This window comes from Halorussus salinisoli (genome assembly GCA_005239435.1).
Classification (GTDB): Archaea; Halobacteriota; Halobacteria; order Halobacteriales; family Haladaptataceae; genus Halorussus; species Halorussus salinisoli.
In genome coordinates this window covers 286,857-343,062 of sequence record SZNP01000005.1, presented here as the reverse complement: position 1 = coordinate 343,062, position 56,206 = coordinate 286,857, and the positions used below count along the sequence as shown (strand labels likewise).

General features: G+C 65.6%; 56 protein-coding genes (2 of these 56 only partly in view). 32 read left to right on the top strand and 24 right to left on the bottom strand.

Annotated elements, in window-relative coordinates; genetic code table 11:
- A protein-coding gene (locus E2484_RS16365; protein WP_137286251.1) for a dihydroorotase crosses the window boundary here: on the top strand, positions 1-493 show its 3' end. 932 nt of this gene lie to the left of the window's left edge; the window shows 493 of its 1,425 coding nt (coding positions 933-1,425); its start codon lies beyond the left edge, outside the window; its stop codon occupies positions 491-493.
- Positions 494-663: 170 nt separating this feature from the next.
- Positions 664-2,337 (top strand): gamma-glutamyltransferase, encoded by a 1,674-nt coding sequence (ggt, locus tag E2484_RS16360; protein ID WP_137286250.1) that lies wholly within the window; start codon positions 664-666, stop codon positions 2,335-2,337.
- 372 nt (positions 2,338-2,709) lie between these two features.
- Here ggt and E2484_RS16355 read toward each other — a convergent pair whose 3' ends face one another.
- The 4 genes from E2484_RS16355 to E2484_RS16340 all read right to left on the bottom strand — a co-directional run bounded on the left by E2484_RS16355 (position 2,710) and on the right by E2484_RS16340 (position 5,335).
- The gene (locus E2484_RS16355) at positions 2,710-2,895 is read right to left on the bottom strand and encodes a hypothetical protein (protein ID WP_137286249.1); all 186 of its coding nucleotides are present in this window, start codon (positions 2,893-2,895) and stop codon (positions 2,710-2,712) included.
- A gap of 173 nt (positions 2,896-3,068) precedes the next feature.
- Positions 3,069-3,434 carry a DUF7344 domain-containing protein gene (locus tag E2484_RS16350; protein WP_137286248.1) on the bottom strand — a complete coding sequence of 122 codons (366 nt, stop codon included), beginning with the start codon at positions 3,432-3,434 and terminating at the stop codon, positions 3,069-3,071.
- A gap of 104 nt (positions 3,435-3,538) precedes the next feature.
- Positions 3,539-4,963 (bottom strand): Fe-S cluster assembly protein SufB, encoded by a 1,425-nt coding sequence (gene sufB / locus E2484_RS16345; RefSeq protein WP_137286247.1) that lies wholly within the window; start codon positions 4,961-4,963, stop codon positions 3,539-3,541.
- 102 nt (positions 4,964-5,065) lie between these two features.
- The gene (locus E2484_RS16340; protein ID WP_137286246.1) at positions 5,066-5,335 is read right to left on the bottom strand and encodes a Sec-independent protein translocase subunit TatA/TatB; all 270 of its coding nucleotides are present in this window, start codon (positions 5,333-5,335) and stop codon (positions 5,066-5,068) included.
- Positions 5,336-5,416: 81 nt separating this feature from the next.
- Between E2484_RS16340 and E2484_RS16335 the strand changes: the two genes are divergently transcribed.
- Positions 5,417-5,839 carry a hypothetical protein gene (locus tag E2484_RS16335; RefSeq protein ID WP_137286245.1) on the top strand — a complete coding sequence of 141 codons (423 nt, stop codon included), beginning with the start codon at positions 5,417-5,419 and terminating at the stop codon, positions 5,837-5,839.
- Between the two features lie 22 nt (positions 5,840-5,861).
- Positions 5,862-6,617 (top strand): CPBP family intramembrane glutamic endopeptidase, encoded by a 756-nt coding sequence (locus E2484_RS16330; protein WP_137286244.1) that lies wholly within the window; start codon positions 5,862-5,864, stop codon positions 6,615-6,617.
- Between the two features lie 10 nt (positions 6,618-6,627).
- Here E2484_RS16330 and E2484_RS16325 read toward each other — a convergent pair whose 3' ends face one another.
- Both E2484_RS16325 and E2484_RS16320 read right to left on the bottom strand, forming a co-directional pair.
- Positions 6,628-6,930 (bottom strand): hypothetical protein, encoded by a 303-nt coding sequence (locus E2484_RS16325; protein ID WP_321112680.1) that lies wholly within the window; start codon positions 6,928-6,930, stop codon positions 6,628-6,630.
- 31 nt (positions 6,931-6,961) lie between these two features.
- A complete protein-coding gene (locus E2484_RS16320; protein ID WP_137286243.1) occupies positions 6,962-7,921 on the bottom strand; it encodes a transcription initiation factor IIB in 960 nt (319 codons plus the stop codon).
- 477 nt (positions 7,922-8,398) lie between these two features.
- Here E2484_RS16320 and E2484_RS16315 point away from each other — a divergent pair, with 477 nt between their 5' ends.
- The gene (locus E2484_RS16315; RefSeq protein WP_137286242.1) at positions 8,399-8,686 is read left to right on the top strand and encodes a hypothetical protein; all 288 of its coding nucleotides are present in this window, start codon (positions 8,399-8,401) and stop codon (positions 8,684-8,686) included.
- 391 nt (positions 8,687-9,077) lie between these two features.
- Complete coding sequence (locus tag E2484_RS16310) at positions 9,078-9,743, top strand: DUF7504 family protein (RefSeq protein ID WP_137286241.1); 666 nt, start codon at positions 9,078-9,080, stop codon at positions 9,741-9,743.
- A 253-nt stretch (positions 9,744-9,996) separates the two neighbouring features.
- On the opposite strand, the gene E2484_RS16305 is transcribed toward E2484_RS16310, so the two are convergent.
- The 3 genes from E2484_RS16305 to pdhA are packed head-to-tail and all read right to left on the bottom strand — an operon-like array spanning position 9,997 to position 13,175.
- Positions 9,997-11,046, bottom strand: coding sequence for an NAD(P)-dependent alcohol dehydrogenase (locus E2484_RS16305; RefSeq protein WP_137286240.1), 1,050 nt, complete (start codon positions 11,044-11,046; stop codon positions 9,997-9,999).
- Positions 11,047-11,089: 43 nt separating this feature from the next.
- A complete protein-coding gene (locus E2484_RS16300) occupies positions 11,090-12,058 on the bottom strand; it encodes an alpha-ketoacid dehydrogenase subunit beta (protein ID WP_137286239.1) in 969 nt (322 codons plus the stop codon).
- Positions 12,048-13,175 (bottom strand): pyruvate dehydrogenase (acetyl-transferring) E1 component subunit alpha, encoded by a 1,128-nt coding sequence (gene pdhA, locus E2484_RS16295; RefSeq protein WP_137286238.1) that lies wholly within the window; start codon positions 13,173-13,175, stop codon positions 12,048-12,050. The genes E2484_RS16300 and pdhA overlap by 11 nt, the downstream gene beginning before the upstream one ends.
- A gap of 290 nt (positions 13,176-13,465) precedes the next feature.
- On the opposite strand from pdhA, the gene E2484_RS16290 reads away from it, so the two are divergent.
- Positions 13,466-14,701: an NADH dehydrogenase subunit gene (locus E2484_RS16290; protein ID WP_137286237.1), complete on the top strand. Its 1,236-nt coding sequence runs from the start codon at positions 13,466-13,468 to the stop codon at positions 14,699-14,701.
- Between the two features lie 28 nt (positions 14,702-14,729).
- Here E2484_RS16290 and E2484_RS25095 read toward each other — a convergent pair whose 3' ends face one another.
- Positions 14,730-14,873 (bottom strand): DUF7331 family protein, encoded by a 144-nt coding sequence (locus tag E2484_RS25095; protein ID WP_170977370.1) that lies wholly within the window; start codon positions 14,871-14,873, stop codon positions 14,730-14,732.
- A gap of 214 nt (positions 14,874-15,087) precedes the next feature.
- Here E2484_RS25095 and E2484_RS16285 point away from each other — a divergent pair, with 214 nt between their 5' ends.
- The 3 genes from E2484_RS16285 to E2484_RS16275 all read left to right on the top strand — a co-directional run bounded on the left by E2484_RS16285 (position 15,088) and on the right by E2484_RS16275 (position 17,934).
- Positions 15,088-16,197: a M24 family metallopeptidase gene (locus E2484_RS16285; RefSeq protein WP_137286236.1), complete on the top strand. Its 1,110-nt coding sequence runs from the start codon at positions 15,088-15,090 to the stop codon at positions 16,195-16,197.
- 5 nt (positions 16,198-16,202) lie between these two features.
- A complete protein-coding gene (locus E2484_RS16280; RefSeq protein WP_137286235.1) occupies positions 16,203-16,508 on the top strand; it encodes a hypothetical protein in 306 nt (101 codons plus the stop codon).
- A gap of 289 nt (positions 16,509-16,797) precedes the next feature.
- Entirely contained in the window at positions 16,798-17,934 is a 1,137-nt protein-coding gene (locus tag E2484_RS16275; RefSeq protein WP_137286234.1) for a hypothetical protein, read from the top strand.
- A 282-nt stretch (positions 17,935-18,216) separates the two neighbouring features.
- Here E2484_RS16275 and E2484_RS16270 read toward each other — a convergent pair whose 3' ends face one another.
- Complete coding sequence (locus E2484_RS16270) at positions 18,217-23,205, bottom strand: GAF domain-containing protein (protein ID WP_137286233.1); 4,989 nt, start codon at positions 23,203-23,205, stop codon at positions 18,217-18,219.
- A gap of 631 nt (positions 23,206-23,836) precedes the next feature.
- Here E2484_RS16270 and E2484_RS16265 point away from each other — a divergent pair.
- Positions 23,837-25,612, top strand: a complete 1,776-nt coding sequence (locus E2484_RS16265) for a MutS-related protein (protein ID WP_137286232.1) — start codon at positions 23,837-23,839, stop codon at positions 25,610-25,612.
- A gap of 3 nt (positions 25,613-25,615) precedes the next feature.
- Entirely contained in the window at positions 25,616-26,902 is a 1,287-nt protein-coding gene (locus E2484_RS16260; protein ID WP_137286231.1) for a glycosyltransferase family 87 protein, read from the top strand.
- Here the strand turns inward: E2484_RS16260 and E2484_RS16255 are convergent.
- Positions 26,865-27,077 (bottom strand): hypothetical protein, encoded by a 213-nt coding sequence (locus E2484_RS16255; protein WP_137286230.1) that lies wholly within the window; start codon positions 27,075-27,077, stop codon positions 26,865-26,867. The two genes, E2484_RS16260 and E2484_RS16255, sit on opposite strands and share 38 nt — an antisense overlap.
- Positions 27,078-27,236: 159 nt before the next feature.
- Between E2484_RS16255 and E2484_RS16250 the strand changes: the two genes are divergently transcribed.
- Positions 27,237-27,842, top strand: a complete 606-nt coding sequence (locus tag E2484_RS16250) for a DUF7504 family protein (RefSeq protein ID WP_449272305.1) — start codon at positions 27,237-27,239, stop codon at positions 27,840-27,842.
- 369 nt (positions 27,843-28,211) lie between these two features.
- Positions 28,212-29,795 carry a protein kinase domain-containing protein gene (locus tag E2484_RS16245; protein WP_137286228.1) on the top strand — a complete coding sequence of 528 codons (1,584 nt, stop codon included), beginning with the start codon at positions 28,212-28,214 and terminating at the stop codon, positions 29,793-29,795.
- Here the strand turns inward: E2484_RS16245 and E2484_RS16240 are convergent, their stop codons facing one another.
- Entirely contained in the window at positions 29,796-30,035 is a 240-nt protein-coding gene (locus E2484_RS16240) for a hypothetical protein (protein WP_137286227.1), read from the bottom strand. It abuts the gene before it with no gap.
- Between the two features lie 156 nt (positions 30,036-30,191).
- Between E2484_RS16240 and E2484_RS16235 the strand changes: the two genes are divergently transcribed.
- Positions 30,192-30,935 (top strand): hypothetical protein, encoded by a 744-nt coding sequence (locus tag E2484_RS16235; RefSeq protein WP_137286226.1) that lies wholly within the window; start codon positions 30,192-30,194, stop codon positions 30,933-30,935.
- A gap of 208 nt (positions 30,936-31,143) precedes the next feature.
- Here the strand turns inward: E2484_RS16235 and E2484_RS16230 are convergent, their stop codons facing one another.
- Positions 31,144-31,446 carry a hypothetical protein gene (locus tag E2484_RS16230; protein ID WP_137286225.1) on the bottom strand — a complete coding sequence of 101 codons (303 nt, stop codon included), beginning with the start codon at positions 31,444-31,446 and terminating at the stop codon, positions 31,144-31,146.
- Positions 31,447-31,807: 361 nt separating this feature from the next.
- Here E2484_RS16230 and E2484_RS16225 point away from each other — a divergent pair, with 361 nt between their 5' ends.
- Entirely contained in the window at positions 31,808-32,371 is a 564-nt protein-coding gene (locus tag E2484_RS16225; protein ID WP_137286224.1) for a HalX domain-containing protein, read from the top strand.
- Positions 32,372-32,623: 252 nt separating this feature from the next.
- Here the strand turns inward: E2484_RS16225 and E2484_RS25090 are convergent, their stop codons facing one another.
- The 3 genes from E2484_RS25090 to E2484_RS16215 all read right to left on the bottom strand — a co-directional run bounded on the left by E2484_RS25090 (position 32,624) and on the right by E2484_RS16215 (position 34,236).
- Entirely contained in the window at positions 32,624-32,797 is a 174-nt protein-coding gene (locus tag E2484_RS25090; RefSeq protein ID WP_170977384.1) for a hypothetical protein, read from the bottom strand.
- A gap of 364 nt (positions 32,798-33,161) precedes the next feature.
- Positions 33,162-33,725, bottom strand: coding sequence for a DUF192 domain-containing protein (locus tag E2484_RS16220; protein ID WP_137286223.1), 564 nt, complete (start codon positions 33,723-33,725; stop codon positions 33,162-33,164).
- A gap of 34 nt (positions 33,726-33,759) precedes the next feature.
- Entirely contained in the window at positions 33,760-34,236 is a 477-nt protein-coding gene (locus E2484_RS16215; protein WP_137286222.1) for a DUF456 family protein, read from the bottom strand.
- 180 nt (positions 34,237-34,416) lie between these two features.
- On the opposite strand from E2484_RS16215, the gene E2484_RS16210 reads away from it, so the two are divergent.
- The 4 genes from E2484_RS16210 to E2484_RS16195 all read left to right on the top strand — a co-directional run bounded on the left by E2484_RS16210 (position 34,417) and on the right by E2484_RS16195 (position 37,331).
- Positions 34,417-35,307: a ParA family protein gene (locus E2484_RS16210; protein WP_137286221.1), complete on the top strand. Its 891-nt coding sequence runs from the start codon at positions 34,417-34,419 to the stop codon at positions 35,305-35,307.
- Positions 35,304-35,696 carry a hypothetical protein gene (locus E2484_RS16205; RefSeq protein ID WP_137286220.1) on the top strand — a complete coding sequence of 131 codons (393 nt, stop codon included), beginning with the start codon at positions 35,304-35,306 and terminating at the stop codon, positions 35,694-35,696. Before E2484_RS16210 ends, E2484_RS16205 begins: the two co-directional genes overlap by 4 nt.
- Before the next feature lie 471 nt (positions 35,697-36,167).
- The gene (locus tag E2484_RS16200; RefSeq protein WP_137286219.1) at positions 36,168-36,557 is read left to right on the top strand and encodes a hypothetical protein; all 390 of its coding nucleotides are present in this window, start codon (positions 36,168-36,170) and stop codon (positions 36,555-36,557) included.
- Positions 36,558-36,662: 105 nt separating this feature from the next.
- The gene (locus E2484_RS16195) at positions 36,663-37,331 is read left to right on the top strand and encodes a hypothetical protein (protein WP_137286218.1); all 669 of its coding nucleotides are present in this window, start codon (positions 36,663-36,665) and stop codon (positions 37,329-37,331) included.
- 47 nt (positions 37,332-37,378) lie between these two features.
- Here E2484_RS16195 and E2484_RS16190 read toward each other — a convergent pair whose 3' ends face one another.
- Together E2484_RS16190 and E2484_RS16185 are read right to left on the bottom strand one after the other, a co-directional pair.
- Positions 37,379-37,672 (bottom strand): PadR family transcriptional regulator, encoded by a 294-nt coding sequence (locus E2484_RS16190; RefSeq protein WP_137286217.1) that lies wholly within the window; start codon positions 37,670-37,672, stop codon positions 37,379-37,381.
- 102 nt (positions 37,673-37,774) lie between these two features.
- Entirely contained in the window at positions 37,775-38,509 is a 735-nt protein-coding gene (locus E2484_RS16185) for a minichromosome maintenance protein MCM (RefSeq protein ID WP_137286216.1), read from the bottom strand.
- Between the two features lie 224 nt (positions 38,510-38,733).
- Here E2484_RS16185 and E2484_RS16180 point away from each other — a divergent pair, with 224 nt between their 5' ends.
- The 9 genes from E2484_RS16180 to E2484_RS16140 all read left to right on the top strand — a co-directional run bounded on the left by E2484_RS16180 (position 38,734) and on the right by E2484_RS16140 (position 49,599).
- The gene (locus E2484_RS16180) at positions 38,734-41,769 is read left to right on the top strand and encodes an FAD-binding and (Fe-S)-binding domain-containing protein (RefSeq protein WP_137286215.1); all 3,036 of its coding nucleotides are present in this window, start codon (positions 38,734-38,736) and stop codon (positions 41,767-41,769) included.
- 110 nt (positions 41,770-41,879) lie between these two features.
- Complete coding sequence (locus E2484_RS16175; protein ID WP_137286214.1) at positions 41,880-43,127, top strand: ABC transporter substrate-binding protein; 1,248 nt, start codon at positions 41,880-41,882, stop codon at positions 43,125-43,127.
- A gap of 159 nt (positions 43,128-43,286) precedes the next feature.
- Positions 43,287-44,237 (top strand): branched-chain amino acid ABC transporter permease, encoded by a 951-nt coding sequence (locus E2484_RS16170; RefSeq protein ID WP_137286213.1) that lies wholly within the window; start codon positions 43,287-43,289, stop codon positions 44,235-44,237.
- Positions 44,237-45,103, top strand: a complete 867-nt coding sequence (locus tag E2484_RS16165; RefSeq protein WP_137286212.1) for a branched-chain amino acid ABC transporter permease — start codon at positions 44,237-44,239, stop codon at positions 45,101-45,103. The genes E2484_RS16170 and E2484_RS16165 overlap by 1 nt, the downstream gene beginning before the upstream one ends.
- Positions 45,100-45,870, top strand: coding sequence for an ABC transporter ATP-binding protein (locus E2484_RS16160; RefSeq protein ID WP_137286211.1), 771 nt, complete (start codon positions 45,100-45,102; stop codon positions 45,868-45,870). Before E2484_RS16165 ends, E2484_RS16160 begins: the two co-directional genes overlap by 4 nt.
- The gene (locus E2484_RS16155) at positions 45,867-46,574 is read left to right on the top strand and encodes an ABC transporter ATP-binding protein (RefSeq protein WP_137286210.1); all 708 of its coding nucleotides are present in this window, start codon (positions 45,867-45,869) and stop codon (positions 46,572-46,574) included. The genes E2484_RS16160 and E2484_RS16155 overlap by 4 nt, the downstream gene beginning before the upstream one ends.
- Positions 46,575-46,836: 262 nt before the next feature.
- Positions 46,837-47,106 (top strand): DUF7521 family protein, encoded by a 270-nt coding sequence (locus E2484_RS16150; protein WP_321112679.1) that lies wholly within the window; start codon positions 46,837-46,839, stop codon positions 47,104-47,106.
- Positions 47,107-47,545: 439 nt separating this feature from the next.
- Positions 47,546-48,316, top strand: a complete 771-nt coding sequence (locus E2484_RS16145; protein WP_137286208.1) for an HpcH/HpaI aldolase family protein — start codon at positions 47,546-47,548, stop codon at positions 48,314-48,316.
- Complete coding sequence (locus tag E2484_RS16140; RefSeq protein WP_137286207.1) at positions 48,313-49,599, top strand: threonine synthase; 1,287 nt, start codon at positions 48,313-48,315, stop codon at positions 49,597-49,599. Before E2484_RS16145 ends, E2484_RS16140 begins: the two co-directional genes overlap by 4 nt.
- Positions 49,600-49,616: 17 nt before the next feature.
- Here E2484_RS16140 and E2484_RS16135 read toward each other — a convergent pair whose 3' ends face one another.
- Genes E2484_RS16135 through E2484_RS16125 form a run of 3 tightly spaced genes read right to left on the bottom strand, consistent with a single transcriptional unit; the run spans position 49,617 to position 51,657 of the window.
- Positions 49,617-50,054, bottom strand: a complete 438-nt coding sequence (locus tag E2484_RS16135; protein ID WP_137286206.1) for an NUDIX domain-containing protein — start codon at positions 50,052-50,054, stop codon at positions 49,617-49,619.
- Between the two features lie 2 nt (positions 50,055-50,056).
- Positions 50,057-50,296, bottom strand: a complete 240-nt coding sequence (locus E2484_RS16130; protein ID WP_137286205.1) for a CDGSH iron-sulfur domain-containing protein — start codon at positions 50,294-50,296, stop codon at positions 50,057-50,059.
- A 44-nt stretch (positions 50,297-50,340) separates the two neighbouring features.
- Positions 50,341-51,657: an oxidoreductase gene (locus tag E2484_RS16125; RefSeq protein WP_137286204.1), complete on the bottom strand. Its 1,317-nt coding sequence runs from the start codon at positions 51,655-51,657 to the stop codon at positions 50,341-50,343.
- 360 nt (positions 51,658-52,017) lie between these two features.
- On the opposite strand from E2484_RS16125, the gene E2484_RS16120 reads away from it, so the two are divergent.
- The 3 genes from E2484_RS16120 (at position 52,018) to E2484_RS16105 (ending at position 54,596) form a co-directional block, all read left to right on the top strand.
- Positions 52,018-52,596: an NUDIX domain-containing protein gene (locus E2484_RS16120; RefSeq protein WP_137286203.1), complete on the top strand. Its 579-nt coding sequence runs from the start codon at positions 52,018-52,020 to the stop codon at positions 52,594-52,596.
- A 330-nt stretch (positions 52,597-52,926) separates the two neighbouring features.
- Entirely contained in the window at positions 52,927-53,406 is a 480-nt protein-coding gene (locus E2484_RS16110; protein ID WP_137286201.1) for a cation:proton antiporter regulatory subunit, read from the top strand.
- Positions 53,406-54,596, top strand: a complete 1,191-nt coding sequence (locus tag E2484_RS16105) for a cation:proton antiporter (protein ID WP_137286200.1) — start codon at positions 53,406-53,408, stop codon at positions 54,594-54,596. The genes E2484_RS16110 and E2484_RS16105 overlap by 1 nt, the downstream gene beginning before the upstream one ends.
- A 27-nt stretch (positions 54,597-54,623) precedes the next feature.
- Here the strand turns inward: E2484_RS16105 and E2484_RS16100 are convergent, their stop codons facing one another.
- The gene (locus tag E2484_RS16100; RefSeq protein WP_170977383.1) at positions 54,624-55,181 is read right to left on the bottom strand and encodes a thioredoxin family protein; all 558 of its coding nucleotides are present in this window, start codon (positions 55,179-55,181) and stop codon (positions 54,624-54,626) included.
- 340 nt (positions 55,182-55,521) lie between these two features.
- Positions 55,522-56,206 carry the final stretch of a glucodextranase DOMON-like domain-containing protein gene (locus tag E2484_RS16095; protein WP_321112678.1) on the bottom strand. 2,576 nt of this gene lie beyond the right edge of the window, so 685 of the gene's 3,261 nt are visible here — the last part of the coding sequence; its start codon lies beyond the right edge, outside the window; the stop codon is at positions 55,522-55,524.

The following is a 56,206-nucleotide window of genomic DNA, read 5'->3' as shown; positions in this document are numbered from 1 at the left end:
GCGAAACGGCACGGTCGAGTATCTCGGCACCGACCACTGCCCGCACAAGATCGAGTTCAAGGAGAAAGACGGGGGCAAGTACGGCGACGTGTGGGAGGCCATCCCGGGCGACAACAACGGCATCGAGTACTTCCTCCCCGTCATGATGAGCGAGGGCGTGAACGAGAACCGCATCTCGATGGAGCGACTGGTCGAGGTCGCCTGCGAGAACAACGCCAAACGCTGGGGGCTCTACCCCCGGAAAGGCGCACTCGTCGAGGGCTCTGACGCCGACATGGTTATCGTGGACCTCGAACGGTCGGCGGTCGTGGACGACGACTTCTATCACACCATGGAACCGCGCTACTCGACGTTCCACGGGCAGGAACTGACCGGTCTCCCGACCCACACCATCGTCGGCGGCGAAGTCGTCGTGGAAGACGGCGAGTTGCAGGTCGAAAAGGGCGGTCGGGAGTACCTAGCTCGCGGGCCGGAGGGCGTAGTCCGGAACTGACGGACGTTCCTCTTCCATCCACGAGACAGTGCCCCGCTCCCCGAACACCCGTCCTCGACGCTCTCGATGGCCTCCCGAACGTCGTGCCGGAACGCTGGGCCACCACCAAAGTCTCATATCCAAATATATTCGGTGGGTTGTTTTAGGGCCGGTTGTGTTAAGTACGGACGATGACCCCGGACCCAGACCGATTCACGTCTCGACGTTCGACCGTCTACGCGCCGAACGGACTCGTCGCCACTAGCCAACCGCTCGCCGGCGAGGCGGGCGTCCGAATCCTGCGCGAGGGCGGCAACGCCTTCGACGCCGCGGTGGCGACCGCCGCGGCACTCAACGTCGTGGAACCCACGAGTACGGGTCTCGGCGGCGACGTATTTGCGCTCTACCGGACCGCCGACGGCGAGGTCGGCGCGATGCGCTCTTGCGGCGGCGCGCCCGCCGAGGCGACCATCGAGAACGTCAGCGCCGCGCTGGAAGCCGACGCGAACGCCGACGAATACTACCCCGAGTCGCGGGGCTACGCGACCGACGCCGACGAGGACGCGGGGATGCCCTTCCTCGGCCCTCACGCGGTCACGGTGCCCGGTACGGCCCGCGGGTGGGAGGCCACCGTCCAGGAGTTGGGTCGCCTCACGCTTTCGGACGCGCTCGGCCCGGCCATCGAGTACGCGACCGAGGGGTATCCCGTCTCGGAGATTATCGCCTCGCACTGGACCGGCGCGGAGGACCTGTTCACCGACGACCACGCCCGCGAGGCCTACCTGAAGGACGGTCGCGCGCCCGACGTCGGCGAGACGATGCGTCTGCCGCGCCTCGGCGAGTCGATGCGAAGAATCGCCGAAGAGGGTGCCGACGTGTTCTACGAGGGCGAAATCGCCGAGCAAATCGTCGACGAGGTCCAGTCGAAGGGCGGGTTCATGACCGAAGCGGACCTCGCGGGCTTCGAACCGGAGTTCGTCGACCCGGTCTCGACGACCTACAACGGCGCGGAAATCTACGAACTCCCGCCGAACAATCAGGGTCTCGTCGCGCTCGAAGCCCTGAACATCGCCGAGGAACTCGGTGCGGGCGACCACCCCCTCGACTCGCCGGAGCGAATCCACTACTTCGCGGAGGCGATGAAGCGGGCGTTCCACGACGGCCATCGCTACATCACCGACCCCGAGTTCGAGCAGATTCCGGCGCTGGAGTCCGAGGAGTGGGCGGCCGAGCGCGCGGAGGGCATCGACGGGTCCGCCGACCACGACGTTTCCTTCGGCGTCCCCGACTCTCACGCCGAAGACGCCGATACGGTCCTCCTGACGGTCGCCGACGACGAAGGGAATCTGGTCTCGTTCATCAACTCCCGGTTCGCTGGCTTCGGGTCGGGACTCGTGGCGGGCGACACCGGCATCGCGCTCCAGAACCGCGGGGCCTCCTTCTCGCTCGACCCCGACCACCCGAACAGCCTCGAACCCGGCAAGCGACCGTTCCACACCCTGATTCCGGCGCTCGCCAAGTTCGACGAGGACGACTGGGCGGCGTTCGGCGTTATGGGCGGCTACATGCAACCGCAGGGCCACGTCCAGGTAATCTCGAACCTCGTGGACTACGACATGCCGCTTCAGGCCGCGCTGGACTACCCGCGCTGGCGCTACCGCGAATCGGGCGAACTCGCGGTCGAGGGCCGCCTCGACGGTGGTATCCAGTCGAAACTCGCTCGCAAGGGCCACGACGTGCGCGTCCTCCCGCCGGTGATGTTCGGCGGTGCTCAGATCACCCGCGTCGAGGGTCTGGACTCCGAAGACCCGGTTCTCTCGGGCGCGACCGAACCCCGGAAGGACGGAAACGCGACGGGTTACTGACTCGTCGTTTGGGAGCCTCGACGGGTTTCCCCGGACGCGCGCTGACTGACTTATTCTGCTCCGGCGCGCGCTGGCGCGGCGCAACTGTGCGCCGCGCAAATCGCGTGAGGGACGAGTAGCGCAGCGGAGCGAGCAACGCAGGAGGCTGGGGAGGCGTGAGGCTCTCGGGGTGCGGTGGCGTAATTTATCCACTCACACAGTGCTAACTCCCGACGTTCACAGCGGGGTCGTAGTTCGATGCGATACGTTCTGGACTCGCGAAGTCGTTCCATCTACGTCTCGACATTTCCCCGACCAACCAACAGATATCGTCTCGAGCATAACTATTGGTTGCTAAAGAGAGGATATACAATAGGTATAAATAACTGGATGTTACTCTTCGGTCTCTTCCTCGTCGCCGTCGATGGTGATTTCCGTGGGTTCGCTCTCCACGTCCTGCCACTCTCCCGACCTGCCGCTCTGGGACCCGAGGAGGTAGCCGATGGCGAACGTCAGCGCGAGAAGGACGAGCGTTCCGAGTGGCGACCGGCCGCGGTCTGTCTGAGTTCGTGCTTGCATACTCTACCCGACGAGCGAGAGGGACTTTGTGGTTGCGGCGACGGAACGCAGTTCGTGACGAATCTCGGAGACCGTCGAGGAAGCTAGCTGCCGTGTGGGCCACGGAGTCATCGCACGGCCTCGCCACCGCACCGCGAGAGCCTCACGCCTCCTCGACCGCGTTCGAGTCTCGGCTACCCTTCGTGCCGTCGAATCTTGTCGAGAAACCCCGTGAGCGGTGCCTCGATGGTGATCTCGGTCACCTTGCCTCCGTCGTCGTCGTAGACGAGGATTCCGGCCTCCTCCAACTTCGGCAGGTGGGTGTGGTGGAGCGCGGTGGCGATTTGAGTCCGCTTTATCATCGACACATTGTCCGGCGGTTGCTGGAACTCCCGGCCCGCAACCTGGTCGGTCAGGTCCTCGAGCGAGACTGGCGCGGGCAGGCCGTCGAGGCACGCGAGGGTGTGTCGTCGGTACCTATCGCTAAGAAGAGTCAGCACTTCGTCGACGCCGAGTGACCCGCCGCGGTCGTCGTCGTCAGCGGCGGAGTCGCCGGTCATATCCGACAATTTTCCTTCACGCTTAAACGGCTATCGCATTCCGTTGGCCGGCCGTCGGGCGTCTACGTCGCGGCAGAAGAATCGATAGAAGCGCCTCTGTCCGACTATCCGAGACTACCTTCCATCTCCAACTCGATGAGGCGGTTGAGTTCGACCGCGTACTCGATGGGTAGCTCTTCGGTCAGCGGTTCGATGAAGCCCGAGACGATCATCTGCTTGGCGTCGTCGTCGTCGAGTCCCCGCGACTGGAGGTAGAAGACGTCCTCGTCGCCGATTTTGCCGACGGTCGCCTCGTGAGCCACGTCGACCTTCGACTCGTCGATTTCCATGTAGGGCATCGTGTCGGAGGTCGACTCGTTGTCGAACATCAGCGCGTCACATTCGACGGACGTGGAGGCGTCGGTCGCGCCCTCCGAGATGTGGACGAGACCGCGGTAGTTGGTGCGGCCGCCGTCCTTCGAGATGGACTTCGACTCGATGGTCGAGTTGGTCCGGGGTGCGTTGTGGTAGACCTTCGCGCCCGTGTCGATGTCCTGGCCCTCGCCAGCGAACGCGATGGAGATGTGATTGGCCGAGGCTCCCCGTCCCTTGAGAATCGAGGAGGGGTAGAGCATGGTGGCTTTCGACCCCATCGACCCCGACACCCATTCCATCCGTCCACCCGCTTCCACGATGGCGCGCTTGGTGTTGAGGTTGTAGGTGTTCTTCGACCAGTTCTGGACGGTCGAGTACTGGACGTGAGCGTCTTCTTTGACGAACACTTCCACACCGCCGGAGTGGAGGTTGTGAGTACCGTACTTCGGGGCCGAACACCCCTCGATGTAGTGGACCTCCGAGCCTTCCTCGGCGATGATGAGGGTGTGTTCGAACTGGCCCATCCCTTCGGAGTTCATCCGGAAGTACGCCTGGACCGGCATCTCGACGGTGACGTCCTCGGGGACGTAGACGAAGCTCCCGCCCGACCAGACCGCGCCGTGGAGCGCGGCGAACTTGTTGTCGCTCGGCGGGACGCAGGAGGTCATGAAGTACTCCTTCACGAGGTCCTCGTGTTCGCGGACTGCCTCGTCCATGTTGCAGAAGACGACGCCCTTCTCCTCCCACTGCTCCTGCATGTTCTGGTAGACGACCTCCGATTCGTACTGGGCACCGACGCCCGAGAGCGCCTTGCGCTCGGCCTCCGGAATCCCCAGCTTCTCGAACGTGTCCTGAATGTCGTCCGGCAGGTCGTCCCAGTCGTCGGTACCCGTACGCTTGTCCACGTCGGGCCGGATGTACGGGACGATCTCCTCCACGTCCAACTTCGTCAAGTCCGGCTGGCCGGGCCAGTCGGTCGGCATCGGCATGTTGTTCCAATGCTCGAGCGCCCGGAGTCGCTGGTCGAGCATCCAGTCGGGTTCGTCCTTGTCGTCGCTGATGAGACGGACGACCTCTTCGGTCAGCCCCTTGTCGGACCTGAGCGCCGCGCTCTCTTCCTTTTTGAACTCGAAGCGCTCTTCGGTGTTGGTTTCCTGAAGCTCTTCACTACTCATGTACTGATGACTGGGTACCGAAGCCCCTTAACTTCGGTGTCGATACCCGGCTCGAAGAAACCGATTGTGGTTACGAGAGATCTAGAAAGTAGGCCGCCAGCGTTACGCTTCGGAGGTGTCGGTGTCGACGCTCGCGTCGGTCCCGGTCGAACCCACGTCAGGGTCGGTCGAACCGACGTCCGGATCGGCCGCTTCCTGGAGTTCGTCTTCGATTTCTTGACGCCCTTTCTTGAACTCGCCCATCGCCTCGCCGGTCGAGCGGGCGAGTTTCGGAATCTTGTTCGCGCCGAACAGCAGGACGGCGATCAGGAGAATCACCATCATCTCCATCCCGCCCGGAATCGGCCCGAATAGTGGAATCATCTGTTCCATCTCTACCTCACGGTTCGGCCCCTCACTTGTAGGCTTTTCCCCCCGAGATTTATATCTCGCACCCGAACGCCGAGACGACCCGTGACCGACCCTGCAGACGACGCCAGCGCATACGTCCTCGAATCTCACGCGGAGACGGTCGAACTCGTCCTGCGAGGGGCCGACGCGGTGGCCGTGACGTGGGACGCCGACTGGACCACCGACCCGACCGAAGTAGCCGACTCGCTCCGCGCCGGACTCGACGCCGCGGGCGTGTGGGCGCGCTTGCCCGACGTACTCGCGGGAGCGGTACGCGCGGCAGGCTACTCGCTGTCCGCACCGCCGGTCGCCGACCCGCCGTACGTGGCCGCCACGAGTCGCGGGCCGATGCTCCGTGCCACGCTCTCGGACGGCCGACTCGTGATTTGCTTGCAGGTCTTCGAAATCGAGCGCGCGGACGACGCTCCTCGGTACCGCCGCGGCCCGACGACGCCCGTCGACGCGGTGCATGCGACCTTCAAGTGACTCCGGAACGTACGCAGACGAAATGGAACGAGTACGAGTCGACGGCCCGACGGCGTCGGCCTCGCCCGGGCGCGCACTGCTCGCGGCGGCCGCGCTCGGTCTCGGTGGATACGGATTCGCGGTACTGGTCGTCGGAGTGACGGCGGTCGCACTGATAGCGGCGGGCGTCCCTCTGATGGACCGACCAGCACTCCTGCTCGGTCTCTCGGTCGTGATGGGTCAGGGCGTCGCGTTCGGAACCTTCGCGGTCGGCTATCTGGCGTACACCGACCGCGGACTGGACTTCGTCGAGGCTCGGATTCCGACGCTCCGGGACGTCGCGTGGTCGGTCGGCGGCGTCGTGGCGCTGTTCGCCGGTCTCGTCGTCGTCTCGGCGATACTGTCCGCGCTCGACGTCCAGTCGGCGTCGAACGCGGTCGAGGAGTTCGGCGAGCAGGACCCTCGAATCTTCCTCCTGCTGGTCCCGCTGTCGTTTTTGTTCATCGGCCCGGGCGAGGAACTACTCTACCGCGGAGTCGTACAGGGCCGCCTCCGGGAGGCGTTCGGGCCGTGGGTCGCCATCGGCGTCGCTAGTTTCGTCTTCGCGGTCGTCCACGTCTTCTCCTTGCAGGGGTCGGGAAAACTCCCGTATCTCGCGGTGCTGTTCGTCCTCTCGCCGGTCCTCGGCATCACGTACGAGTGGACCGACAACCTCGTGGTTCCGGCGTTCGTCCACGGCGCGTTCAACGCGGTCCAGTTCTACGTCGCCTATCTGGGCGCGACCGGCGGGTTGCCCTGAGTTCGGTGGGTCACTTCGGACCGCCCGCCCACCGAACGACCCGAAACCGGTCGTAGCCGCCGTAGGCGAGTTCGAGCGCACCCATCCACCAGTTCCACTTCTCGGGGAGCGCGAGGTCGTCCGGCGCGTCGTGGAGGTTCTCCACGACGACCGGGGCCGTCAACTCCCGGTCTACGTCCGTCCCGAACTGCCCCGAGTCGGCGAGGTCGCGGGCCTGTCGCGCGACGACGCGTCGCGTCCCGGCGTCCCCGCCGAACTCTTCGCCCAATCGTCGTTCGAATTGCTGTCCGATTTCCATTGTCGTCTTTGCCACACCGTTCGCTTCCACGACGAGATACGGTCTCTCAGTTGTAAAGTCCGATGGCCTTGATCTGTTCCTGATATCGATTTCGAATCGTGACCTCGGTGACCTGCGCGACCTCGGCGACCTCGCGCTGGGTCTTCTTCTCGTTGCAGAGCAGGGAGGCGGCGTAGATGGCCGCGGCCGCGTACCCCGTCGGCGACTTGCCCGAGAGCAGGCCCTTCTCGGCGGTCACGTCGATGATCTCGTTCGCCTTGCTCTCGACTTCCTCGCTGAGGTCGAGTTCGGAGCAGAACCGCGGCACGTACTTCTTCGGGTCGACCGGTTCCATCCCGAGTTCGAGTTCCTGGGAGATGTAGCGGTAGGTCCGTCCGATTTCCTTGCGGTCCACGCGGGCCACTTCCGACACTTCCTCCAGCGAGCGCGGGATGCCCTCCTTCCGGCAGGCGGCGTAGAGCGCGGCGGTGGCGACGCCCTCGATGGAGCGCCCGCGAATCAGGTCCTCCTTCAGCGCGCGCCGGTAGATGACCGAGGCGACTTCCTGTATCGAGCGGGGGACGCCGAGCGCCGACGACATCCGGTTGAGTTCGCTGAGCGCGAACTGGAGGTTGCGCTCGCCCGCGTCCTTGGTCCGGATGCGCTCCTGCCACTTCCGGAGACGGTGCATCTGGCTTCGCTTCTCCGAGGAGAGCGACCGACCGTAGGCGTCCTTGTTCTTCCAGTCGATGGTGGTCGTCAGTCCCTTGTCGTGCATCGTGTTGGTAGTGGGCGCACCGACCCGACTCTTGTTCTGGCGCTCCTGATGATTGAACGCGCGCCATTCGGGGCCGCGGTCCACGTTGCGCTCTTCGACGACCAGTCCACAGTCTTCGCACACCAGCTCGCTCCCGCCAGCGTCGGCCACTAAGGTTCCTGCTTCGCACTCCGGACACGTCTGAGATTCCTCGGTCTCCTCCTGTTCGGTCTCTTGCTCCCGCTCTCGCTGGCGGATTGGCCCCGTCATGAGTCTGTTAGTAAGGCGGTGCGGTAGATAAACCCTGCGTGGCTATTCCGTGGCACTGTCCGAAGTGACGGTGTGATTTTCCGGAGGAAGTGATTCCGGGGCGACACCTACGGCCGAAACCGCGGTTTCGTCTCGTCGGCGAGACCGTTCGAACCGACCCACACCGTCGAGTTAAGCAGATTTCCACTGGCCACGGGTTTCGCGGATTTCCACTGGCCACCGAGTTCCGCAAACTGCCGCCGACTACGTGCGTTTCGTGGATTGTCGCCGACCACGGGACGCGCCGCGTCTGCGTTCGCTCCGCTGGGCGGAGCGAGCGCAAGTCCGAGAGCAATACGTCCGACCTGTAAAGAAACGAAAATCAGAGTGTAAGGAATGTATCTATTTCTAAGAGAAGGAAAAGTTGATGTCTTGCCGCTCCTCGACACCGTCGCCTTCTTCACCGACTTTTAATATCGAGTCTCCACTTCACGACGTATGGCACCTTCCCGCCCGACAGTGTTCACGGTAGACGAGTACGACGCGCTGGAGTTCGACGCGGTTCTCGTGCGCGAGCGAAGCGTCGTCTGCCTCGACGGTACCGAGACGGCCCGCGTCGTCCCGCTGGACAAGGTGAACCACGTCGACGCCGACCCCGAGACGATGCTGGTCGAGCGCGAACTCCCCGAGAGCTTCTACGGCGGCGGCGAGTACGGGTTCGTGGACCTCGACGAGTACCCCGAACTCGAACAGCACCTCGAAGAACTCGACGCCGAGGAGTACTGAAACGAGGGAACTCGGCGGTGCGATTCGCGCCGGAGTCGCCCCGGCGCTCGGGAGCACGCGGTTCGCGGCCGTAACTTATATACCGAGTCCCACCTGACTGTCTGACACCAGGAACTCCGTCCTTTCTCCGTTCGCCCATCGGGTTGCCGCCACACGGTGGTGGCGTCTTCCGATGGCACTGCTCTGAGATGCGCCGTGCCGGATGACTCCGCTGCCTTCCCGGCGGGTAGCCGCTGGGCCGACTTCTCGACGGGACTGGGCAACCATCTACGACCATGATTACCGAAATCGACCTCTCCGGCGCGGACTGCGGCACGGACCTCCGAGAACGAACTCGCGGACTTCACGAGCTATTGCTCACGACGTCGCGGCGAATGGGGGAAGGTAGCTGATGCCAGTGAACGCCCGTCACCGTCGAGCAGACGACCGCGAGAGGCGCATCGGTGACGTCGCCGAGACCGTTTCGCCGCCGACCACGATGCTCGTCGCGGGAACCGTCGACCCGTCGGAGTACGCACTCGGCCTCCGCCTCTTGGCGCACGCCGGGGGATCTGACGACACCGCCATCGTCGTCACGACGACGGAGGGCCGCGAGGAGGCCGTTGCCCACACTCAGGACGTCGAAACTGCAAACGGCGTGCCCTCGCTCGCCGTGGTCGATACAGTCTCCGAAGACCAGTATCTGACCGCCCCGTATGCCGACGTTCCCACCGTCTACATGCCTTCGCCCGACGATTTGGAACGACTCGTAATCGCTCTCTCGGATTTGACCGCGACCGTCGCGCCCTCGACCGGCACGCAGCACTTCGTCGTCCAGTCGCTCACGCCGATGATAGAGGGAGCGACCACGCGGCGCGTCTGTCGCCTCCTCGAACAACTGAGAGGCCTCCGGGTCGGTGACGGACTCGGAATATTCGGCATCGATTTCACGGCGCACGACGAAGAGACGGTGAGCCAGTTGACGGCAGTCGTGGACTGCCTGCTGTGGGTGTCCGAGGACACCGACGGACGGTTGCAGTTCGAACTCCGGAATACGAGTCACCGCCTCGATTACTGACGCAGTTCGGCGGTCCGAGATCGTTCTACGAGTCGGACGAGCGACGCTCATAGGAGTCGGACGAGTCGTACTCGGTCGACTGGTAACACGACGGAGTTGGTAAGGCAAAAGAGCAGAAGGAATGCGAGCAGACGACGCCCGCAGTCCCCTGCTGACACCCTCAGCCGGTCTGGCCTCATCGGGCGAGACTGATTCTACCTTCCGCTTTGGCGTCCCCGAATAAGTATCTTCCCGTGTCCGCCCGACTCTCTCTTCAGAACCGCACTAGCGGTTTGATGACGCCGTCCTCCTTCGACGCCATCAACTCGAAGGCCTCGTCGACGTTCTCGAAGTCGAACTCGTGGGTCGTCATCGGCGTCGGGTCCACCCGCCCGGCGTCTATCAGGCGGAGGAGTCGCCGGAGGCGAAGTCGCCCGCCCGGACAGAGGTCGGTCACGATGTCCTTCTCGGCCATGCCGACGCCCCACGCCTCCCGCGGGATATCGACCGTCTCGCCCTCGCCGTAGTAGCCCACGTTCGAGATAGTGCCGCCCGGTTTCGTCACCGCCACGCAGTCGGCCAGCGTCTCCTCGCTGCCGAGCGCCTCGATTGCCCCATCGACGCCTTCCCCATCGGTCACCTCCAGTATGCGTTCTACGGGGTCTACCTCCTCGAAATCGACCACCTCGTCGGCCCCGTACTCGCGGGCCAGTTCCTGCCGTTTCGGGACGCTCTCGACCGCGATAATCCGGCCTGCGCCCCGCAACGCCGCGCCCTTCGTCGCCATCAGGCCGACCGGCCCCTGCGCGAAGACGGCGACGGTCCCGCCCATCGGAATCGCTGCGTTCTCGGCCGCCGCGAAACCGGTACTCAGCATGTCGCAGACGTAGACCGCTTCCTCGTCGGCCACGCCGTCCGGAATCCGGGCCAGGTTCGCGTCGGCGTCGTTGACGTGGAAGTACTCGGCGAACACGCCGTCCTTCTCGTTGGCGAACTTCCACCCGCCGAGCGGACCGCCCGACTGGGACGGGTGGCCGTCCTGCGCCTCGGCGGATCCCCAGTCGGGCGTGATGGCCCCGACCGCCACTCGGTCGCCTTCGGCGAACTCCTCTACCTCCGACCCGACCTCGTCCACGACGCCGACCGCTTCGTGGCCGAGCGTCAGGTTCTCGCGCTCGCCGATTGCGCCGTGGACCGTGTGTACGTCCGAGGTGCAGATCAGTGCCGCCGTCGGTTCGAGTATCGCGTCGTTCGGTCCCGGTTTCGGTCGCTCTTTCTCGGCGACTCCCGTCTCGCCGATTGCGTTCATGACGAATGCTCGCATTCGAACTCCTCCGACGAGGAGACGACGTCGGACTCCATAGCCTTCACGCCGACAGCGTGCGCTCGATGCCGCGCCGGATTCGCTCTGCATCGGGTCGGTAGGCCTCCTCGCGGGCGAACATCGGGAAGGGAACGTCGTAGCCCGTCACGCGCTCGACCGGCGCTTCGAGGTGGTAGAGCGCCTCGTCGTTGATGCGGGCGATGATCTCGGCCGCGAGTCCGCCGGTTCGCGGGGCCTCGTGGACCACGACGCACCGACCGGTCTCCCGGACCGACTCCAGTATCGTCGCCGAGTCCATCGGGTAGACCGTCCGGAGGTCGATAACTTCGGCGCTCGCGTCGCTCGCCTCGACTGCGTCGAGGGTGTCGGTCAGCATCCCACCCCACGCTACGACCGTCACGTCCTCGCCCCCGCTCACTACCTCGGCCTCCCCGAGCGGGACGGTGTGTTCGCCCTCGGGCACGGGTTCGCGCGAGGCCCGGTAACGCTTGGTCGGTTCGAGGAAGAGGACGGTGTCGGGGTCCCGAATGGCCGACGTGAGCAGTCCCTTCGCGTCGGCCGGGTTCGACGGCACGACCGTCTTCAAACCCGGTACGTGGGCGTACCCCGCCTCGTAGCTCTCGGAGTGGAGTTCGAGCGCCCGGATACCACCGCCGTAGGGCATCCGGACCGTCATCGGAACTGAGAGCGCCCCGCGGGTCCGACTCCGCATCCGGGAGGCGTGCTGGTGTAGTTGGTGGAACCCCTGAAACGCGAAACTGGCGAACTGGATTTCGGCGACCGGAGTGAGTCCGTACGCCCCCAGACCGACACCCAGACCCAGAATCGCCGACTCCGCGAGCGGCGTGTCGTACACCTGTTCGGGGTACTCCTCGTAGAGGTCGCGTGTCGCTCGGAACACCCCGCCGTTGACGCCTACGTCCTCGCCGTAGACGACGACGCTCTCGTCGCGGTTCATCTCCTCGGCGAGCGCCTGCCGAATCGACTCCACGAGTCGGAGGTCATTCGCCATCGTCGGACGCCTCCTCGCTCGTCGCGCTCTTACTCGTCGGTCCCTCGCCGTCGGTCGACTGTTGGGACTCGAAGACCTCCTTTTGGCGTACGAGTTCCGGCGGGGCCTCCGCGAACACGTAGTCGAACATCTCTGCGGGTACCACCCGTGTCTGACCCTCCTTCGCGCGGTCGATTTCGTCGGCGATCAGTTCCTCGATTTCGTCGCCGATAGCCTCGAATCGTTCGTCGTCGAGGAGGTCCTCGTCCCGGAGATACGTCTCGAACCGCTCGATGGGGTCCAGTGCCTCCCACTCGGCTTCCTCCTCGTCGGTCCGGTAGACCCGCGGGTCGTCGCTGGTCGTGTGCATCGACCGCCGGTAGGTCAGCGCCTCTATCAGCACGGGGTCGCCCTCGCGGGCGGACTCCAGCGCGTCCCGCGTGACCGAGAGTACGCCCAGCACGTCGTTGCCGTCGACCTGCACGCCTTCGATGCCCGCCGCGACGGCCTTCTGCGCGAGGGTCTCGGCCCGACTCTGGCCGCTTCGGGGTACCGAAATCGCCCACTGGTTGTTCTGACAGAGGAAGACGGCGTGTGCGTCCAGCACCCCGGCGACGTTCATCGCCTCGTACACGTCGCCCTCGCTGGTCGCGCCGTCGCCGAAGTACGCCAGTGCGGCCTCGTCCGCGCCGGTTATCTCCTGTGCCCACCCGACCCCCGAGGCGTGGAGCGCCTGCGACCCGACGGGAATCGACGGCGGGAAGTTGCTCCCCGAGACCTCTGCGCCCTCTTCCATCCCCATCGAGTACCACAGCAGGCGGTGAATCGGCGTCCCTCGCGTGAGGAAGGCCGCCCCCTCGCGGAACGACGGCACCATCCACCCCTCGGGTTCTAACGCGATCGCCGACCCGACCTGCGCGGCCTCCTGTCCGATACCGGGCGCGTAGGTCCCCAACTCGCCCCGGCGCTGGAGTGCGACCGCCCGCTCGTCCACCCGGCGGGAGAGGCGCATGAGCCGATACATCTCCAGCAGTTGCTCGTCGTCCACGTCGGGAAGTTCCGCGTCGTCGGCGTTCCCCTCCTCGTCCAGTGCCTGTACGTATTCGACCGAAAACTCGGCCACTTGCTCCCGAACCACGGCCTGCGTACCACGGCGTGCTACTTAGCTGAGGGGGCCAGTTCGATCTATCGACCGATCTGTCAGTCGGTAACGATTGCACTCGACTCCGCGTTCTGTGGACTTTCCGTTCCGTCTCGGCGCTTCGGAGTATCGCTTCCCGAAAACCACGTTTTTGCAAGTTCGTTTCACTTTTCGTCCGCGAGGCGGCGACGTAATCGACTCTAACGTGCTAGATATTCACTATCAATATTCTCAAAAACGTTACGCATTCCGATACTATTATACATGATTATTAGTAATATTCAATTATGAGTGCCACGCTTCGGCGGCTCGAACAGGCGGAATCGTCCGAACTCGCCACGACGATTCGGAACGCTGGCGTGAGCGGGGCGGGAGGGGCCGGTTTTCCGTCGTACGCCAAGTGGGACCGACTCGACGAGGTAGATCATCTGCTGGTGAACCATCAGGAGAGCGAACCGAACTACTACATCGACAAGTGGCTCGGCCGCGAGCGCACCGAAGAATTAGCCACGCTCTTCGACGCGCTCCTCGACAGGGCGTTCGAGACGATAGTCGTCGGAGCCAAGGCCAAAGACCGCGACGAGTGGATGCGCGAGTTCGAGGCGGCCGCCGACGCGACGGTCTACCACCCCGAAGAACTACCGATGAACCCCGACGAGGCCTCCGGAGTCGTCATCGCTTACACCGAAGACCGATACGAGTTCGGGATGGAGAGCGTCCTGCTCAGGATGGTGGCCGACGTGGTAATCGGTCAGGAGTTGCCGATGGACCACGGTTGGATCGTCCAGAACACCGAGACGCTCTACAACATCCTCCGGGCGTTCAGGGACGGGGAACCGACGACGCACAAGTACGTTCACGTCGGCGGAAACGTGCCCGAACACCGATTCCTACGCGTTCCAGTGGGGACGCCCGCCGAATCGGTCGTGCAGGCGGCCGGTCGCTCCGTCTCCGACCTCGCCGAGGGCGAGATACTCGCCGACGGCGGGCCGGGATGGTGCTTCGAAATCGAGCGTCCCGGCGAGTTCGGCGTCACCAAGCGAACCAACTGCGTGACGGTTCTCGACGCGGACGTGGCCGAGGAGAACACGCTCGGTAACGAGGGTCGAATCAACGTCCTCGGTGCCCACGACTGGGACGGCGACCACGAAACCGAACCGACGACGCTCCGGCCGGAGTTCGTCAGAGTTCCGCTCGTGACCAATCCGAACTTCGAGGGCGTCGTCGTTCCGAGCGACCCCATCGTCTCGCCGGGCGACAGAGTCTCGAAGGGCGAGATGATAGCGACGCCCGGTTCCGATGGAATCAGCAACGCCCAACACGCCTCCATCGACGGGGAGGTGACGGAGGTGACCGAGAGCCACGTCGAAATCCATCGTGTCGAAGCGAGTGGAGCGCGGACGGCGGCGGACATCGACCGCCCGATCTACTGGACGTGGTGTCGGGAGTGTGGCGACTACGCCACGATGACAGAGCAAGGCGGTTCGGACCCCACGGAGTACGTCTGTCAGAACTGTCGCTAATCGCCTCGCCGACCGCTACGGGGGAAAATCATTCCCGTAGTTCGACGGTAACGTCTGACTTGACCCACGCGTTCGCGTTCTCCCGCTCGCAGATTACGAGGGCATCGGCCTCCTCGTAACTGGCGTAGTCGTCGAAGTCGATGCGTTCCGGTCCGGTCTGCGCGGGTCCCACCACGCTCGAGTGATTTTTCGTATCCATCGTCGTTCCCGATTCGTCCCGGCGTCCGGCACGAACTGTCGGTGTCGGTCGTAAGCCGCTCGCCCGGATAAGTTCTTTGGCGAAAAAATATGATATAAGATACGTTTGGCACGTCAAAACATACCAATGATTGGCTGCGCGGTCCGGTCGCACTACTTTTAAACCGCGTCCCGAGCAACCCTCTCGTATGACCGCGTTCGAGGACCGAACCCGGCGGTGTCAGGAGCGGTTGGCCGAGGTCGGCGCAGATGCCGCCGTCCTGTTCCCGAGTACGAACCTCTTCTACGCCTCGGGGTTCCGCGAAGAACCGATGGAGCGCCACCTGTTCCTCGTGATTCCGGGCGAAGGCGACCCCGCGTTCGTCGCGCCGGAGATGTACGACGACCAGATTCGGGACGCCTCGTGGGTCGGCGACCTGCGGCTCTGGGCCGACGGCGACGACCCGATGGCGGTCGTGGCCGACCTCGCCGCGGAGTTGGACCTGCGCGGTGGCCACCTCCTCGTGGACGACACGATGTGGGCACTGTTCACTCAGGACCTCCGCGAGACGCTCCCCGAGGCGACTTTCGATCTCGCGAGCGAGGTGTTCGACGACCTCCGGATTCGCAAGGACGAGGCGGAACTCGCCGCGCTTCGGGAGGCCGGGGACCTCGCCGACGCGGTGAGCGTCGAGATTCGAGAGCTGGGCGAGGAGGCAATCGGGATGACCGAGACCGAACTCGCCGAGGAAATCGACCGCCGACTCGCCGAGAGCGGCGGCGAGGAAGTCGCGTTCGGGACGATTGCGGGGTCCGGGCCGAACGGCGCGAAACCCCACCACCGCCACGCCGACCGAAAAATCCAGCGCGGCGACCCCGTGGTGCTGGACTTCGGCGCGTACGTCGAGAACTACCCCGGCGACCAGACCCGGACGGTCGTGTTCGCCGGCGACCCGCCCGCCGGGTTCGAGGAAGTCCACGAGATCGTCCGCGAGGCCCAGCAGACCGCCGTTGAGGCCGTGGAACCGGGCGTCCTCGCCGAGGAAATCGACCGGGCCGCCCGCGAGGTCGTCGAGTCGGCGGGCTACGCCGACGAGTTCGTCCATCGCACGGGCCACGGCGTCGGTCTCGACGTTCACGAGGACCCCTACATCGTGGAGGGCAACGAGACGGAGTTGGAGAAGGGGATGGTGTTCAGCGTCGAACCCGGCGTCTACCTGCCGGGCGAGTTCGGCGTCCGAATCGAGGACCTCGTGGCCGTCACCGACTCGGGGTGCGAGCGACTGAACGACTCGCCGCGAACGTGGGAACCGCTCTGACATCCATGACCTACGTGAGCCACACCGTCCGGTCGCTCCGGCGCGACCCGATTCCCGGCGAGACGGTCCGTCTCGTTCTCACCGTCGCGGCGGACGACGCGACCAGAGACGATACGTCCGACGATACGGGGTCCGACGCCACCTCGGAGTCCGAAGTTGCCGAGGCCGTCGAATCGCTCGGCGGGGAGGTCGTCCGCGAACTCCAGTTCGACCGCCTCCTCGTTGAAGTCGCTCAGACCGACATCGACGCGGTCTGCACGCTCGACGCCGTGACCGAAGTCGAGACCGACGCGGTTCTCGGCCCGACCTGACCCGTTCCGGATTCCGACCTGTTCCGGATACCGACCCGACTTGTTCCGGACAATCGGGACTTCTCCCGGCGCGTGCGGGCGCGGCGCTCACGAGGTCCGCGTCCACCGCCCGTGGTTCACGGAGTAGCTAGTTTCCGTCTCCATCTGCCTTCGACGTCGCACGCAGTAGTTACGATACCTCCTCTCTCCGACGTTTTCACGACCCCTCGCTCGGCTTGTACTAACCGAATCTCCCTCGTCACGGGCAAGCAGTTTCAAGTGAAAGTCCGGCGTACAGGTGGCCGGGGAAATGGGGGAAGACGACACGAGGCCCCGGACTAGCGCCGTCCACGACGAACCGGTGGGGACGATGGGGCGGCGTCGGTTCGTGGACACGCTTCTGAGTGCCGGTTTCGGGGCGCTCTCGGCGGGGCTTCTCACGGCGGACGACGTGGCGGCGGCGAGTCGAGACGAGGTCCCGATAGTCTACGGGTTAGTGCGGGACGAGAGCGGGGAGTTCCGACCGCGGCGAAAGACGGTGCCGGCAGACTGGTACGACGACTTCCGGTCGGCGCTCGCGGCCCACCGCACGCTCGAAGTGATTTCGCGGGAGGGCGTGGCCAGTTCGGCGGTCGCACCGGGAGAGTTCGGCGGCGCGAACGCCAGTATCCGAGTCGAGGTCACGGCCGAGGAGGCCCGCGGCGAGGTGCCCGAGCGCGTCGAGGACACGCCGGTCGAAGTCCGGAAGGTCGCGGCCGAGGAGACCCACTCGGCCCGCGGGTGGGACGGCGAGACGAACGCCTACGAATCGGTCGGCGGTGGCGTCCCCGGGAGCGTCGGCGTCGCCAGCGACGACCTCTACGGGACGCTCGCGCCAGCGATGCGCGACTCGACCGACGGGTCGCTGTACTTCGCCACGTCCAACCACGTCTTCGACGGGACCGACAACCGCGGCGCCCCGCTCTACCTCCTCGACGGCGACCGGACCGAAATCGGAGCGGTCCAGTCGGGCTACCCGAAGTCGGACCTCGCCTGCGTTCGCCCCAAGTCCGGATACCAACCGCTCCACCGGATTCGAGAGGAGTCGCCGGGTCGCGTCCTCGGCCAGTTCACCAAGCCCGGTCTCGCGGACCTGAAAGCCGCGGGCGAACCGCTCGAAAAAATCGGCATCAAGACGGGCCACACGAAGGGGAAGATTCAGGCGATAGACGGCATGACGTGCGCGTACGGAGCCATCTGTAAGCAGGGTCAGCTCAAGTGGGGCCGAGAGTCGGGATTCGCCGACGGCGACAGCGGGTCGGTCAACTACCACCCGGACCCGGACGACCCCGACGCGGGCGTGCTGGTCGGCGGGTTCAACAACGCCCGGACGTGGTGGCCGGGCGAGAACTACATCTGGGGCACGTCGGCCCACCACATCACCGAGAAACACGGCTTCACGTTCTGAAACCGACCGTCCTCGCCCGCGGTCTTGGAAATTATTTTATTTTCTTAGAAAACGTGTACTGTGTCTTAAGACATATTTTCCTATCTGTATTGGCGCGCGCTCGCGCGGCGCACCCGTGCGCCGAGCCCATTCGCGCGAGGACGAGTATCGCAGAGCGGAGCGACCGAAGGGAGCGACGACCGAGAAGCGCAGGCGATTAGCTGCGAGACCCGCGGTCGCGGTACGGGCCGTTCGGGGCGATCCCGATTGGCTCGAAGCGGTGCGTTCCGAAGAGAATTCCGGCTACTCGTCCAGGAACGCCGAGAGCAGTTTCCGCTCGCCCACCCGGAGATGCTGGTGGAACGTCGGCGCGGAGACGCCGAGCGAATCGCTCACTTCCTCGCCGGTACTCTCGCGGGGCCACTCGAAGAAACCGGCGTAGTAGGCCGCGTCGAGCGCCGACCGCTGGCGCTCGGTGAGGTCTTCCTCTAGAGCGGTCCGGAACTCCTCGACCGTCCGCGCCGGGCGCTCGCGCTCGCGCTGGGCGACGACTTTGGCTTCGGGTAGTTCCTCCTGAATCGACTCCACGACCGGCCGCACGTCGGCGTTCCGGGGGAGTTCCACGATGGTCCGGCCGCGCTCGGCCGTGTACTTGGCGTACCGGAGCGTTCCGCCGTGGTCGGCCAACCCCTGAAGCGGCGACGGCCCGGTGTAGACGAACTCGAAGAGGTCGCCGTCCTCGTGTTCGTTGACGAGGCGGGCCTGCTCAACGTCCGGAGCGTCGTCGGCCAACTCCAGCACTCGGTCGGGGTCCAACCCGTCTACCGTCATGAAGGTGACGAACGACCCCTCGGCGGTCATCGTCACGCCCTCCAGCGTGAACGTCCCGCCCTCCTCGCGCGGGATTCGCGCGAAGAAACCCTCGCCCTCGCGAATCTCGAACTCGACTTCGACCACGCCGTCCGACAGCAGCGCCTTCTTGTTCTCGGCGGCGTTGATGGCGTGGCCGATGGTCTCGCCGAGTTCCGCGAGCACCGCCTGCTCGCGGTCGTCGAACGCGTTCGCACGGGCGGCGTAGACGCAGAGGACGCCGTACACAGTCTCTCGGTAGCGCAGCGGTATCGCGGCGGCCGACTGATACCCGCGTTTCAGCGCCTCTTCGCGCCACGGCTCGAACTCCTCGTCGTCGGGGACGCTCTGGACGACTTGCACCGTCCCGGTTTCGACCGCCTTCTGGCTCGGGCCGGTCGGTGTCTCGTCGCGCATCTCCACGATTCGTTCGAGGTAGCCCTCTTCGACGCCCGCCCACGCGGTCGGTTCCGTTTTGTTCGACCCGGCCATCGTATCGCCGGTCCACGCGAACTGGTAGTGGTCGGACTTCGCGAGTCGGTCGCAGACTTCCTGGGCTATCTCCTCGCGGGTCGAGGACCGAACCAGCAGTTGGTCTACGTCGCGGATGACCGCGTTGATGCGGTCGAGTTCGGCGAGTTGGCTCCGCTGCTCTGCCAGTTCGGCCTCGCGGGCCGCGCGGTTCAGCGCCACCTCGACGTTGGCCGCCAGCACGCGGACGAGGTCTATCTCGTAGCCGTCGAACGCACCCACGGACGCCGATGCCACGGTCATCACGCCCCAGTCGCCGAGGGGGAACGCGCCGAAGGCCCGGATTCCCTCGGACCCGTCGTCGAGCGCGCGCGCGTCGTCCCACGCGTTGTCGAAGTGGGCGACCTCGCCGTCCTCGAAGACGCTCCCGACGATGCCCTCGCCGGACCCGAACGACGGGGCCTCGCCCATCGTGGCGATGGTCGCGTCCGGGACGATGTAGGGTTCGAGGCGTTCTGTCTCCTCGTCCCACTTGAAGACCGACGAGTGGGGGATGTCGAGCACGTCGCGTGCGGTCTCGACTGCGGTCTCGCAGATGTCCCGCTGGCGCTCGGCCGCCATCAGGTCGCGAGTCGCGTGGTGGAGCGCGTCCAGCATCTCCTCGCGTTGCTTGCGCTCGGTGACGTCGGTGTAGATGACGTAGTTGCCGTCGTCGCCCGACACCTCGGCGTTCCTGAGCAGGAAGTCCCGGACGCCGTCGTCGGCCACGCGCTTGACCTCGGCGTCGACTCGCTCGCCGCTGTCGACCCTCTCGTTGAGTCGTCCGGCCTGCGCCTGCCTGTCGTCGGGCACGAGCAGGTCGTCGATGGACTCCCCGACCGCTTCGGTCTCGCTGTAGCCGAACGTCTCCTCGAAGGCCTCGTTGACTGAATCGATGAGTGGGTCGCCGTCTCGGAGTTCGTACCGAGCGGTCGGTTCGGGGACGTTCTCGAACAGCGCGGCGAACCGGTCGCGTTCCTCGCGCAGGGCCGCCTCCGACTGCAGGCGTTGCAAGGCCTCGGAGGCGTGAGAAACGAGCAGCTCCGCCAGCTTCGCGTCCTCCTGGTCGAACTCGTCGACGGTCCGGGAACCCGCCTGCAGCACTCCTTCCTCGCCGACCGGGACACTCAGGCACGACCGCACCGTTTCGTTGACGATGTTCGCCTCGGGACTCCGATGCAGGTCCTCGATGACGTACGACTGTCCGCTCTGATACGTCTTGCCCGCGATGCCCTCGTCCGTGCGGAGTACCTCGTAGTTCTCCTCGTCGTAATCGGACGTGGTGGCCCTCGGCACGAGGCGATCGTCCTCCTCGATAGCCACGCCGCAGATATCGAACTGCAGTATCTCCTCTGCGGCTTCTACGGTTTCCTCGTAAATCTCCTCGGCCGTGTTCAGCCCCTCGAGGTTGACCGCGACGTGGTGGAGTTCCTCGAACTTCTGGTTCGCGCGTCCCAGGTCCCGCTCCAACTGCTTGCGGTCGGTGATGTCGGTGTAGATGACGTACCCGCCCGTGTCGTCTCCGGGCACGCTCGCGGTCCGTACCAGGAAGTCCCGGGTTCCCGTCTCCGTCTCGCGGCGCACCTCCGCGTCGACGTGTTCCCCCTGTCGCATCTGTTCGACGTGCCGCTTCGCTTCCTCGATACTGTCGTCGGGAACGATGCAGTCCAACAACGACCCGCCGAGTACGCTCTCGGCGTCGTAGCCGAACACCTCCTCGAACGCTTCGTTGACCGAGCGAATCACCGGTTCTCCGTCGCACATATCGTGGTAGACGACGGCGTCGCGGGTGTTCTCGAACAGCGCGGCGAACCGGTCGCGCTCCTCGCGGAGCGCCTCCTCCGACTGGACGCGGACCAGCGCCTCCGCGGCGTGGGAGACGAGCAACTCCGCGAGCTTCCGGTCCTCGCGGTCGAACTCGTCGGGCGTGTGCGCCCCGGCTTGCAGGACGCCTTCGTCGCCGAACGGGACGCTGAGCAGCGACCGGTACCGGTTGCTGACGATTTCGACGTCCGAGACCTCGTACACGTCGTCTACGACGAACGATTTCCCGGTCTGGTACGTCTCGCCCGCGAGACCCTCGTCGGCGCGGAGCACGTCGTAGCCCGTCTCGTCCAACTCCGAGGACGCCGCCTTCGGAACGAGGTAGCCGTCCTCCTCTATGTCGATGCCGCAGATGTCGAACTTCAGAATCTCCTCCGCGGCGTTTACGGTTCGGCGATAGATTTCGTCCGGCGTGTCACAACCTTCGAGGTTGACCGCGACGTGGTGTAGCTCCTCTATCTTCTGCTTCTCGCGGGTCAAGTCCCGTTCCAACTGCTTTCGGTCGGTGATGTCGGTGTAGATTGCGTACCCGCCTTCCCCCTCGTCGGGGATCTTCGCGGTCCGGAGCAGGAAGTCTCGAATCCCGTCGGTCCCCCCGCGTCGAACCTCGGTGTTGAGGTGGTCTTGGCCACGCATACGGTCGATGTGGTCCTCGTACTCGGACTGCTTCTCGTCGGGGACGATGAGTTCGCCTATCGTCCGACCGACGGCCTCGCCCGCGTCGTAGCCGAACACCTCCTCGAACGCTTCGTTGACCGAGTGGACGACCGGTCGGCCGTCGTGCATCCCGTAGTCGATGGTCGGTTCGGGGATGTTCTCGAACAGCGCGGCGAATCGGTCGCGCTCGGCCTCTAAAGCCGCCTCCGACCGCATTCGCTGGAGCGACTGGGCGACGTGGGAGGCCAGGAGTTCCGCGAGTTCTCGGTCGCTTTCCTCGAATGCCCCGGACTCCTTCGAGACGGCTTGAAACACGCCCAAGTCGGCGATTGGGACGGTCAGCGCCGCCCGATAGCCGCTCGCCGCCGGGTCCACGCCCTCGTCGTGGAGGTCGCCGGTGCGGAGCGATTCGCCCTTCCGGTAGGCGCGGGCCGCTAGATTACCCTCGGCCGACAGTGGTGTGGTCGTGTAGTACCCGTCGGTCGGGACGCCCTTCGAGACGGCCTGCGGGACGAGTTCGCCGTCTTTCACGGTGTCGACCGCACAGAGGTCGAACTCCAGCAACTGCTCGGCGGTCTCGACTGCGAGTCGGCAGACCTCCTCGACGCTGTCGCACTCCTCCAGCATGACCGCGACTTCGTGGAGTTCCTTCGTCTTGCGTTTCTCGGCTTCGAGACGGTTCTCCAGGCGCTCGCGCTCGCTCACGTCTCGGACGACGGCCGAGAAGTAGTGTTTGCCGTCCCGTTCGGTCTCGCGGAACGACACCGCCAGCGGTACTTGGTGGCCCTCCTGGTGTCTGCCCGGCAGTTCCACGTAGTCGCGCTGGACGTGACCCGGGTCCTCGCTCAGCGATTCGACGGTCTCGGACACGCAGTCGTGAACCGACTCGTCGAGCAGTTTCTGGACCGACTCGCCGACGACCGCTTCCGGTGCGTAGCCGAACACGCGCTCGATGGCCTCGTTGGCGAACACCACTTCGCTGTCTTCGTCGAGCGTCAGGATGGGGTCGGGCGACCCCTCGACCAGCGTCTCGAACCGGTCGGCGATTCGGTCGTGCTCGCTTCGGAGGCTCTGCAACTCGGTCGCGCGCTCGACGCGCCGGGCCGCCCGCGCTGGAAGTTCGGCCCGCGGCCGAGTCGGGACGACCGCGACGTTCGGCGGCGCGTCGTCCACCGATTCGGCGAGCAGGACCCTGGCGGTGTCGGGGGAGAGTTCGGCGACGGCGGTTAGCAGTTGGCTGCCGTCTACGTCCTGGAGGTCGGCCTCGGCGACCACGCAGTCCACGTCGTCGGTCTCGATCTGGTCGAGCGCCGCCGAACCGCTGTTCTGGCATCGGATTTCGGCGTCCGATAACTCCCCTCCGATAGCTTCGGCCCGCGTCTCGTCGCCGACGTACACTATCTGGCGCGCGTCACCTCGCGTTCGACTCTCTTCCCCCTGCCGCCTTAGCATCGTTACCACGACAGACACTCCGGCATTGTTAGCGTTTCGCCTCCGGCACGGTGCAGTCCCCGCCCGGCGGAACGAAACCCTTTGAAAGGGCTCGAAACGATAGATTTCTAGGTGCTCTCACTGCTCTAAAACCCGACGAGACTGCGGTGTGATGGCTGAGGAGCGACCGTCAGTGGAGCGACGATCGAGCGCTCGTCTCTCGAGTGTCACCGCGAGTAACGAGGGGTTTCGCTATTTATCGGTCCGTGAGACGATTATTTTTTTGATATTCTGCCCGCCTCAGTAGATACAATGTCCTGACTGTACTGCGACGCCCGCGGACATACACCTCGACGACTCCGCCCCGAACGACACCGCACGGCACCGCACCCCCGACCGTGAGCCTCACCCTCCCCATCGGCGGCCACGTCCGCGGCCGCCGTCCACCGTCGGAGGCGCGCTCCGCCGAGCGAGCGCACCGATGGCACGACGACGCCAGCGCGCGCCGGAGTAGAACGGAAAATCTATATCTAACAACTATTTTTATCTTCTAAAGAAATGAAAATACTTCCGAAACTGCCGAGATTCCGTGCGTGGGGTTCCGCCGTCGCCTTGTACAACCATTAAGAGCCGTGGGCCTCACGTCTCGGATATGCGACTGGAGGAGTACTGGGGAGTCGGACCCAAGACGCGCGAGCGCCTCGAAGCCGAGTTGGGCACCGAGCGCGCGGTAGACGCCATCGAGTCCGGCGAGGTCCGGGCGCTCGTCTCGGCGGGGTTGTCCCGCGGGCGCGCGACCCGAATCCTCCGGCGGGCCAACGGCGGCGAAGGCATGTCGGTGCTGGCGACCCGCGACACCCGCGCCGTCTACAAGGAACTGCTCGGCGTGGCCAGCGACTACGCCGTGACCGAGGACGCGGCCGACCGTATCCGGGTGCTGACGCCGCTGATGGAGCGCGAAGCGGCCGACGAGCGCCTCGACGCCGTGATGGACGCGACGGAATCGTGGGACGGACTCGATACCGAAACCCGCGAGCGAGTCCTGTCGGCGTTCGAGGAGTTCGCCGAGGACGAGCGCATCGGCGACGAGGAGGCCGCGGTCCGGACCGTCCTCGCGCTCCGCGAGGCCGGACTGTCCGACGGCGCGTTCTCGCGCGTGGCCGACATCGACCGCGCCGACCTCGAAGCCGCGGCGTCGGCCCTGAGCGACCTCGACGGTGGGAACGTGGCTCGCGGCGTGGACGAGGAACTCGACGACCTTCGCGACTCGCTTTCGAGCGTCGAGGCCCTCTCGGCCGACTCGCTCGACGCGATGGAGGAGATACGCGAGGAGGCCCGCGCCGGTGCGGAGTTCGGCGAGGTCGTCGTGGACTACGTGGCCAGCGAGACCGACGCCGGATTCCAGCGCATCCGCGACGCCACGCCCGACGACGCCGTGGACGCCACCGACTTCGTGACGGCCACGCTTCGGGACCTCACCGCGGACCTCCGCGAGGCCGTCGAGGAGCGCGAACGGTCGGTCGCCCGCCGGTTGCGGGGCCGCATCGCCGAGACTCGAGATGCCATCGACGCCGCGAAAGCGGCCGTCTCGGACCTCGCCTTCCACCTCTCGCTGGCCCGGTTCGCCCACGACTTCGACCTCACTCGGCCCGCGTTCACCGAGGAGGGCTTCGCCGTCCGGAACGCCCGGAACGTCTCCATCGAAGCGAGCGAGGAGTCGGTCCAGCCCATCACCTACGCCGTGGGCGGCCACGACCTGTCGGGCGAGTCGGCGTCCGAAGCCCCCGCTCCGCCGGACGGCGACCGGGTGTCGGTGCTGACCGGCGCGAACTCCGGCGGGAAGACGACCCTGCTCGAAACCATGTGTCAGGTCGCCCTGCTCGCCCAGATGGGGCTTCCGGTACCCGCCGAGCGCGCCGAACTCTCCATCTCCGAGGACATCGTGTTCCACCGCAGGCACGCGAGTTTCAACGCCGGGGTGCTGGAATCGACGCTCCGGAGCATCGTCCCGCCGCTGACCGACGGGGCGAACACCCTGATGCTGGTAGACGAGTTCGAGGCCATCACCGAACCGGGAAGCGCGGCCGACCTGCTCCACGGACTCGTGCGACTCACCGTGGACCGCGGCGCACTCGGCGTGTTCGTCACCCACCTCGCCGACGACCTCAAGCCCCTGCCCGAGAAGGCCCGGAAGGACGGCATCTTCGCCGAGGGTCTGGACGACGACCTCGAACTCGAAGTGGACTACCAACCCCGCTTCGGCACGGTCGGCAAGTCCACGCCCGAGTTCATCGTCTCGCGCCTGCTCGCGGGCGCGGACGACCGCACGGAGCGCGCAGGCTTCGAGACGCTCGCCCGAGCGGTCGGCGAGGAGGCGGTCCAGCGCACCCTGGACGACTGGTCGCCCGAAGCGAGCGCGGACGACTGAACCGTGGTCGACGCGCCCCGGGACCCCACCGACGCTCGCGCGCCTCGCAACTCTCCAGACTCTCGTGCACCTCCCAACCCCACCGACGCCCGCCTCGTCCTCGCCGTTGGCGTCCTGCTCGGCGTCGTCGGCATCGCCGCCACCGTCGCGCGCCACCCGAGCAGGGTCGGCATGGACCTGCAAGTCTACTACTTCGCGGCGGAGGCCGCGCTCGCGGGCGCGGACTTCTACGCGGCCTCGCCGCCCGCGCATCCGACCTACGGCTACGTCTACCCGCCGGTCACGCTTCCGGTCTTCCTCCCGCTGGCGCTGTTCGATAGCTGGCGCGGTGCGTTCGCCGCGTTCACCCTGCTCAACGCGGCCGCGGCGCTCGGCGTGGCGGTCCTGCTCGTGGACTACGTCGAACGGTACCGCGACTCCCTGCCGTGGCTCGACCGGGGGTTAATCGCCGCGTTCACCCTGCTCTCGCTCCACTCGGCGTCCACCCTGCTCTACGGCGAGACCAACTTCTTCCTCTTGCTCGCGCTGGACGCCGGGTTCCGGTGGCTGGACGACGGAAGCGAATCCCGTGCAGGCGTGGCCGTCGCGCTCCCGGCGGTCGTCAAACTCTTCCCGGCCGCGGTGGGGGTCTGGTTCCTTCGCAGGCGCGCGTGGCGCACGGTCGCGGCCGCGACCGCGACCGGCGTCGGCCTGTTCGCGCTCGGCGTGGCCACCTTCGGCGTCGAGAGCCACCTGACCTACCTCCGGGTCGCGGTCGCTCCGCGCCTGTCGAGCGCCGAGTTCGCGGGCGGACTCGCGCCGGGCGCGACCCTCGTCACGCTGCGGCGACCGCTCTCGGTGCTGTTGCCCGGACTCGACCCCTCGCTCTACGGTCCGCTGGCGTTCCTCCTGCTCGCGCCCGTGGTCGGTTACTGCTATCGACGAGTTTCGGGGCCGGTCGAGCGACTGGTCGCCATCTTCGCCACGATGGCCGCGATCGTAATCGGGTTCCCCTCCCTCCTGCTCTACGTCGTCTACCTGCTCTTTCCGATGGTTCCGCTGCTCTACCTGCTGGAGCGCGGCCCGGCCCGGAAACTGTTCGTCGCGGGCGCGTTCGTGGCGAACTTCGGCCTGACGCTCGCCAACGTCCGGGCGCTGGTCGGTGCGACGCCGATTCCCGATGGCGTCCTCGCGGTGCTGACCCCCGCGTTCACGCTGGCGACCCCGCCGCTGTACGGAGTCGTGCTGATGCTCGGCGGCTGCGTCGTCTACGTCAGAAGAACAGTACTACCGCGATCAACCCCATCGTGAGAACGGCCAAGATGGCGGGGAGGAGCGCCAGCATCGCGGACGAGAGTCGGTCCAGTCGCTTCTCGTTGTCCACCGGTTTCAGCACGCTGTATCCGCATTCGACGCACTGCTTGCGGTCGGTGCGGTGTTTTCGCCCGCAGTCCTTGCACTGCCACTGACGTGGACCGAGACCCATGTGACGTTGACCGACCCGATGTACGCATCGGTGTTAGGTTTTGCGACCTGTCGGACCGCGGAGGGCCCCGGGTTCCCCTCGGTGACGCCGTTCCGGACTCACGGCCCCGAGTACGCCCGCTTCATTAAATTTTAAGTTTCTGGACGAACACTTTTGGGTGTGTCCCGTTCACAATCTCCGCCTTCCAACACTTTGCTGAAGCGGTCTTCGCCGCCCGACGGTGCGACTCCGGAGGCGCTCAATGTGCTCCCTCGGCCCGCCGAGACGAATCTACTCGTCGTCACCTACCGCGAAAATCTCGACGCGTGGCTTCGAGACTGGCGACGGAGCGTCGGCGACATGCCGTCGGAGGTCGGTTTCGTCCACGTCGGCGACGCGACGCGCTCGGCCGCCGGCGCGAGGTCGGCCGCGTCGGCGACGACTTCCGTTCCGTCGTCGCCCGCCGACACTTCGCCGGTCGTGAAGGCGGTCTCGGACCCGACCGACCTCGCACGCGTCGGCGTCGGCGCGAGCGAGTACCTCGAAACGTGGGACGGCAACGGCCGCGAGACGGTGGTCTACCTCGACTCGCTGACGGCCATGCTGGAGTCGGTCGCTCTCGACCGGACGTTCGCGTTCCTCCACGTCCTCGCGGGCCGGGTCGAGAGCGTGGACGGCCGGGGGTACTACCTGCTGGACCCCTCGGCCCACGACCACCGGTCGCTGTCGGTCGTCCGCGAACTCGCGGACGCCGTCGTGGACCTCGACGCCTCGCGCGAGGCCTGACCGTTCGACGTGCGCTCGGCGCGACTCGTTTTCGACCGGCGATCGGATCTCACATACGTCTCTATATGTTAGAACAATATATACGTTTCTTTAACAACAACCTTCGTTTCCGAACTCACGAGCGGCCTGGCGAACGTTCGGCCGCGAGACTGACGATGTTTGCTGACTCCAAACTACACGTGAGGGCTTTCCACCCGGTCTTCGCTCCGGTCGTTCCGTCGTTGCGGTCGATTGCTCCGATGCGTAGCGAGCGCGCGAGCGTTCGAGACCTACGTCGCTCCGATTCCGACGACCGTTGCTCTCCTTCTGACCACGACGGACAGCCGGTGAAGGAACACTTATCAGACCGGCGCGTCACCGGACGAACCGATGGACGGACGCGAGCGAGACGCCGCACGCGACCGCGAGCGGGCCGAACGACTCCGCGAGGAGGCCCGCGAGCGGTGGGGCCGGGAGGACGACGACGTGGACGCCGCCGTAGCGGGACTCGCCGCCGCCGACTCCGAGGAACGCGCCGAGGCGGTGTGGACGCTCGCGGAACTCGCGGCCGACGACCCCGACCGCTCGCGCCGACTCCCGGTTGAGTCCGCACTCGCGCCGCTGTTGGACGACGACGACCAGTGGGTCCGCCGGGGTGCCTCGTGGGCCGTGGCGACCGTCGCCGACGAAGACCCGCATCGCGCTCACGCCGCGCTCTCGGAGGTCACCGCGGGTCTGACCGACGACGACCCGCTGGTCAGAGAGAACAGCGTCCTCGCGCTCGCGGACGTGGCCCGAGAGTATCCCAACGCCGCCGAACCCGCGCTGAGCGAACTCGCCCACCTGGTACGTGAGGGTGACGGACTCGTGCGCCGAGTCGCCGCCGAGACGCTCCGCAACCTCGTCGCACGACTCGACGAGGACGGCTTTCCCGAGACCATCGAAGCCACGCCCGACATCGCCGAGATTCTGCGCGGAGGCGCCGGCGTGGTCGCGGTGACCGACGAGTCGGGCGACGGCCGACCCGTCAGGATTCGAGGCGACTCGTCGTCGGACGAGTCGCCGGTGGGCGACGGCGAGACCGACGCCGATACCGACCAGTCGCTCGGCCCGCCGGACCGGATTCCCGCAGTGCCGGACGTCGAGGCCGACCGTCGGGACTTCGACTTCCTCGCGGACCTCGGCGACGGCCCGCTGACGACCGCCGCGAAGGTCCGCGCGCCGTCGTCGAGCGAGGGCGGCCAGCACGTCGTAGTCGTCCTCCGGACGCTCCGGTCCGGCAGTGGAGTGGACCCGGCGCGCGTCGAGACCGCGCTCCGGGCGTGGGCGGGCGCTGACGACCGCGCCCACGTCGCGCCCGTACTCGCGCGCGGGACAAATCCCCGGCCGTGGTTCGCCACCGAGTTCATGGACGGCGGAAGCCTCCGAGACGCCATCGGGTCGGTCGGGTTCGACCGCGCGGTGTGGTACGCCCACTGCCTCGCCACGGCGGTCCGTCACGCCCACGCCCGAGGCGTCGTCCACGGCGCGCTCCGGCCGGGCGCGGTCGGTCTCTCGCGCACGTTCGGCGCGTGGTCGGTCCCGAAGGTCGGCGACTGGTCGTTCGGCGACCTGCTCGCGGAGATGAACACCCCACCGGTTCCGCCCGCCTACGCTGCGCCAGAGCAGTTCGCGCCCGAGGAGTTCGGTCGTCCGGACCACTCGACCGACGTGTACCAACTCGGCGCGCTCTGTTACGCTCTCTTCGCCGGACGACCGCCGTTCGCCGGGGACACTGCCGCAATCGCCCGGAAGGTCCGCCACGAGGACCCCGCACCGCCGAGCGCACACGTCGAGCGCGTGCCCGAGGCGGTAGACCGGTTGGTCGAGCGGGCACTGAGAACCGAGAAGACTGCACGATTCGAGACCGCCGAGGACTTCCTGCGGGAGTTGGAGGTCGTCGCCCAGGACCTATCGCTGTCTTACGAGTTGTAGCTATCGTCCGCCCGCCGGGCCGTCGTCGTGGAAGTAGACCACGCGCTCGCCCTCGCCGCGAGTGCGCTCGTCCTCCGCGTCGTAGCGACTCGCGCACCGCCGGGCGTACTTCGTCAGCGCGGAGAACGGCGGCCCGCCGAACACGTCGGCCCATCGGTCGCCGCGCTCCACGACGACGCGCTGGTCGTAGGCTTTGCCACAGACCGGGCAGGGCGTCTCGTCCGGGTCGTGGGAGTGCACGTCGGACTAGACGGGAGCGAGTGGCTTCAAAGCCCCGGCGTACGTGAAAGTAGTTCGAGGGGGTGTCCGACCGACGCGAGCGGAACGTCTCTCCCCGTTCCGCGGTCGGATAGCGCACCAATTTAAGTACGCTCGGCGAAATCCCGGGAACAGAACATGGCGTTCGCCCCGCTCACCGTCCACGCCTCCGGGGACGCCAGCGCAGCGGCCGTCCACTTCCTCGGGTCGGTTCTCGTCACGATGGCGGCCACGATTTTCGGCTTCTACGCGGTTCAGAACCTCCGACTCAACCGATTGGAGTCCCAGCGACCGTTCTGGCGCTACCTCGCGCTAGTCGGGACGAGCGCCGGACTCTACGGCCTGCTCGGAGTCGCGGGTACGGTCGTCCGGTCCCGTACGCTGACCGCGTTCGGCGACGGGGCCTTGCTCTTCTGCATCGTCTTCCTCGCGTTCTCGATGCGGGAGGTGTACTACGACTCCGCGTTGGCCCCCGAGCCCGACGACCAGCGGTTCTCGCTCGAAATCCTCAGACGAGTCGAAGCTGGGTTCGTCGTCGTCATCCTCGTGGAGTGGGTCGCGGTCCTGCTCATCGACCAGTCGGTCGTCGCCCAGTTCGTCAAGGGTCTCGGGAGCGTGGCGTTCGCGGCCTACGGCGTGGTGTTCGCCGAGAAGTTGGAGTCGATGGCTCGCGGGACGAGTCTCGACACGCTCCGGCGACACCTCCTGCCGGTGCTGGTCTGTCTGGGTGGTCTCGGCTTCGCGGACCTCGGCGTGGCCGTGGGAGTCACCCCCGTCGTCGTGCAGGCCGTCGAGAACGTCTTCGTCGTCCTCGTCGCCGGGTTCCTCATCACTGCGACCATCCGACTTCAGCAGAACGTAGAGGGCCTGTCGGTCGCGTAACTGTGGAAACGACGACTTAGAACAGTCGCTATCGAGTTAGTGAATCAGGGCGGCGAGGACCGCCCCGGTTGTCAGAGGCACAGTTTATCTACGACTCCCTTGCCTGCGACGCCGGGGCGCGGGACCCCTGCAGGCGTTCCTACGGGCGTCCGGTACGTCCATAGGTGTACTGCATGGTATATCACCTCTTTAAATCCCTTCGGGGAAACTACGCGGTCAATTCCGCGTCTTCGGGGATTGCGATGGACTGTGGCGCGTACAACCGTTTGCGCGCGTCGGGAACGTACATCTGTTCTTCTACGAGCCCTTCGCCTTCGAGTTTAGTCAACGCGTCACGTGTCGTTCGTGCAGGGAGGAGCGCCTGTTCACGAATCTGGCTCTGCGTCAGCGGTTCGTCCTCCTGCTCCAGGACTTTGTAGACGAGTTTCGCGCTCGGTGGGAGTTCTAGAAGTCGTTCGAACCGTTGCTCCGGCGTTCCTTCGGGTTCACTGCCCGTGGCAAAAGCGATCACTGGTCTTCGACATAGCCAATCGTAGGTAGTCGTCACACCAACTTAGTTGTTGCGGTAAAAATATCGAAGAAAAATTGTAGACATCTTGACTCGGCGACTATCACGGCTCTGCGCTCACGCGGGGACTGCTACGCCGTCGAGCAGTATCCGCGTGACGTCGGCGCAATCGTTACGGCGTCCGGACGGCGTGAGGGCACGTAACGTTCGATTCCGTGTGGGAAACGCGACTTGAACGGCCGACAGCAGAACACCGTCACGTCTTGCAGAATCATTCCGTTCCCGTAACCACAAGATATAAGTCCATCTTGTCGCATGATTCAGTCAGTAACCAGAGCTTATTCGAGTTGCGCCTGACACGACCATGTCTCCCGACCAATCGACCGTTCTCGTCGTCGACGACGAGCAAGACGTTGCCGACCTTTACGCGATGTGGTTGCAGAACGACTATCGCGTGCGGAGTGCCTACGAAGGCGACGAGGCGCTGGACGTCCTCGACGAGACCGTAGACGTCGTCCTTCTCGACCGTCGGATGCCCGGCCAGTCCGGCGACGAGGTGCTCGAACAGATTCGTGCCCGCGATCTCGACTGCCGCGTCGTCATGGTGACTGCGGTCAAACCCGACTTCGATATCCTGGAGATGGGTTTCGACGATTATCTCGTCAAGCCGGTGTCGAAGGACGATCTTCACGAGATCGTCGAACAGATGCTCACCCGCGTCGATTACGGCGCACAACTCCAGGACTACTACTCGCTCGTCTCGAAGAAGGCGGTCCTCGAAGCCGAGAAGGACCCCGACACGCTCGAAGCGAGCGACGAGTACGCGCAACTGCGTGGCGAAATCGAAGAACTTCGGACCGAGGTAGGCGACACTCGCGACGAACTGGACGACCACGACGACTTCGTGGGTGCGTTTCGGGACCTCTGAGCCCGAGATTCTCGACGCTTCTCCTTCACCGATATCCTCAGCTCTTTTCGGGAGAGCGGTGAAGTTGGTCGAGGCCGTTCTCTACTCGAACGAGGAAGCCGAGTCGATAAACCAAGATGCAATTCATGTATTCGACCCAGTGGTCGCCTCAGACGTTCGCTTCACTGCTTCCTTCGGTATAAGAATTCTATCGGAGTCTCCGACCCTGTTCCGTCCGCTTCCAGATGCGCCATCGGCTGATAGTGAACGTTTTTACAGAGTGGGTCTCCGCGGTGGTCGCCACTCGTGCGGGGACCGGTCGTCGAATAGTTCTTCGACGACCTCGATTCCGATTCCGTTACCGTTCCAGATACCGCTTCCATTTCCGTTTTCGTTTACGTTTACGATATCGTTCCCGAACCAGTCGATTCTGACCGCCTCGGTCACTCGGTCGTATCCTCGGCCACCGGCGTAGTCGCGTCGTCCGTGAGGTCCCGAATCGACCTCTTCGACCGGTACTTTAGTGCCGAACGCGTGGGTGCGGGGCTTCGGGAGCGCTCCGTCTACCTCGTCGTCCGTCACCTTCGTCGGTAGTGGGCCGTCCGATTCACTCGGCTACGGAACTCCATCTCCGCTCGTCGGGAAATCTCCCTGTTTGCGTTTTCGTTTCCGCAAACGCAAACGCTCGCCTGAAATCGAATACTCGCGGCTATCCGGTTGCGTCGAAAGAATATACCTCGTGTACCCCTACCCGAGGTGTATTTTGGGTCACACGCTCCCCATATATGCTTTGTGTTCCCGGCTAGACCGGTTACTCGTCCGCGGTCGGCGCGGGGCCCTCGAACACGAGTTTCGTCCCAGGCCCGACGCCGGTCCGGTTGGCGAATCCGCGCGGAAGTTCGACCACGTACTTCGCCTCGCCGTCGCTCGGATACGTCTTCAGATCGTCCGACGACGCGTTCGGTTGCGGGTTGGCGTGCTGGACGTTCAGCACGGTGCGGTCGGGACCGACGAATATCATGTCCAGCGGAACCTTCGTGTTCTTCATCCAGAACGATACCTGCTGGGGGTTCGGATAGACGAAGATCATCCCGCTATTGTTGGCGAGCGATTCGCGGTACATCAACCCCGTACGGCGCTCTTCTGGCTCGTCGGCGACTCTGAGCTCTACCGTGACGTTCTCCCCGTCCTCGACCACGAACGTCGCGTTGACGACTCGCTCTACGTCCGTAGTCGTCGGCGGGGCTTCGGTCTCTTGGGCCGCATCGCCCGCAGTCGTCGTTTCGTCCCCTCCCTGCCCGATTCCACCCACTCCACCGATACAGCCCCCGAGCAGGACCATCACTCCGACGAGAAGTACGGCGTACGCTCTCATGCTACCGCTACTACTTCGCGGTCGGACAAAAAGGTTAGAGCGCGACGAGGACGAATCCCACGAGTAGCGAGAGCGTGACGACCAACTGCACGACGGCCGAACCGAGGACGCCGACCGCGGCGAAGGCCCCGGCCCGTGCGCCACGTCCTGCGCTCTGGGTCCGGTAGAACTCGGCCGCGAACACCGCGGCCGCGACGCCGAGGACGAGTCCGACCGGCCCGGCGACGAACAGGAGCGGAATGCTGACCACGGTCGCCAGCACCACCGTCTTCGTCGATGCGCCGCCCGCACCTGCGGCGAGTGCCCCGCCGAACTGGTCGGTGACGATTGCGGCGAGGCCGACGAGCGTGAACGCGACCAACGCCAACGTCCCGGGGGTCGCGTACCCGGTGGACCACCAGTAGAGATAAATTCCGAGCAGTGACAGACCCGCCCCGGGAACCAGGGGCACCACGCTCCCGACGACGCCCGCGAGCAATATCGCCACCGCGACGAGGAACATCGGCTCCATGGCGATATCTTCGACTCGTAGTCCGTTAGCGGTTCTGGCTCGACAGCGTCGACGTTCCTATGTCCGATGTCGGATACGTTAGCGAAAACGCATACGTAAACGATACCGTAAATGTTGTTTCCGCCACACGTGTCTGACGAAGGATTAAGTACGACGTTTGCGTTTGCGCAAACGCAAATCATGTCTCGGTCCATCCGGGCCTGTACCTTCCTCGACAAGGGTGGTACGGGCAAAACGACCACGGCGGCACACCTCGGGGTGGCGCTCGCCGAACAGGGAAAGGACGTGTTGCTCATCGACCTCGCGGGTAAACAGGGCGACCTCGTGAAGCACTTCGGTCGGTGGGAGACCGTCGAGAGCCAGATCGAATCGGACGACGACTGGCCGAACATCTCCACGGTCTTTCAGGACCAGTGGAGTGCCATCGCCGAGAAGTTGGGCGATGCGGCGGTCGACGGACTCATCCTCGAAACCGACGAAGGGGTGGACCTGATTCCGGCCCACCCTGGTCTCGACAGCCTCGACGCCGAACTGGGAAACATCGACGACGCGCAGGACCGCTACTCCCGACTCGATTCGTTCCTCGACGAGTACATCGAGCCGCTGGGTTACGACGCCATCCTCATCGACCTTCCGGGTCTGACGAACAACGTCAGTTACAACGGTCTCTGGGCCGCCCGGAACGTCATCGCGCCGGTCGAGATGGGGCCGTTCGAGTCCGAACAGGCGGAGGCCCTTCGCGCGGACCTCGACAAGATCGGCGCTAACTTCGACGTGGACGTGGAACTCGCCATGGTCCTCCCGAACAAGGTCGACACCCGGACGAAACTCGCCGAGGAGTACCTCGACGCCTTCGAGGAGGCGTACCCCGAGGCGTTCGTGTCGTCTCACGTTCCCGTCAGTCAGGACATCCGGAACGCCGCCGAGTCGGGCCGGACCGCGTTCGCACTCGAAGAACCGTCGACGACGGCCCTTCGCGCACGCGAAGCATTCCTAGAGAACGCCGAGACACTCGCCGAGCGACTGGAGCGGACCGAACCCGCGGCCACCGCAGGGGGTGAGTCGGCGTGAGCGACCCCGACCTCGAAGAACTCCGCCAGCAGACCCAGCGAACCGACCGCCTCGCCGAACCAGCCGCTGGCGACGAGGAGACCGACGACCTGGTGGAGGACCTGGTGGACGCACTCGAAGCCATCGACTCGGGCGAGCAGGCCAAGACGTTCGCGGCCCGCGACGAGTCGGTGACTGCTCTCTTGACCACCCTGGCCGACCGCGAGGAGGACCTCGAAGCCGTCGGTACGTCGCTTCAGGAGGCACTGGGCCGCGACATCGACCGAGACGCGCTCGACCGGAGCGAAATCGTCCGGCTCGCGGTCCGTCTCGGACTCCGAGAGGCCGCGCCGGAGTACCTCGACTTGCTCGCAGAGGCTTCGGGAGAATACGCCCGCCGCAACGTCTGAAAACCCGAATTGTTGGCGCTTTATACATCGTTTCCTATTCCGTTTCCGATAGCGTTTGCGCTCACATTTACGAACTACGTTACGTTTTCGTTTCCGTTTTCGAAAACGAACACGTCTCCGGTATCGCTTCCGTGTTCGCCACGAATCACCATCTGTTTCGGTCCGTCTTCCCCCGTTCCCCATCGGTCGTCGCGGTTTTTCGCTCTGGAATGTGAACGTATTCGAATCCGCAATCGCATTCGAAAACGGCGACGTAAACGCACCCGAAAACGCATCTAAAAACGTATCGAATCGGGGCTAGACCGGACGTTCCGTCTTCGGACTGTCTGCAATTCGGGGTACATCGACGCGGGCGCATACATAAACGCTAACGTAAACGTTTTCGTTTTCGAAATCGAACGTCGCCGAGAATAATATCTATTCTGACAGCCGACGCAGAGATTGATAAGCGATGGCGACGTACCGTGGTTCGTGAGCGACGACGCGCCGACGTTCGACATCCCGTGCCGACCCGAACGCGTCTATCCGCGCGGCGGCGGCGTGGAGTACGAGGGCGGCACCGTCTTCCGGCTTTCGCCCGACCCAGAGGTACCCGAGCGAGAGTTAGCCACGCTCGTCGAGAGCGTCTTGGACGGCGACCGGTACACCTACGGCGACTGGTTCGAACTTCCCGCCCCGGTGTACCTAGTCCACGACGAACGTCACTCGACCGCGTTCCGGGTCGTGATTCGCTCCGGGAGCGTGGAGTTCCACGTCCTGCCGGAGACGTCCGCTGAGGCCCTGCGCGGGATGTACTCTCGACTCTCCGAGGCCGGCGAGTGCGGGTGGCGCGTCGATTGCGAGACGACTCGGCCGGAGTGACGGTTTCCCCGGTTGGTCACCGCCGTAGTGACTCTTCGATCATTACCGTCGCACCGTCCCACGAGCGCGGTAGCTTTTTATCGCGTCCGGGACACCCCAAACGTAATGTCCCTCCCCACGACCGACGACGCCCAGTTACGAACGAGCCACACCGAAGAGGAGATGTGGGACCTCGCCGAGGGCGGCAACCCGGCCGAGGCCCGGCGGAGCTACCCGAGCGGGTGGCTCTGGCTGACTGGCGAGGAGTCGATTCGGACGCTCCTCGACGCGTTGCTCGACGCCGATTCCGACGCTCGCTACGGGGTGGACGACCTCGCGTCGCGCTCGGACTGCTCCGAAACTGCCGTCGAGGAGGCCATCGAGGCGCTCATCTCGCTCGGCGTGGTCGTCGCCGACGAAGGCGCGTATCGGATCAACGACTACGCGATAGTCTACCACGCGGCGGGAGAACTCTCGGCCGCGGTCGAGGCGACCGACGCGCCCGACGACGAGACGGGATTGGAGTGCCTCGCGCGACTCGAATCGGTACGGCTGATGCTCGACGCGCTGTTGGAGGCCGACCCGGGCGAGTCGCTCACTCAAGAGGACGTACATCTGTTGACCGGCGTCTCGCGCAAGCGAGTCTGGATTCACGTCGAGAAGTTAGTAGAACTCGGAGTGGTCGAAGAGTCGGGCGACGAGTACGTCGTCAACCCCTCCAGCGCCGTGTTGCGGTGGGTGCAGTCGCTCGACGCGGCGGTCGTCGGCGCGACGCTCGCTCCCTCTCACCCCTGAGTTAGGAGTCTCGTTTCACGGGTCCGAATCGCGCTCCTCGAATCCGATTACGCGGTCGCTTCCTGCGGTAGGTCCACGTACTGGGACTCCCACTCGCGCCGGGCCTCGATTTCGCGGGTGCCGCGGCGAGTCAGGGTGTAGTAGTTGGTTCGGCGGTCGCGCTGGCCCTTCTCCACGAAGCCCTTGTCCACCAAGGTATCGAGGTTCGGGTAGAGTCGGCCGTGGTGAATCTCTTTTTCGTAGTACGATTCGAGTTCGTCTTTGATGGCGAGGCCGTGCGGCTCGTCCAACCCCGCGATGACGTATAGCAAGTCTCTCTGGAAGCCTGTCAGGTCGTACATCGTCTCCCCTTTTAGACTGAAATCTTCGTATCGGGAAAAGGATGTTGGCCGTTTCGAAGTCACGGAACTGTCACGGCCGAAGGATGGGAAAATCGACCGACGTTATCGGTTCGAGTCCGTTAAGCATTCCATACTCACCGATTCGACCCACATGTCGGCCACCGCAGAGCCGTCGGTCCGACTCGCTCGCGGGATGCCAACGAGTCGCAATTCGTCACCGTCCGACACTGTTCCAGTCAGGTCATGTTCGAGCAGGACCGGCACCTTCTCGGAGCTAGACGGGTCCCGCACCTGCACTTCTTGGGCGTCCACGTATTCGCTCGCCTCCGGTTCGAAGGAGAGGTACCCCACGGAGTTACACCGCGGGCACTTGGCGTTCCCCCGGAACTCTCGACCGCGTTGGGGGACGTGGCGCGTGACGGCCTCGCACTTCGCGCACCGGAACGCCGCGCGAACGACTTTCGGCTGGAGTGGCCCCGCGTCGGCGACGACGCCGCGAGTCGTGTGGAGACAGTTGAGGTGGGTCGCCCGCAGGTCGGCCAGCGCGACCTCGCTCTCGGCGGGGAGGTCGCTGATTCGCAGGTAGACGTCCTGTAGCTCGCGGTCGGTCTCGGTCGAGAGGAAGCGCGAGAGCGCGGCCTTCCCCGCCCGCAGCGCCTCGTCGGGGTTGGCCAGCAGTGGCCGGACGAATCGGTAGTCGTGGCCGAACCGGTCGCAACTGACCGACAGCGAGCGGTCGTCGGGGTAGTTCTCTACGAACTGGCGGACCGACTCGCCGCGGTCGCGGTACACGTACTCGTACCACTTCTCGGCCAGATCACCGTTTCGGACTGCCATGGGCGACCGTTCCGTCGCGGCGGCCTTTGTTACACGCCTCCTGCCGGTCGCCCGGTCGGTTTAGCGTGGTCCTGTGGTCTCTCTACCGTCGGGCGTTTTGTGTTCGTTTCCGTTTCCGTTTACGAAATTGTTTCCGAATACGTTTGCGGAAATGGTTGCGTTCGCAGTCGAACACCCCGCCACTGCACCCTCAATTTATGAACTTTCGCGTGTCATTACCTGGCATGTCTTCTCCCCCCACGGACGGTTCCGACTTCGAGAGCTACCGGGAGTCGGTCGGTATCGACGCTCCCGACGACCCGGTTCACGCCACCCTCGCGGCCGACCTCCGGCGGGCGTGCGAGGGCGAAGTCCGGTTCGACGAGTACACCCAGATCTGCTACGCCACCGACGGGAGCATCTATCAGGCCCGTCCGGCGGGCGTCGTCTTCCCGACCGACGCGGCCGACGTGCAGGCCGCGATGGAAGTCGCGGCCGACCACGACGCGCCGGTCCTGCCACGCGGGGCGGGGTCGTCGCTGGCCGGCCAGGCCGTCGGTCCCGGTTGCGTTGTCCTCGACTTCACCCGGCACATGGACGCGATCTTAGACGTAGACCCGGATGCCGAACGCGCGACGGTCCAACCCGGCGTCGTGCAGGACGACCTCGACGCCCACCTCTCTCGATGGGGGCTGAAGTTCGCGCCCGACCCCGCGTCCTCGAATCGCGCGACGTTGGGTGGCGGTATCGGCAACAACTCGACCGGCGCGCACTCGGTCCGGTACGGTATCACCGACGCTTACGTCGAGGCGGTCGAAGCGGTCCTCGCGGACGGCAGCCGGATTCGCGCCCGCGAAGTCGAACTCGATAGCCCGGAGTGGGACCGAATCGTCTCGAAGGACGACCGTGAAGCCGACGTTTATCGGACGGTTCGGTCCCTCGTCGCGGACAACGAGGAGGAAATCGCCGAGAAGTATCCGAAACTCAAGCGGTCGGTGTCGGGCTACAACCTCCACAAGTGCGTTTACGTTAACGAAAACGGAAATGAATGCGTAAACCTCGCCGCCCTGTTCGTCGGTGCGGAGGGGACGCTGGGCGTGGTCACGGAGGCGACTCTCTCGCTGGTCTCGAAACCCGACGAGACCGCGGTGGCGCTCTACTGCTTCTCGGACCTGGTGTCGGCGATGGAGGCCGTCCCCGTCGCGCTCGACTACGACCCGAGCGCGGTCGAACTCATGGACGACCAGGTGTTTCGACTCGCCCAGGAGTCCACCGAGTACGCCCGCTACGCCGACCCGATTCCGGAGGACGCCGCGGCCGCGCTGATGTTGGAGTTCGACTCGGAGGTCCACGACGACCTGGAGGGCGCGATCGCGGAGACCAACGCCGAGTTCGTCCACGCGGGCGCGGCCTTCGACGTGCTGGAGGCCTACGACGACGAAGAGCAGGCGCGACTCTGGAAACTCCGGAAGGCCGCCATCCCGCTGTTGATGAGCATGGAGGGCGACCCCAAACCCTACCCCTTCATCGAGGACGCCTCGGTGCCGCCCGAGGAGTTGGCCGAGTACGTCCGGGGGTTCGAGGGCGTGCTGGACGCCCACGACACCTCGGCGGCCTACTTCGCTCACGCCGGAAGCGGCACCCTCCACGTCCGGCCTGTCCTGAACCTCAAACAGACCGAAGGCGTCGAGAAGATGCAGTCCATCGCCGAGGACGTGACCTCGCTGGTGCTGGACCACCACGGGGCGTTCTCGGGCGAACACGGCGACGGTCTCGCCCGGACGCAGTTCAACCCGAAGATGTACGGCCCGGAACTCTGGGACGCCTTCAAACGACTCAAGACCGCCTTCGACCCCGCGTGGCGGCTGAATCCCGGCAAGGTCGTGTTCCGCGACTCGCCCGAAGACGTCGGTCCGACCGGCCCCGACGCCGACTCCGACCGCGGCGTCGGCGCGGACATGCGCGATAATCTGCGGTACGGTCCGGCCTACTCGTCGCTCGAACCCGCGATCGAGCAGGACTTCTCCGAGGAGGGCGGGTTCTCGCACCTCGTGGAACTCTGCAACGGGTGCGGTACCTGCCGCCAGACCGACTCCGAGGTGATGTGTCCCTCTTACCGCGGGATGAACGAGGAGATGGCGACTACCCGCGGCCGCGCCAACGTGCTCCGGGCCGCCATCTCCGGGGAGCTACCGCCCGACGAAATCTACACCGAACGATTCCAGAAGGAGGTGCTGGACCTCTGTCTGGGCTGTAAGGGATGCAAGAGCGACTGCCCGACCGGCGTGGACCTCGCCAAACTCAAAGCCGAGGTCAAACACCGGTATCACGAGGAGGAGGGCGCTGGCCTGCGCGAACGACTCTTCGCCGAAGTGGACCGACTCGCGGCAGTCGGGTCGGCGCTCGCGCCCGTCTCGAACTGGCTGGCCGACCTCCCCGGAACCGGCCTACTCGCCGAGAAGACGCTGGGAGTCGCCCGCGAGCGCGACCTGCCGGAGTTCGCAGACCAGTCGTTCGCGACGTGGTTCGAGGCCCGCGGCGGTCCCCGCGTTCCGGAGTCGGAGGCCGTCGACAGGGTACTGCTCGTCCCGGACACCTACACCAACTACGTCTACCCCTCGACGGGCCGGGCCGCGGTGCAGGTCCTCGAAGCCGCGGGAGTCCACGTCGGAGTACCCGACGCCGACCCGAGCGGCCGCCCGGCTTACTCCGAGGGGTTCCTGGATACCGCCCGCGAGCGCGCCGAGTCGAACGTCGCCCGGTTCGCGCCGCGGGTCCGAGAGGGCTGGTCGGTGGTCTACCCCGAACCCTCCGACGCCGCGATGGTGCAGGACGAGTACCGCGACCTCCTGCCCGATTCGACCGGGACCGACGCGCTCGCCGAGAACGCCTACGGGGTCTGCGAGTACCTCGACCTGACTCGGCGCGACGACGCCGTCGACTTCGACGCGCCCGACCGGCGACTCGCGTACCACGGCCACTGCAACCAGAAGGCGCTGGGTACTGCCGACCACGCCGCCGCAGTTCTCGACCGCGCGGGCTACGAGGTGGCCGCGCTCGATTCGGGATGCTGTGGCATGGCCGGAAGCTTCGGCTACCACGAGGAACACTACGACCTCTCGCAGGCCATCGCAGACGTCCTGCGCGACCAGATCTCGGAAGCCGACGCCGACGAGGTGGTCGCGCCCGGCGCGTCCTGCCGGTCGCAACTCGACGCCCGGCGTCCGGCCCATCCGTTGGAAAAACTGGCGGCGGCGCTTCCCGAACCATCGAACCGGTGATATTCCCGACCTCCGGCGTTGAACTGTCAGCCCAAATGTTCAAAAACAGCCCCACCCCGCTGGGCAATTAATTAACATTATTAACCATTACGTTATACGGGGTAGTGGGTATGTCAAGAAATGGCACAGAGGTACGACGGCGTCGGTTCCTACGACTCGCCGGTGGGGCGAGCGCGGTCGGTCTCGCAGGCCTCGGAAGCGCACGACAGGAAGACGTCTTACTGGGACACCTCGCGCCTTTCAGCGGCGGGTTGGGCTGGATCGGCCCGAACGCCCGGAACGGCATCGCGGTCGCGCTCTCGGAGATCAACGAGGCGGGCCTGCTCGACGGTCGGCAGGTCAGCCTCAACCGACAGGACAGCGAGACGAACCCGCAGGCCGCACTCTCGGGGTTCCAGACCCTCGACAGTCAGGGCGTCGTCGCCATCATCGGGCCGTCCAGCACGGTGATGCCGAATCTCGTCCAACCGGCACAGAACGCCCAACTCCCGTTGATTTCCACGATGGCGGGTACGCTCCAGTTGGACGACGTGGGCGGCGAGTACATCTGGCGGACCGTTCCGAGCGACAGCATCGGCGGCCGGGCGCAGGGGGCCTACGCCACCGAGCAAGGGTGGCAGCGCATGGCGCTGACGTTCAAGAACGACAAGGGCTCTCAGAGCTTCTCGGCCGCGGTCGGCGAGTTCTTCCAGTCACAGGGCGGGGAGGTCGTCGGCGAGACTCCGCTCGCGCCCAACGCCGACTCCTATCGGAGCGAGATCAACAGCATTCAGGACTCCGACCCCGACGTGATCTCGATGACCGCGGCGACCGAGGTCACCAGCCTCTTCATCCAGAACTTCCGGGAACTGGGCGTCGAGATCCCGCTCCTGTTGAGTAACGACGTGATAACCCCGGACTTCATCGACCAGATGGGCGCAGAGACGATGGAGGGAATGCTCGGACAGGCCCCGGCCCCGGGCCCGGCGTTCGACCAGTTCGCTTCGAAGTACGAGGAGGCCCACGGCGAGCGACCCGGAACCTTCAGCGACTCGTCGTACGACGCGATGAACCTCATCGCACTCGCCATCCAGAAGGCGGGCGAGGCCTCCCGGCAGGCGGTCGCCCAGAACCTCCGGAGCGTGGGCGGACCGCCCGGCCAGAAGGTGACTACGTTCCCCGAGGGCAAGCAGGCGCTGGAAAACGGCAACGAGATAGACTATCAGGGTGCGGCCAACCCGCAGAACTTCGACGAGAACGGTAACGTCGTCGGGCCGTTCTCGGTCGTCCGCGTCGAGAACGGCGAGTGGACCGAGATTCAGACGTTCTCGGCGTCCGAACTGACGCAAGGTGGTGGAACGACCACCACGTCGTCGTAGGCGGCCTCTCACGTCGCTGTCTTTCGTTCCCATGTCGTTACAACGACTCACCAACCCACGGACCGACCGCACCGCAGACCAACCCACGGACCGTCCGTCTCGCACCCACCCGAGCGCGCGGGACGCTCACTCGGCCGCCCGACCCCGGGAGGGACACCGATGGCCGTAGGCGACCTCGCCCTGCTGGTGGCGACCATCATGGGCGTCTACTCCCTGCTCGCCATCGGACTCAACATGCACTGGGGCGACACCGGCCTCCTCAACTTCGCACACGCCGCGTTCTTCGCCATCGGGGCGTACACCTCGGCCATCCTGACGACGCCGCCCGAGACGGGCCTGCTCGCCAACCGGACCGTGGGAGCCAGCTTCCCCATCTTCGTCGGTATCGGGGCGGGAACGACGCTCTCGGCAGTCGCTGGGGTCCTCATCGCGGTCACGAGCGTCAGGCTCGAAGGTGACTATCTGGCGATGGTGACGTTGAGCTTCGCCGAACTCATCCGGTTAGTCATCCACAACGAGGGGTGGCTGACCTCGGGTGCTCAGTCGCTGAAGGGCATCCAGCGCCCGCTGGAGGGGTCGGTCCCGATTCGATACGACCTCTTTTACTTCCTGGTGGTCGCGGCGGTGGTAGCGGTCAGCTACCTCGTCTTCCGGCGACTCGCGGAAAGCCCCTTCGGCAGGGTCCTCCACGCGGTCCGGGAGGACGAGGACGTGCCCCTGGCGCTCGGCAAGGACACGACGTGGTTCAAACTCAAGTCGTTCGGCATCGGCGCGGCCATCGCGGGCCTCGCCGGGGGTCTCTGGGCGCACTACGTCTACGCGCTCACTCCGAACATGTTCCTGCCGAGCCTCACGTTCACCATCTGGGCTGCGGTCATCATCGGCGGCGCGGGGAGTCACCTCGGCGCTATCGTCGGCACCGTCTTCATCGTCGGCATCCGTCAGATGACGCGGTTCGTACCCAACGACGTGCCGTTCGCGGAGGACCTGCCGTACATCCGACTGGTCGTCATCGGCGTCCTGCTCATCGCGGTGCTGTACTACCGACCCTACGGTCTGCTCGGCGATCGAGAACGCATGCTCGCGGGGAGCCAGGAGGGGCCGGACTGATGGCGGGGTTCGACCCGCAGTTCGTCTGGAACGGACTGGTCGTCGGGAGCATCATCGCCGTCGCGGCGCTCGGCCTCACCCTCATCTTCGGTATTCTCAACTTCATCAACATCGCGTACGGCGACTACATGGCGGTCGGAGCCTACTTCACGTTCGCGGCCAACACCCAGTACGATCTGCCAATCGTGGCCGCGGCGCTGGTCGGCATGGTCGGGATGGCGGTCGGCGCGCTCGTGGTGGACAAACTCGTCTTCGAGCGGTTCCGGTCCAGAAGCGCCATCGTCCTGCTGGTGGTATCCATCGGGGTCGCGTTCGTCCTCAGGAACCTGATACGCATCGTCTGGGGAACCAGGAACAGGCGGTTCAGCGGTCCCATCGAGGCTGCCCCGGAGGTCTTCGGCGTTCGGGTACTCCCGGACCAGGTCGCAATCATCGTGGTCAGTTTCGTCATCCTCGGCGGAACCTATCTCCTGCTCCGCCGGACCAGAATCGGCATCGCCATGCGGGCGGCCTCCGACGACACCGACCTCGCGCGCATCCGAGGCATCGACACCGAACGCCTCGTGACCTACGTATGGATCGTCGGCGGAGCCATCGCCGGTATCGCGGGCATCCTGCTGGGACTGGACGCCCAACTCCGGCCCAACATGGGGTTCACCGCGCTCATCCCCATCTTCGCCGCGGTCATCCTCGGCGGCATCGGCGACCCCCTCGGTGCGGTCGCTGGCGGGTACGCCATCGGACTCGCCCAGGAACTCAGCGTCGTCGTCATCCCCTCGGAGTACAAGCCCGCCATCGGCCTGCTCCTGCTCATCATCGGCCTCCTGTCGAAACCGGAGGGCATCTTCGGGGAGGCGACCCGATGACCGACCCGGTCCTCCGCGCGGAGAACCTCCGGAAGTCCTTCGGCGGACTGGTGGCGGTGGACGACGTCTCGTTCGCGGTGGAGGAGAGCACTATCGTGGGTCTCATCGGGCCGAACGGTGCGGGCAAGTCCACGACGTTCAACCTGCTCTCGGGGTTCCACGAGTTGGACGACGGCGAGGTGATATTCGAGGGCGAACGCGTCGGTGGCCTCTCGCCTCACGAGCGCGCTCAGCGAGGCATGGTCCGAACGTTCCAGATCACCCGCGAGTTGACCGGGATGAGGGTCATGGCGAACATGCTGTTGGCCGCCCAGGACCACCCCGGCGAGAAGGTCCTGTCAGCGCTGGTCAACACCGACTCGGTCGATTCACGGGAGGAACGGGCGCGCGAACGCGCCGAAGACCTACTGAAGTTCCTCGAACTCTGGGAGTTGCGCGACGAGTACGCGGGTAACCTCTCCGGCGGTCAGCGCAAACTGTTGGAACTCGGTCGGGCGCTGATGGCCGACCCCGACGTCCTCTTGCTGGACGAACCGGTGGCCGGGGTGAACCCGGACCTGACCGACCGCCTGCTCGCGCGCATCGACGACCTCCAGTCCGAGCGGGGGATGACGTTCGTCATCGTGGAACACGACATGGACGTTATCATGTCCATCAGTGACAAGGTCGTCGGGATGCACAACGGCGAGGTGCTGTCGGTCGGGACGCCCGAGGAGGTCAAACGGGACGACCGAATGCTCGAAGCCTATCTCGGAGGTGCCGTGTGACGCTCCTCGAAGTCTCGGACGTCGAGAGCGGCTACGGCGACGTGCTCGTCCTCCACGGCGTCGATCTGACGGTGACGGAGGGTGAGATGGTCTCGATCATCGGCCCGAACGGCGCTGGCAAGTCGACGCTCCTGAAGACCGTTGCGGGCCTGCTCTCGACACGGTCGGGCGAAATCCGGTTCGGCGGCGAGGACATCGCCGACGTTCCGGCCGAGGAAATCGTCTACCACGGCATCTGCTACGTGCCACAGACCACGAACGTCTTCGGCAACCTCACCGTCGTCGAGAACCTGAAGATGGGCGCGTGGGCGCTGGAGGACGCCGATTTCGAGGACCGCGTCGAGCGCGTCTACGAGCGATTCCCGGTCCTCGAAGACCGTCCCGACCAGCGCGCCGAGACGATGAGCGGCGGCCAACAGCAGATGCTGGCGATGGGCGCGGCGCTGATGCTCGACCCCGACCTGCTGATTCTGGACGAACCCTCGGCGGGTCTCGCGCCGCAACTCATCGACGATGTGTTCGAGAGAATCGCCGACATCAACGACTCGGGGACCGCGGTGCTGATGGTCGAACAGAACGCCCGGCGCGCGCTCCGCGAGGCCGATCGCGGTGTCGTCCTCGAAATGGGCGAGAACCGCTTCGAGGGCACCGGCGAGGAACTGCTGGAGTCCGAGGAGATTGCGGAACTGTATCTCGGGTCGTGAGGCGGACGACGGGTCACCCTTTCCACGGCGGCGACCGGTCCGGCGTCCGCCGGTGAACTGGACGGCCCGACCGCGGTTGCTCGCTCGACCGACTCGAACGACGACCGCGAGCGGCGTCGGCTTTCGAGGACGTATTACTCCGACGCCGACGACTCTTTCGACTCTCCCTCCACGGAACACCGCCGATTATCGCTCTTGATAACGACCGACTGGCTTTAAACCTCCGGCACGTGATAGCTCGTACACTATCGAGATGCAACCGATGGAAGTCGCGTACGTCGTACTGAGCGTCGCCCTCGTAGTCGCCGGTCTCACGCTCGTCGCGCTCGCCGCCCGCGCGTACCTCGAAACCGGCAGTCGGTCGATGTTCCTGCTCGCTATCGGGTTCTCGCTGGTGGTCGCCGCGGCGGTGGCCACCACCTTCAGCGCGTTCCTGACCGACTTCTCCCGGAGCAGGCTTCTGCTGACCATCAACTACGCGGTCACGACCATCGGCTACGTCTTCATCGTGACCAGCGTGCGGACGCAGTGACTCGGTCCGGTCGTCTCGATTTCGTCGCTTCGATTGTATCGTCGTCGATACTCGGCCTTTTGTGCGTATTTTCGAGTTCGACTGTGAACGTGACGTACGCTTCGAAGAAGTTCGCTACTTACTCCGAGAGTTACGGAGTCACCGCAACGGCACCACGCGGCACAGCGACAGCCTCGAACCTCCCCAACCGCCTGCGCTTCTCGCTTCGCTACGATGCCCGCTCCTCGCGCGCCTCGGTGCGGCCTCGAACTGCACGGCCGCGCCATCGCGCGCCGGGTTGGACGAGTCAGTCAACGTGAAGAGGTTATTTGCTCGGTCGAAGGAAATATTATACGTTCTTTAAGCAGTATATGGGAGCCTAAAACAATCATATTTCTTTTTCTCCGGCCGTCCTGCCGCCTCGGAAACCTACTTGCCGCAGGACGCCCACGGATACCCCATGACGGATACTCCGGAGTTCGAGCGACGCCTCCGCGACGGCGACCCCGTGGTCGGCCACTGGCTCTCGGTCGGCCACCCGGCGGTCGCGGAGGTCTGCGCCCGCGACGCCGACTTCGCGGTCGTGGACACCGAACACGCGCCGACTGACCTCGAAACCGTGACGAACGTGGCTCGCGCGGTCGAATCCGCGGGGGACGCCGCCCTGCTCGCTCGCGTGGCCTGGAACGACCCCGTGCGAATCAAGCGCGTCCTGGACACCGGCGTTTCCGGTGTCCTGGTTCCGATGGTCGAGACCGCCGACGAGGCCCGCGAGGCAGTCGAGGCAGTGCGCTACCCGCCCGAGGGCGTCCGCGGCATCGCCGGGTCGCGGGCCAACGACTACGGCCGGGAACTCGACGAGCAGGTCGAGCGCGGGGACGCGGACCTCGTGACGGTCGTGCAGGTCGAGACCGAACCGGCCGTCGCAAACGCCGCCGACATCGCCGCGGTCGAGGGCATCGACGCCCTGCTCGTCGGCCCGGCCGACCTCTCGGGTTCGCTGGGGGTCTTCGGCGAGTACGTCTCCGACACCTTCCGCGAGGCGGTCGAGACCGTCCTCGACCGCGCTCACGAGTCGGACACTCCGGTCGGGACGCTGGCGACGAACGACGAGGAAATTCGGCTGTGGGCCGACTACGGCTACGACTACCAGATCGTCGGGGTGGACGCGGGCTATCTCGCCGAAGGGGCCGAGCGCGCCCAGAGCGCCTACGACGACGTGATGCGATGACCGACGAGCGACCCGCCTCCCCCGGCCTGACCTGCTACCGATGCGGTCGGACCGCCACCTTCCCCGCCCGCAAGCGATGCGAGTGCGGCGAACCCCTCTGGTTCGTCACGGACGACGCGGCGACGGAGTTCGCGTGGCCCGAGTCGGGGACCGGTGTCTGGCGCTACGCCGACCTCCTGCCGGTCGGACCTCACGCGGCCGAGCGCCCGGACGCGTACGGGAGAGCGGGCGTCGGCGCGGCCGCTGGCGCGACTCCGCTCGTCCGCGCCCCGACCCTCGACGCCGACGCGGGGTGCCGACTCTGGCTCAAAGACGAGAGCGAGAATCCCACGGGGAGTTTCAAGGACCGCGGGAGCGCCGTGGGCGCGGCGTGGGCCGCCGAGGCGGGCCGCGAGTGGATCGGTACCGTCTCGTACGGGAACATGGCCATCAGCGTGGCCGCCAACGCGGCCGGAATCGGTGGCCCAGGTGGCGGGGACGGCCCGGACGCCCTCGTGCTGGTACCCGACGACATCTCGGGCGAGCGCCTCGCGGCCATCGCCCAGTACGACCCCGAGGTCCTCCGGGTCGCGGGCGACTACGGCCGACTCTACTACGAGACGCTCGACGCCGACGCCCCGGTCGAGTTCGTCAACTCGGACACGCCGCTCCGCGTAGCCGGACAGAAGACCACCGCGCTCGAAATCTGCGAGGCGTTCGCGTCTGCGTCCGAGGCGCTCGACCTGGCGGGTCGCGCGCCGGACGCCATCGTCCTCCCGGTCAGCAGCGGCGGCCACGCCAGCGCGACGTGGAAGGCCCTTCGCGAACTCCGGACCGCTGGCTTGCTGGCCGACGAGGACCTGCCGCAACTCTACTTCGTGCAGGCCGCCGCTTGCGACCCAATCGCAGAGGCCTACCGCGAGGGCGACGACGAAGTCTCCTCGACCGAGCAAACCGGATCGACCGTCGCCTATTCCATCGCCAACTCGGACCCGCCGAGCGGAACGCGCGCGCTCACCGCGGCCCGTCAGACCGGCGGTGCGGTCCTGTCGGTGCCTGACGACGAGATTCTGGAGGCGAAGGCCGACCTCGCGCGGAATGCGGGCTTCTGCGTCGAACCGGCCTCGGCGACCACGCTGGCCGGGGTTCGGCGACTCTCCGAGGCGGGTGAACTCGCCGAGTCGGACGAGGTGGTCGCGGTGCTGACCGGAACCGGCTTTCGGGAGTTAGACGCCGCGGGCGCGAAACCCGAGGCGGTCGAACTCGCCGACCTGCCGGGCCGACTCGGCGATTTGGTCGGGTAGACCCGGTCTCGTCCACCTCACTCGCCGGTTCGGAACTCCTCGACGAGTCGGACGTACTGCTCTGTAAACTCGGGGACGTCGTTGCGGGCTTCGATTTCGTCGGCGGCGAGCCAATGAACTGCGGCCACCTCCTCGGTCGCGCGCGGTCGGGCCTCTCCGCCCGCGTACTCGCAGCACGTGACGACGTTCAGACACGGCGTTCCGTCGTCGGCCTCGAAGGTGGAACTGTGGACGTACTCGACGGTTCCGACCTCTACGCCGACCTCTTCGGCGACCTCGCGGGCGGCGGTTCGCTCGATGGCGCTCCCGTCACCGGTCGAGGATTCGACCTTGCCACCCGGAAACCCGAGGAGACCGGCGGCGTGGTCCTCCTGCTCACTCCGTTCGATGAGCAGGTACTCGTCGTTACGAACGACTGCAGCGTCCACGTTCACGACGTAGGCGTACTCCTCCATGGTTACTCGCCGACGAAGACGATTTCCTCGATTTCGCGCCGCTCACCGTCTGCGTCGTCGTTCTCGTACTTGTAGACGACGCCTTCCTCCTCGCCGGTGGTCGCGTTGTGAGACCCGTCGCAGAAGGGGTACTCCTCCGAGAGACCGCAGAGGCAGACTGCGACGTCGCCTTTCTCGTCGTCGAGGTCGCTCTCGTCCAGTTTGAGCGGGCCGGTCGCGTCGTGGGTGATTTCGCGGGCCATGCTCGGCGGTACGAACCCGGGGCCCCTAATCCTTGGTCTTGCGCTCAGTCCCTCTCGTAGGCCCCCTCGCGTACCAGTTCGCCGCGTTCCGCCAGCACCTCCGGCGTCCGACAGACCCCGTTCGCGCCCGTCACCTGCGGGACCGTGCAGTTGTTGCAGTTCTCGCAGATCGCCTCGGCCCGACCGGCGTCCGCAGTATCGAGCAGTCTCGCGGGAAGTCGGGGTTCGGCGTAGAACGGTCGGCCCATCCCCACCGCGTCGCAGGCTTGCGGTGACTCGCCGCCCCCGAGCAGTCGGTCCATCTGTTCGCGGGTCCGAATTCCGCCCTCCAGCAGGACCGGTACCGTTACCCTCTCGCGCACGCGCCGCGCGAGGCCGGCGTTCCACGCCGGTTCGAAGTCGTACTCGAACGCCTCGACCCGATTGGCGGCCGCGACCAGCGCGGCCTTCCACCGACTGCCGAACGCGGAGACGTACCCCTCGCGGAACCGCCGGTCGCGCCACGCTCGCTCGGGAAACCGCCCGCGAACGATGCTCATGTCCCAGAACGTCGAGACCCGAACCGGCGCGAGCGCGTCGTAGCCGATACGGTCGAGGCGCGCACAGATTTCCACCGCGTCGGCGGCGGTGAGGTGACGGCGGACGAACGGCGGACTCTCGGTCTCCGCGGGCACCTTCGCGACGACCGGCAGGTCGCCCGCCCGCGCTCGAATCTCGTCGCGGACCACCTCGAAGAAGCGCACGCCATCCCCGAACTCGTCGTCCCGGCAGTTGTAGAACGGGGAGAGGAACTGCTGCAGGATGCCCATGTTCGCGCCCGCGAGGTGGACGCCGTCGTAACCCGCGTCCGCGGCGTTGGCGGCACATCGGCCGAAATCCTCTGCGAGGTCGTACACCTCCTCGGTCGAGAGGACTCGCACGTCGAAGTCGAGAAATCCGAGTCGGTCGGCGAGTCGCAGGGGCCACGGCGGCTCGGACACCGCGAGTTGGGTCAGTTCGGGGTTGGCTCGGCGATACTCGACGTGCCACGTCTCCATGCTCCTGAGGCCGCCGTGGTCCAACTGCACGAAGACGCGCCCGCCGTGGTCGTGAACCGCGTCGGTGAGTTTCGAGAGGCTCGCGGTGAACTCGGGGTCCGCGAGACCGGTCATCGACGGCGCGACCCGGCCGCCCTCCTCCCTGACGGGGGCCGCGCCCTGAAAGACGAGTCCGGCCCCTGCCGCCGCGGCGGGTTCGAGCTCGTCTACGAGCGTCTCCGCGGCGTCGGGTCCCTCGCCCGCGCATTCGAGTAACGGCGCGCGGTAGAGCCGATTCGGGAGTTCGACGCCGCCGATTTCGAGGGGGGTTTCGAGTTCGGGCACGTCGAGTCTCTCGTTCGACGTTTCGGCGGTAAAGTGTTTGGACGGCACTGAGAAGCGACTGTGCGACTTCAAGGTACAAATTTATTTCCTAAACGTTTCTACAGAGTGTCTAAAGACACAATTTCACGTCTGAGTCCAAACACTTATGGCCTCACGCGACGAATTATTACATAAGGTAAAGACGCGGAAGAAAATCGGCGCTTTTTTCTGTTGTCTCCGCATAGCTTTTGCTCCGGCGCTCGAACGCGCGGGATTCGGGCGCTCTCACTGGCGAATCGGACGACGACCGACGCGACTAGCGACGCGTGACGGGACACCCGCCGGACCGTCGAGCATCGCTCCAGACCACCGACAGCATCCATGACAGAGACATCTCCGGAAGCCATCGACGACGCACCGCCCGCCGAGGAGCAACCGCCCGTCGAATCGTTCTCCGACCCCGAAATCCTCCGCGACCGAGCGGGGGTCCGCTTCACTCACGAGGAAGCCGTCCACGACGACCGGGACCACTGTAACACCGACATCGACGGTAGGGCCGTGGTCGGCGTCACCAACGACGCGGGCGAGGTCCTACTTGCGGTCCACCGAGAGGAGTCGGTCGCAATGCTCCCCCACGGTGGGGTCGAACCGGGCGACGACTGGGCCGCTGTCGCCCGCCAGACGGTCGAGATAACGACCGAACTCCCCTTCGAAATCGACGGCGTGAAAGTCGTGCGCGAAATCGACCACTTCGCGAAGGGTGAGGACGAACCCCACGCCACGACCTACGGCGTCGTCTTCCACGCCTCGCTCACAGGCGACCCCAAGAGCGCGAGCGCCGAGAGTCCCAGCCACGACGACAACGAGCATTGGGACGCCGATTGGTTCGGCGAGGCCCCCGAGAACACGCCCGAGGGGTTCGACCTCCCGGAGGACGACATTCGATTGTTCGTGGACTGAATACCTCGGTCCCCCATACGGAGAGTCGGATTTTACGTTTCCGTTAACGCAAACGTTTACGGAAACGATAACCACACTCACTCGCCGACCGACGAGTTCCGGGCGCACGAGTACCGGAGGAGTTCCACCCGGCGCGTAGGTCCCGGTCCCTCCAACCGAGTCGGCTGTTCGATGTAGTAGATTCCGAGTCGCTCCACGCCGGTCTCGTGGGCCCCGTCCCACCGCCGGCAGAGGTCGCCGCGAGACGAAAACGTAGCGGAAGGAGTGGCGGACGGACAGGAACGAATTCGAGCGACGACGCTTAAGTCGCGGTACGTCGTATCGGTCTCCATGACCGTCTACGAGACGGACGTGCCCGGGGTCGGTCGGAAGTTCGAGTACGAACTCGACGGCGACGACCGTCTCGTACTCGTCATCCACCACGACGGGAAGCGCGAGGTGTTCCGGCGTCGGTCGGCCGAGGCCGACAGCGAGAAACTCTTCGAACTCGGCGACCAGCAGGCCCGCGAGTTCGGCACGCTGCTGGAAGGCGCGTACTTCCAACCGGTCGATTTGGAACGCGTCCAAGTTCCGCTCGGCGAGGAAATCATCCAGTGGCACGACGTGGAGTCGGAATCGCGGTTGGCGGGCCGGTCGCTGAGCGAGTCGAACGTTCGGCGGGAGACCGGAACGTCGATACTGGCGGTTCAGCGAGGCGACGAGACGGTCGCCAACCCGCCGCCGGAGTTCGAACTCCGGGACGGCGACGTCGTGGTCGCGCTCGGCACTCGTGCGGAACACCGGACGCTCACGGATCTCGCGTCGGACTGATGGCCGAGGCCGTCCTCGTAGAGTTGGGCATCGCGTTCACGGCGCTCGCAGTCGCAGGCGCGGCCGCGGCCCGTCTGAACCAGTCGGTCATCCCCGCCTACATCCTCGCGGGCGTCGTCGTCGGCCCGAACGAACCCCGGTCGCTCGGACCGCTGGACCTGACGCTGGTCTCTCCGTTAGAGATACTCGACGTGGGGGCAGAACTCGGCGTCGTGTTTCTGCTGTTCTTCCTCGGACTGGAGTTCAGTCCGGAGCGACTGCTGGCCCGGCCGACTCGGCTGTTCGGCGTGGGCGCGACCGACTTCCTCGTCAACTTCGGCGTGGGGTTGGCGCTGGCTTCGCTGTTCGGCTTCCCGTGGCTGACTGCGCTGTTCTTCGCCAGCATCGTCTACATCTCGTCCAGTGCGGTGGTCACGAAGTCGCTGGTCGACCGCGGCTGGATAGCCGATCCGGAGAGCGACGTCATCCTCGGTACGCTCGTCTTCGAGGACCTGCTCATCGCGGTCGTCCTCTCGATTCTGACCGCGGTGGCGCTTGGCGGTGGCGGCGTCGTCACGGTGGTCGCTTCGATCGGGAAGGCCGCGGCGTTCCTCGGCGTGCTGGCGGCCGGATCGGTGTACGGAACTCCGTACCTCGAGCGACTGCTCGCGGTGGAAGCCGACGAACTGTTCCTGCTGTTCGCGGTCGGCATCACCACGCTAATCGCGGGCGAGGCGCTCGTGCTCGGTGTCAGCGAGGCGGTCGCCGCCTTCTTCGTGGGGACCGCTTTCGGCCAGACCGACCACGGCCAACGCCTCGAACTCGTGGTCGGTCCTACCCGTGACCTGTTCGCCGCGGTCTTCTTCCTCTTCATCGGCCTAACGACCGACGTGGCGGCGTTCCTCGACGTCTGGACGTTGCTCGCAGTCGGCGTGGTAGCGACGACGCTCTCGAAACTCGCCAGTGGGATAGCTGGTGGTCGGTTCTACGGACTGAACCGACGTCGGTCGCTCAGAGTCGGCGTCGGTCTGGTACCCCGAGGGGAGTTCTCGCTGGTCATCGCGGCGCTGGCGACTACCGCCGCCGCGACCGTCCCGCGCACCGACGAACTCGCCTCGTTCACGGTCGGGTACGTCCTCGTGATGAGCGTCATCGGTACGCTGGCGATGCAGTACGCCGACTCGCTGACGGCGTCCCCCAGTCAGGAGTAAGAGAGAGCCGACGGCGGGACGACCGAACTACTTCCACTTGATGGAGCAACCCCGCGAGGGCATGAAGTCGAGGTCCACGTCCTCGCCCGCCAGTACGGCGTCGATGGCGTCTCGGACGTAGATCTCGGTCGGCTCGTCGTCGGGGTTTAGCGCGTCGTCGAGTCGGCCGTGGTAGGCCAGCGTGAACGTGTCGCCGGTGTTCCGCAGGAGGAACGGGTCGGGAGTGCAGGCCGCGCCGTAGGCCTCGGCGACCTCCTGGGTCTCGTCCCGGAGGTAGGCGTCGTATCGGATTCGGCCGTCTTCGACCCACTCGACCATCTTCTCGTAGGAGTCGTCGGGGTACTCCTCCTCGTCGTTGGGGTTGACGCCGACGACGGCGGCGTCGTCGTACTCCTCGGCCACGTCGTTCAGCAGGTCGAACTTGGCCTGCGCGTACGGGCAGTGGTTGCACGTGAACACCAGCAACACGGCGTCGTAGTCGGCGAAGTCCGCGAGCGTGTGGGTCTCGCCGTCGGTGCCCTTCAACTCGAAGTTGGGAACTGGCTCTCCGCGCTCCAACTTTTCTTCGGACTCTTTCATTACCATGTGTGGAGGTTGGTCGTCCGCGGAAAAATAGGTTCGGGAGGTAATCGGGAGGCGTTTCGATCCAAGCGGAAGCCAATCGGAGACCCTGCTGAGGGGTTCGGAAAGCAGACGCAGGAACCCGCCTGCTCGCGGTTGCACCGCTCGCATCGCGGTGCAGTACGCCGCGCACCGCCCGCGTGACCGCGAGCGGGCGGCCCCTTCGTCACCCCGATGTGGATTGGGAGGACCGTACCGGCGGATGGGTCGCGGAGCGATAGTCCGACGAGAGATTCCAAAATTATTATAAGAACAACAAAATTAAATGTATTGGAAACAGGATTATTTCCGTGAGCACGCCGAACTACAGCGACAGGTACGGAATCGTCGCGCGTTGGGTCGCCGAGTAATCGAGCGCCTCCGACTGACTCACCCCGTCGGGCGTCACGAGGTCGACGACGTTCGGGTTCGCGTCGTCGTCACGGCCGCCGCCCAGCACCCAGTCGCCCGCTTCGGCCATCACGGGCCGAATCCGGCCTTCGCTGAAGCCGTCCTGACACAGCATCAGGGGAACCACCTGCTTGTCTTCGAGGTCGCCGCCGAGCGCGGACTTGGGCACGTCGATTTTTATAGCGTCCACCGATTTATAGCCCGAGAGACTCACGTCCTGCGTGACCTCCGACCCGTCGGTGGCCTCGACGCGCGGCGCGACGAACCCCTCGGCGAACACCCGGTAGTGGTACGGAGCCTCGAAGGTCGCGTTGACGCCCTCGCGGGCCTCCGTCGTGCCACCGGACGCGGCGGGGTCTCGGACGTAGATCTGGAGCGACTGGACCGAGACGGCGTTGCCACCCCACGGATTGGTCAACTCGCCGCCGAGTCGGACGAGGAGCTGGTAGGCGTCGTCGGTCTCGTAGACGCCGAACGTGTCGATGTCGAACGCACCGTCCACGAACGCACCCGCCTTCGGGTAGACGTAGCTTCCCGGTCCGTGGTCGTCGCCTGTGGGGTCGTCGAACTCGGCGAGGCGGTCGCCCACGTCGAGGCGG

Coding starts and splice junctions, on each gene's coding strand:
- E2484_RS16210 (WP_137286221.1), top strand. CDS start 34,417: ATGTCTCGGTCCATCCGGGCCTGTACCTTCCTCGACAAGGGTGGTACG.
- E2484_RS16175 (WP_137286214.1), top strand. CDS start 41,880: ATGTCAAGAAATGGCACAGAGGTACGACGGCGTCGGTTCCTACGACTC.
- E2484_RS16275 (WP_137286234.1), top strand. CDS start 16,798: ATGGGGGAAGACGACACGAGGCCCCGGACTAGCGCCGTCCACGACGAA.
- E2484_RS16340 (WP_137286246.1), bottom strand. CDS start 5,335: ATGGAACAGATGATTCCACTATTCGGGCCGATTCCGGGCGGGATGGAG.
- E2484_RS16300 (WP_137286239.1), bottom strand. CDS start 12,058: ATGGCGAATGACCTCCGACTCGTGGAGTCGATTCGGCAGGCGCTCGCC.
- E2484_RS16290 (WP_137286237.1), top strand. CDS start 13,466: ATGAGTGCCACGCTTCGGCGGCTCGAACAGGCGGAATCGTCCGAACTC.
- E2484_RS16330 (WP_137286244.1), top strand. CDS start 5,862: ATGGAACGAGTACGAGTCGACGGCCCGACGGCGTCGGCCTCGCCCGGG.
- E2484_RS16120 (WP_137286203.1), top strand. CDS start 52,018: ATGACAGAGACATCTCCGGAAGCCATCGACGACGCACCGCCCGCCGAG.
- E2484_RS16225 (WP_137286224.1), top strand. CDS start 31,808: ATGTCTCCCGACCAATCGACCGTTCTCGTCGTCGACGACGAGCAAGAC.
- E2484_RS16170 (WP_137286213.1), top strand. CDS start 43,287: ATGGCCGTAGGCGACCTCGCCCTGCTGGTGGCGACCATCATGGGCGTC.
- E2484_RS16245 (WP_137286228.1), top strand. CDS start 28,212: ATGGACGGACGCGAGCGAGACGCCGCACGCGACCGCGAGCGGGCCGAA.
- E2484_RS16100 (WP_170977383.1), bottom strand. CDS start 55,181: ATGGTAATGAAAGAGTCCGAAGAAAAGTTGGAGCGCGGAGAGCCAGTT.
- E2484_RS16105 (WP_137286200.1), top strand. CDS start 53,406: ATGGCCGAGGCCGTCCTCGTAGAGTTGGGCATCGCGTTCACGGCGCTC.
- E2484_RS16220 (WP_137286223.1), bottom strand. CDS start 33,725: ATGAGAGCGTACGCCGTACTTCTCGTCGGAGTGATGGTCCTGCTCGGG.
- E2484_RS16110 (WP_137286201.1), top strand. CDS start 52,927: ATGACCGTCTACGAGACGGACGTGCCCGGGGTCGGTCGGAAGTTCGAG.
- ggt (WP_137286250.1), top strand. CDS start 664: ATGACCCCGGACCCAGACCGATTCACGTCTCGACGTTCGACCGTCTAC.
- E2484_RS16255 (WP_137286230.1), bottom strand. CDS start 27,077: ATGGGTCTCGGTCCACGTCAGTGGCAGTGCAAGGACTGCGGGCGAAAA.
- E2484_RS16305 (WP_137286240.1), bottom strand. CDS start 11,046: ATGCGAGCATTCGTCATGAACGCAATCGGCGAGACGGGAGTCGCCGAG.
- E2484_RS16315 (WP_137286242.1), top strand. CDS start 8,399: ATGGCACCTTCCCGCCCGACAGTGTTCACGGTAGACGAGTACGACGCG.
- E2484_RS16355 (WP_137286249.1), bottom strand. CDS start 2,895: ATGCAAGCACGAACTCAGACAGACCGCGGCCGGTCGCCACTCGGAACG.
- E2484_RS16190 (WP_137286217.1), bottom strand. CDS start 37,672: ATGTACGACCTGACAGGCTTCCAGAGAGACTTGCTATACGTCATCGCG.
- E2484_RS16320 (WP_137286243.1), bottom strand. CDS start 7,921: ATGACGGGGCCAATCCGCCAGCGAGAGCGGGAGCAAGAGACCGAACAG.
- E2484_RS16265 (WP_137286232.1), top strand. CDS start 23,837: ATGCGACTGGAGGAGTACTGGGGAGTCGGACCCAAGACGCGCGAGCGC.
- E2484_RS16215 (WP_137286222.1), bottom strand. CDS start 34,236: ATGGAGCCGATGTTCCTCGTCGCGGTGGCGATATTGCTCGCGGGCGTC.
- E2484_RS16235 (WP_137286226.1), top strand. CDS start 30,192: ATGGCGTTCGCCCCGCTCACCGTCCACGCCTCCGGGGACGCCAGCGCA.
- sufB (WP_137286247.1), bottom strand. CDS start 4,963: ATGAGTAGTGAAGAGCTTCAGGAAACCAACACCGAAGAGCGCTTCGAG.
- E2484_RS16280 (WP_137286235.1), top strand. CDS start 16,203: ATGACCTACGTGAGCCACACCGTCCGGTCGCTCCGGCGCGACCCGATT.
- E2484_RS16195 (WP_137286218.1), top strand. CDS start 36,663: ATGTCCCTCCCCACGACCGACGACGCCCAGTTACGAACGAGCCACACC.
- E2484_RS16160 (WP_137286211.1), top strand. CDS start 45,100: ATGACCGACCCGGTCCTCCGCGCGGAGAACCTCCGGAAGTCCTTCGGC.
- E2484_RS16140 (WP_137286207.1), top strand. CDS start 48,313: ATGACCGACGAGCGACCCGCCTCCCCCGGCCTGACCTGCTACCGATGC.
- E2484_RS16285 (WP_137286236.1), top strand. CDS start 15,088: ATGACCGCGTTCGAGGACCGAACCCGGCGGTGTCAGGAGCGGTTGGCC.
- E2484_RS16270 (WP_137286233.1), bottom strand. CDS start 23,205: ATGCTAAGGCGGCAGGGGGAAGAGAGTCGAACGCGAGGTGACGCGCGC.
- E2484_RS16310 (WP_137286241.1), top strand. CDS start 9,078: ATGCCAGTGAACGCCCGTCACCGTCGAGCAGACGACCGCGAGAGGCGC.
- E2484_RS16185 (WP_137286216.1), bottom strand. CDS start 38,509: ATGGCAGTCCGAAACGGTGATCTGGCCGAGAAGTGGTACGAGTACGTG.
- E2484_RS16350 (WP_137286248.1), bottom strand. CDS start 3,434: ATGACCGGCGACTCCGCCGCTGACGACGACGACCGCGGCGGGTCACTC.
- E2484_RS16150 (WP_321112679.1), top strand. CDS start 46,837: ATGGAAGTCGCGTACGTCGTACTGAGCGTCGCCCTCGTAGTCGCCGGT.
- E2484_RS16145 (WP_137286208.1), top strand. CDS start 47,546: ATGACGGATACTCCGGAGTTCGAGCGACGCCTCCGCGACGGCGACCCC.
- E2484_RS16135 (WP_137286206.1), bottom strand. CDS start 50,054: ATGGAGGAGTACGCCTACGTCGTGAACGTGGACGCTGCAGTCGTTCGT.
- E2484_RS16165 (WP_137286212.1), top strand. CDS start 44,237: ATGGCGGGGTTCGACCCGCAGTTCGTCTGGAACGGACTGGTCGTCGGG.
- E2484_RS16180 (WP_137286215.1), top strand. CDS start 38,734: ATGTCTTCTCCCCCCACGGACGGTTCCGACTTCGAGAGCTACCGGGAG.
- E2484_RS16130 (WP_137286205.1), bottom strand. CDS start 50,296: ATGGCCCGCGAAATCACCCACGACGCGACCGGCCCGCTCAAACTGGAC.